The sequence below is a fragment of the Collinsella sp. BM28 genome, assembly GCF_054551995.1.
In genome coordinates, this window is record NZ_JBTOLJ010000001.1 from 1,839,363 (window position 1) to 1,897,033 (window position 57,671).

Annotated in this window: 38 protein-coding genes and 1 tRNA gene (2 of these 39 cut by a window edge); 11 read left to right on the forward strand and 28 right to left on the reverse strand. The window is 60.4% G+C overall.

Features of this window, described 5'->3' with window-relative positions; all coding sequences use genetic code 11:
- From ACX9NZ_RS08015 to ACX9NZ_RS08030, 4 genes are all read right to left on the reverse strand, one after another.
- Nucleotides 1-1,653, reverse strand: partial view of a Spy0128 family protein gene (locus tag ACX9NZ_RS08015; RefSeq protein WP_407496494.1) — the 5' portion only. Its footprint begins 4,686 nt before the window's first position; only the first 1,653 of its 6,339 coding nucleotides appear in the window; the start codon lies at nucleotides 1,651-1,653; the stop codon falls past the left edge of the window.
- Nucleotides 1,650-2,762, reverse strand: coding sequence for a fibro-slime domain-containing protein (locus ACX9NZ_RS08020; RefSeq protein WP_407496495.1), 1,113 nt, complete (start codon nucleotides 2,760-2,762; stop codon nucleotides 1,650-1,652). Before ACX9NZ_RS08020 ends, ACX9NZ_RS08015 begins: the two co-directional genes overlap by 4 nt.
- Nucleotides 2,763-3,099: 337 nt before the next feature.
- A complete protein-coding gene (locus ACX9NZ_RS08025) occupies nucleotides 3,100-4,140 on the reverse strand; it encodes a branched-chain amino acid aminotransferase (RefSeq protein ID WP_304291996.1) in 1,041 nt (346 codons plus the stop codon).
- Between the two features lie 336 nt (nucleotides 4,141-4,476).
- The gene (locus ACX9NZ_RS08030) at nucleotides 4,477-5,127 is read right to left on the reverse strand and encodes a DedA family protein (protein ID WP_294160045.1); all 651 of its coding nucleotides are present in this window, start codon (nucleotides 5,125-5,127) and stop codon (nucleotides 4,477-4,479) included.
- A gap of 262 nt (nucleotides 5,128-5,389) precedes the next feature.
- Between ACX9NZ_RS08030 and cysE the strand changes: the two genes are divergently transcribed.
- On the forward strand, nucleotides 5,390-6,100 hold the full coding sequence (gene cysE, locus ACX9NZ_RS08035) for a serine O-acetyltransferase (RefSeq protein WP_118652224.1): 711 nt from the start codon (nucleotides 5,390-5,392) through the stop codon (nucleotides 6,098-6,100).
- A gap of 63 nt (nucleotides 6,101-6,163) precedes the next feature.
- Here cysE and ACX9NZ_RS08040 read toward each other — a convergent pair whose 3' ends face one another.
- The 3 genes from ACX9NZ_RS08040 to hypB form a co-directional block, all read right to left on the reverse strand.
- A complete protein-coding gene (locus ACX9NZ_RS08040) occupies nucleotides 6,164-6,565 on the reverse strand; it encodes a hydrogenase maturation nickel metallochaperone HypA (protein ID WP_118652221.1) in 402 nt (133 codons plus the stop codon).
- A gap of 103 nt (nucleotides 6,566-6,668) precedes the next feature.
- On the reverse strand, nucleotides 6,669-9,464 hold the full coding sequence (locus ACX9NZ_RS08045) for an FAD-dependent oxidoreductase (RefSeq protein ID WP_407496496.1): 2,796 nt from the start codon (nucleotides 9,462-9,464) through the stop codon (nucleotides 6,669-6,671).
- A 98-nt stretch (nucleotides 9,465-9,562) separates the two neighbouring features.
- Nucleotides 9,563-10,294 (reverse strand): hydrogenase nickel incorporation protein HypB, encoded by a 732-nt coding sequence (gene hypB / locus ACX9NZ_RS08050; RefSeq protein WP_294160048.1) that lies wholly within the window; start codon nucleotides 10,292-10,294, stop codon nucleotides 9,563-9,565.
- A 139-nt stretch (nucleotides 10,295-10,433) separates the two neighbouring features.
- Here hypB and ACX9NZ_RS08055 point away from each other — a divergent pair, with 139 nt between their 5' ends.
- On the forward strand, nucleotides 10,434-11,066 hold the full coding sequence (locus ACX9NZ_RS08055; RefSeq protein ID WP_118652216.1) for a TetR/AcrR family transcriptional regulator: 633 nt from the start codon (nucleotides 10,434-10,436) through the stop codon (nucleotides 11,064-11,066).
- A gap of 59 nt (nucleotides 11,067-11,125) precedes the next feature.
- On the forward strand, nucleotides 11,126-12,100 hold the full coding sequence (locus ACX9NZ_RS08060) for a DUF5692 family protein (protein WP_330006497.1): 975 nt from the start codon (nucleotides 11,126-11,128) through the stop codon (nucleotides 12,098-12,100).
- Nucleotides 12,101-12,542: 442 nt separating this feature from the next.
- On the opposite strand, the gene ACX9NZ_RS08065 is transcribed toward ACX9NZ_RS08060, so the two are convergent.
- The 4 genes from ACX9NZ_RS08065 to ACX9NZ_RS08080 all read right to left on the reverse strand — a co-directional run bounded on the left by ACX9NZ_RS08065 (nucleotide 12,543) and on the right by ACX9NZ_RS08080 (nucleotide 17,852).
- On the reverse strand, nucleotides 12,543-13,151 hold the full coding sequence (locus ACX9NZ_RS08065; RefSeq protein ID WP_294121520.1) for a hypothetical protein: 609 nt from the start codon (nucleotides 13,149-13,151) through the stop codon (nucleotides 12,543-12,545).
- A 176-nt stretch (nucleotides 13,152-13,327) separates the two neighbouring features.
- Entirely contained in the window at nucleotides 13,328-14,827 is a 1,500-nt protein-coding gene (locus ACX9NZ_RS08070) for an ATP-binding protein (RefSeq protein ID WP_118652210.1), read from the reverse strand.
- 626 nt (nucleotides 14,828-15,453) lie between these two features.
- Entirely contained in the window at nucleotides 15,454-15,786 is a 333-nt protein-coding gene (locus tag ACX9NZ_RS08075; protein WP_294121517.1) for a hypothetical protein, read from the reverse strand.
- A gap of 50 nt (nucleotides 15,787-15,836) precedes the next feature.
- Nucleotides 15,837-17,852: an IS3 family transposase gene (locus tag ACX9NZ_RS08080; RefSeq protein ID WP_459389434.1), complete on the reverse strand. Its 2,016-nt coding sequence runs from the start codon at nucleotides 17,850-17,852 to the stop codon at nucleotides 15,837-15,839.
- 194 nt (nucleotides 17,853-18,046) lie between these two features.
- Here ACX9NZ_RS08080 and ACX9NZ_RS08085 point away from each other — a divergent pair, with 194 nt between their 5' ends.
- Nucleotides 18,047-19,207, forward strand: a complete 1,161-nt coding sequence (locus ACX9NZ_RS08085; protein ID WP_459389435.1) for a hypothetical protein — start codon at nucleotides 18,047-18,049, stop codon at nucleotides 19,205-19,207.
- On the opposite strand, the gene ACX9NZ_RS08090 is transcribed toward ACX9NZ_RS08085, so the two are convergent.
- Entirely contained in the window at nucleotides 19,204-20,235 is a 1,032-nt protein-coding gene (locus tag ACX9NZ_RS08090) for an IS1595 family transposase (protein ID WP_407496999.1), read from the reverse strand. The genes ACX9NZ_RS08085 and ACX9NZ_RS08090 overlap by 4 nt on opposite strands.
- A gap of 134 nt (nucleotides 20,236-20,369) precedes the next feature.
- Between ACX9NZ_RS08090 and ACX9NZ_RS08095 the strand changes: the two genes are divergently transcribed.
- Genes ACX9NZ_RS08095 through ACX9NZ_RS08110 form a run of 4 tightly spaced genes read left to right on the forward strand, consistent with a single transcriptional unit; the run spans nucleotide 20,370 to nucleotide 29,088 of the window.
- Nucleotides 20,370-21,884 (forward strand): hypothetical protein, encoded by a 1,515-nt coding sequence (locus tag ACX9NZ_RS08095; RefSeq protein ID WP_459389436.1) that lies wholly within the window; start codon nucleotides 20,370-20,372, stop codon nucleotides 21,882-21,884.
- On the forward strand, nucleotides 21,884-25,153 hold the full coding sequence (locus ACX9NZ_RS08100) for a helicase-related protein (protein ID WP_407496944.1): 3,270 nt from the start codon (nucleotides 21,884-21,886) through the stop codon (nucleotides 25,151-25,153). Before ACX9NZ_RS08095 ends, ACX9NZ_RS08100 begins: the two co-directional genes overlap by 1 nt.
- Entirely contained in the window at nucleotides 25,092-27,371 is a 2,280-nt protein-coding gene (drmB, locus tag ACX9NZ_RS08105; RefSeq protein WP_302742193.1) for a DUF1998 domain-containing protein, read from the forward strand. Before ACX9NZ_RS08100 ends, drmB begins: the two co-directional genes overlap by 62 nt.
- Nucleotide 27,372: 1 nt before the next feature.
- Nucleotides 27,373-29,088 (forward strand): AAA family ATPase, encoded by a 1,716-nt coding sequence (locus tag ACX9NZ_RS08110; RefSeq protein ID WP_302742200.1) that lies wholly within the window; start codon nucleotides 27,373-27,375, stop codon nucleotides 29,086-29,088.
- On the opposite strand, the gene ACX9NZ_RS08115 is transcribed toward ACX9NZ_RS08110, so the two are convergent.
- The 4 genes from ACX9NZ_RS08115 to ACX9NZ_RS08130 form a co-directional block, all read right to left on the reverse strand.
- Nucleotides 29,085-30,302, reverse strand: coding sequence for a type II restriction endonuclease (locus ACX9NZ_RS08115; protein ID WP_294123347.1), 1,218 nt, complete (start codon nucleotides 30,300-30,302; stop codon nucleotides 29,085-29,087). The two genes, ACX9NZ_RS08110 and ACX9NZ_RS08115, sit on opposite strands and share 4 nt — an antisense overlap.
- Nucleotides 30,283-31,455 (reverse strand): DNA (cytosine-5-)-methyltransferase, encoded by a 1,173-nt coding sequence (dcm, locus tag ACX9NZ_RS08120; protein ID WP_294123349.1) that lies wholly within the window; start codon nucleotides 31,453-31,455, stop codon nucleotides 30,283-30,285. Before dcm ends, ACX9NZ_RS08115 begins: the two co-directional genes overlap by 20 nt.
- A gap of 406 nt (nucleotides 31,456-31,861) precedes the next feature.
- A tRNA-Met gene (locus tag ACX9NZ_RS08125) sits at nucleotides 31,862-31,938 on the reverse strand.
- Nucleotides 31,939-32,087: 149 nt separating this feature from the next.
- Nucleotides 32,088-33,008, reverse strand: coding sequence for an HAD hydrolase family protein (locus tag ACX9NZ_RS08130; RefSeq protein WP_407496947.1), 921 nt, complete (start codon nucleotides 33,006-33,008; stop codon nucleotides 32,088-32,090).
- A gap of 159 nt (nucleotides 33,009-33,167) precedes the next feature.
- On the opposite strand from ACX9NZ_RS08130, the gene rlmKL reads away from it, so the two are divergent.
- Both rlmKL and ACX9NZ_RS08140 read left to right on the forward strand, forming a co-directional pair.
- The gene (gene rlmKL / locus ACX9NZ_RS08135; protein ID WP_407496949.1) at nucleotides 33,168-35,837 is read left to right on the forward strand and encodes a bifunctional 23S rRNA (guanine(2069)-N(7))-methyltransferase RlmK/23S rRNA (guanine(2445)-N(2))-methyltransferase RlmL; all 2,670 of its coding nucleotides are present in this window, start codon (nucleotides 33,168-33,170) and stop codon (nucleotides 35,835-35,837) included.
- 313 nt (nucleotides 35,838-36,150) lie between these two features.
- Nucleotides 36,151-38,187, forward strand: a complete 2,037-nt coding sequence (locus ACX9NZ_RS08140; protein ID WP_233545979.1) for a KUP/HAK/KT family potassium transporter — start codon at nucleotides 36,151-36,153, stop codon at nucleotides 38,185-38,187.
- Nucleotides 38,188-38,323: 136 nt separating this feature from the next.
- Here ACX9NZ_RS08140 and ACX9NZ_RS08145 read toward each other — a convergent pair whose 3' ends face one another.
- Complete coding sequence (locus ACX9NZ_RS08145) at nucleotides 38,324-39,115, reverse strand: nitroreductase family protein (RefSeq protein ID WP_118652201.1); 792 nt, start codon at nucleotides 39,113-39,115, stop codon at nucleotides 38,324-38,326.
- 218 nt (nucleotides 39,116-39,333) lie between these two features.
- Here ACX9NZ_RS08145 and ACX9NZ_RS08150 point away from each other — a divergent pair, with 218 nt between their 5' ends.
- On the forward strand, nucleotides 39,334-41,691 hold the full coding sequence (locus ACX9NZ_RS08150; RefSeq protein ID WP_118652198.1) for an LTA synthase family protein: 2,358 nt from the start codon (nucleotides 39,334-39,336) through the stop codon (nucleotides 41,689-41,691).
- Nucleotides 41,692-41,987: 296 nt separating this feature from the next.
- Here ACX9NZ_RS08150 and ACX9NZ_RS08155 read toward each other — a convergent pair whose 3' ends face one another.
- From ACX9NZ_RS08155 to ACX9NZ_RS08205, 11 genes are all read right to left on the reverse strand, one after another.
- The gene (locus tag ACX9NZ_RS08155) at nucleotides 41,988-42,788 is read right to left on the reverse strand and encodes a tyrosine-protein phosphatase (protein ID WP_118652195.1); all 801 of its coding nucleotides are present in this window, start codon (nucleotides 42,786-42,788) and stop codon (nucleotides 41,988-41,990) included.
- 284 nt (nucleotides 42,789-43,072) lie between these two features.
- A complete protein-coding gene (locus tag ACX9NZ_RS08160) occupies nucleotides 43,073-43,783 on the reverse strand; it encodes an ABC-2 transporter permease (RefSeq protein ID WP_407496952.1) in 711 nt (236 codons plus the stop codon).
- Nucleotides 43,780-44,736 (reverse strand): ABC transporter ATP-binding protein, encoded by a 957-nt coding sequence (locus ACX9NZ_RS08165; RefSeq protein WP_294123357.1) that lies wholly within the window; start codon nucleotides 44,734-44,736, stop codon nucleotides 43,780-43,782. The genes ACX9NZ_RS08160 and ACX9NZ_RS08165 overlap by 4 nt, the downstream gene beginning before the upstream one ends.
- Before the next feature lie 2 nt (nucleotides 44,737-44,738).
- Complete coding sequence (locus tag ACX9NZ_RS08170) at nucleotides 44,739-45,116, reverse strand: GntR family transcriptional regulator (protein WP_294123360.1); 378 nt, start codon at nucleotides 45,114-45,116, stop codon at nucleotides 44,739-44,741.
- 284 nt (nucleotides 45,117-45,400) lie between these two features.
- Entirely contained in the window at nucleotides 45,401-45,847 is a 447-nt protein-coding gene (locus ACX9NZ_RS08175; protein WP_118652183.1) for a GatB/YqeY domain-containing protein, read from the reverse strand.
- Nucleotides 45,848-45,856: 9 nt separating this feature from the next.
- On the reverse strand, nucleotides 45,857-47,065 hold the full coding sequence (locus ACX9NZ_RS08180; RefSeq protein ID WP_294123362.1) for a peptidylprolyl isomerase: 1,209 nt from the start codon (nucleotides 47,063-47,065) through the stop codon (nucleotides 45,857-45,859).
- Between the two features lie 214 nt (nucleotides 47,066-47,279).
- A complete protein-coding gene (locus tag ACX9NZ_RS08185) occupies nucleotides 47,280-52,196 on the reverse strand; it encodes a discoidin domain-containing protein (protein ID WP_407496955.1) in 4,917 nt (1,638 codons plus the stop codon).
- 267 nt (nucleotides 52,197-52,463) lie between these two features.
- On the reverse strand, nucleotides 52,464-53,495 hold the full coding sequence (locus ACX9NZ_RS08190; RefSeq protein WP_407496999.1) for an IS1595 family transposase: 1,032 nt from the start codon (nucleotides 53,493-53,495) through the stop codon (nucleotides 52,464-52,466).
- Nucleotides 53,496-53,873: 378 nt separating this feature from the next.
- A complete protein-coding gene (gene purN, locus ACX9NZ_RS08195; RefSeq protein WP_233546015.1) occupies nucleotides 53,874-54,530 on the reverse strand; it encodes a phosphoribosylglycinamide formyltransferase in 657 nt (218 codons plus the stop codon).
- A gap of 154 nt (nucleotides 54,531-54,684) precedes the next feature.
- Nucleotides 54,685-55,791 (reverse strand): phosphoribosylformylglycinamidine cyclo-ligase, encoded by a 1,107-nt coding sequence (purM, locus tag ACX9NZ_RS08200; protein ID WP_294123366.1) that lies wholly within the window; start codon nucleotides 55,789-55,791, stop codon nucleotides 54,685-54,687.
- Between the two features lie 260 nt (nucleotides 55,792-56,051).
- Nucleotides 56,052-57,671, reverse strand: partial view of an amidophosphoribosyltransferase gene (locus ACX9NZ_RS08205; RefSeq protein ID WP_118652171.1) — the 3' portion only. It continues 30 nt past the right edge of the window; only the last 1,620 of its 1,650 coding nucleotides appear in the window; its start codon lies beyond the right edge, outside the window; the stop codon is at nucleotides 56,052-56,054.

The following is a 57,671-nucleotide window of genomic DNA, read 5'->3' on the forward strand; positions in this document are numbered from 1 at the left end:
GGATGCCGTGCGCTCATTGGTCACCTGCACGCATGTTGCCCCGGTGAACAGCTGGTTGATCTGCATGGCACCGAGGTTCGTCCAAGTGCCCTTGGAGTCAGGGTCCTTGTTCTCATCGGCCTGTTGGATGTACAGGCGATTGATGCCCTCGTCGCAGTAGATGCGAAACGCCCCTCCCGGCTCCGCAGGACCGTACTGCAAGGCGCCTCCGGCAGCCCCGTACTCGAGGTCGACGATGTCGTCGGGCGCCGTGCTCGGGCTCCCCCATTCAATCGCGCCGGCATCGCCCAGCACGCCCGTCTGCTTGGACCCCCTGATCCACGTCAGCGTGTTGTTCACATCGTCGTTTTCCCCGTATTGACCGAGCGACGCCAGTAAGTTTCCCGCGCCCGAGAAGGTCTTGATGCCGTCATCCTTCGCGCCGGCATCGGCATAGACGCCCGTATCATCGACGATGACCTTGACGTACTCGTCGTTTATCTCATGGCCAGCGGGAACACCCGTCTCCTTGAGGTAGTACACGCCGTTTGAAAGCGGGTTGAACCGCTCCGCCGTGATCGGGAACACGCCCGCACCGGAGAGTTTGACGGGCGCGGTGAGCTGCTCCTGCGTCACCAGTCGATCGTAGTAGACGTCCTCGTCGATCGGGCGCACCACACCGCCGTCGGTATTCACCTGATCTGCCTTGTACAAGGTGAACTCGGCCTCGGCGACCGGATTGCCTGCATCGTCGACCTTCATGACGAACAGGCGGTCCTTAACGTTTGTGATATACATCGTCGATGCGAACTGGCGCTCGAAACCGTCATTCTTCAGACGCACCGTATTGGCGTCGGTCGCACCGTTCAGGCCGTTTGCGGCAGTCGTGAAGTACAGCGCCACCGTATATTCGGCCTGATCGCGCTCGTCCTCATCCATGAGCAGGTAATACTTGGCTATGTCACCCGGCAAGTCGTCGAGTTCGACCTGGAGCTGACCGCTCGCCGTCAGAGTGAAGACGTGCTCGTCGCCTTTTGCCGCCGCGATGACGTCGTCCCAGGCGCCGCCCGAAAGCACCTTGTAGCCCTCCACGGGGCTGCCGTATATGGGAGCCCACGAATCGACACCGTCCGCCTTCGTCTTCTTGAATGCGACCGCGAACAGCGTGCCCTGCGACACATCGACCTTCTCGCCGGTCTCATCCTCGACGGGGTCATTCGGGGCCGTGATGACCTCCTTCGCCACAATCGAGGCGCCGTTCTTCCACATCCAGCTATCGGAGGTTTCGGTCCCCGCCGGATCGACGAAGTAACCGCTTCCCATCTGGTCGGAGTAGATGTACTGAAGGTGCATGCATTTGTCCGTGTACTCGAGGGGCGCCTTGTGGCCGGCGGGAATCCTCGTCTCCTTGAGCAGGTAATACGTGCTATCGGCATGGTTGGGCGACGTATCGCGCTCATAGAGCTCATCGAAGCTCAGCACCGTGCCGTCGTCCTCCGTGAGCACCATACCGCCGTTGACGTCGGTGACGCCGGTGGCGAGCTGCGCGACCTCGTCCCAGTTCGCGTTCGAACGATACAGCGTGAAGCCCGCACCCGCGACCGGGTCGCCGTGCTGGTCGACCTTGACGATGTCGGTGTTGGGAACGTTCACGAGGTTGAACTTGAGGCTCATGTTCGAGGCACCCGCGCCCCGCTCAAGGTAGAAGAAACGCAGCGTGTGCTGGGTGCCGTCCTTGAATCTGCTCGAACCACCGTCGAAAGCGGAGGTCTCCGCCCCGCAGATTCGAACTTGCCCCTCATGGTGCCATCCGAGCGCCCGTTGATCTTGACGGCGCCCGTTTTAAAATCAATGCTCAGCGTCGCCTCGTTGTGGATGCCGCCGAGGTCTCCCACCAAGATGTCATCCACAAAGACCCATACGTCGTCGTCTCCGGAGAACTCGAAGACCATCGCGTCACCCTGCGGCGTCACGCCGTCCTTGGGCTGCACGAACCGCGATGACATGGACATGCCGAAATGATGGTTCAGCCCAGACGCATCGGCGTTGACGTCCGTTTGGACAAGGGCACCTCCCCGCTCTTCCTCGAACACCTCGTCGATGGGCGCGAACGGGAAGAACTGGCCGTTGGCGTTGTGGCTCGCCCCCGCACCCTTGATGCCCCATGTGTCGTAGACGGAAAAGCTATTGGAGTCGACGTTGAAGGACGCGAAATTCGTCGTGTCATACACGTAATACCCGTTCGCAGCTTTGAGCAGCCCCGTGGTGCCGATGTGAGCCTTCTTGCCTGAACCCGAGAAGGCGTCGAACAGGTACGCGAGCGATTCCTCATCAAGATAACTCGTCCCCGAAAGCACCGGGTAGCCATTCTCCAGCTTGTCCTTCACGATTCCGCCGTAGCGGTCGGCCCCGCCCGTCCACGCATTGGGGCCTTCGCCAGAGCCGGCAGCGCCGCCGTTGAGGTCACCGTTGTTGAATTTGAGGGTGTGCCCGCGGTTGATTCCGCCGTTATCGCCCGAGATCGCACTCTCATCGGCGTCGTTCACCCAATAATCGAACAGGTTGATAGTGGTGCCCGAAGGCGAGACCGTCTGGATGAGGTGTTTTTGGAGATCGTCCGCGAGAGCCGCATGGGCCTCTCCTGGCGGGATGGCGCCCAAGACCATCGCCGCAGCACACGCGACGGCGACAATGGCGCGCACACCGGCACCCATCAGCAGACGGTGCCCGACTTTAAATCGACGAGCACCCCCCTTTCCGAACTTCATTCCGATAACGAACATAGCAGGCACCTCACAGGCAGCATAAAACGGCAGACGCGTGCGTTCATATTACACCCCTCATGCCCAGCGTCTTTACCGCGATACAGCAGGTACCGTTCACGCCGCTTTTCGTCCGCTCGCGTCGCGTTTCATGCCGCTTGTTCCGTTTTTCGCTGCGTTCGCTCCGCATTTCATGCCGCTCGTTCCCCTTGGCGCGGTGTTCGCCTCGCTTCCCGAGTCTTCCGATCTGTCAAATGAATTGAGGTCCACCGCTGAAAAACATGGACGCCCGACTACCATCGAACGTCCACACCATCATCTATGCAGTTCGGGCGGAGCAACCTGGACTGGAAACGCCTTAGCAGATCTTGCAGACCCAACCGTGCTTGTCCTCGATGCTGCCGCCCTGGATGCCGGTGAGAGTCTCGCGAAGCTTCTTCATCACCGGACCGGAGGTCTCGTGACCGTCGGGGAAGACCACGACCGTGTCGCCGTCGTGGATCTCGCCCACCGGGGAGATGACCGCGGCGGTGCCGCACAGGCCGCACTCCACAAAGGCACCCGAGGTGACCTCGGCCCACGTGACGGGACGCTCGTCAACGGTGATGCCCAGGTCCTGGGCAACCTGGACGAGCGAGCGGCGGGTGATGGAGGGCAGGATCGAGTCGGTGTGGGACTTGGGCACCACAAGTGTGCCGTCCTTGGCGACGAACAGCACGTTGGCGCCGCCGGTCTCCTCAACGTAGGTACGGGACTCGGAGTCGAGGTAGAGGTTCTCGGCATAGCCATTGGCGTGCGCGTCCATGCCGGCCTTGAGGCTCATGGCGTAGTTGAGGCCGGCCTTGATGTTGCCGGTGCCGTGGGGCGCGGCGCGGTCGTACTTGGAGACGCACAGCTTGACCGCCGTGTCGCCACCCTTGAAGTACGGACCCACCGGGGTCACGAGGATGCGGAACTGGTACTCGTCGGCAGGCTTGACGCCGATGACGTCGCCCGTGGCGACCATGAGCGGGCGCACGTAGAGCGTGGCGCCGGAGCCGAACGGCGGCACCCACGCGGCGTTCGCCTCGACGACCTGCTTGACGGCCTCAACGAAGCGGTCCTGCGGGAAGGCGGGCATCACGAGGCGCTCGGCGGAATCAGCCATGCGCTGGGCGTTCATGTCCGGACGGAAGCAGACGATGGAGCCGTCCTCGGTGGTGTAGGCCTTGAGGCCCTCGAAGACCTCCTGACAGTAATGGAGGATGCCCGCGCACTCGGACAGCGTGATGGTGTGGTCAGTGGTGAGGCCGCCCTCGTCCCACGCGCCGTCCTTGTAGTTGGATACGTAGCTGTAATCCGTCTTGCGGTAGCTGAAGTCGAGATTGCCCCAGTCCAGGTCCTTCTTCTCAACGGTCATCGCGAACTCCTTACTCGATGAAGCCCCTCGTCGGGGGCGCGCGTTCAACGTAAGGGCCCTCCAGGCGGAGGCCCCTTGCAAACGAGAATGCCGGGCACATGGCCCGGCAACGGCATGTACGCTTGATTGTACTCCGCCACGATGGAGTGTCGGCAAAATTAATCACCGCGAAACGGTTCGCGCGGCGATGCACCCGCGCCCCGTATGCGAAGTCAAATCGAGGGTAACAATGTCAAAAATCGCCATCCAAATCAGGCGGTTTTTCGACATTGTTACCCTCGATGTCACGGGCAGGCGCTCACCGCAGGCGCACGGGCCGAACCCGCGCCCGCGTCCCTACTCGCCCTCGGCCTCACGGCGCTTCTGCTCGGCACGCGCCGGCAGGATGCGGAACTTGATCCACCAAGCCACCACAGCGACAGCCACGACAATGATGACGACCTTCACGACGCTGGACACCCACTCGGCCTGAGCGGTGATTTGCTCCCAGGCGCCGCCGGCCCAAAAGCCGAGCGTGCACAGTATGGCGTTCCACACCAGCGAGCCCACGAGGGTGTAGATCGCAAAGCGCACCATGTTCATCTTGGCGGTGCCGGCGGGAATGGAGATGAGGCTGCGCACCACGGGGATGCAGCGGCAGATGAGCACCGTGATCTGGCCCTTGCGGTCGAACCAACCGATGGCCTTGGCAACGTCGTCGGAATGGAAGCCGAGCATGCGCATGGGCTTGGTGTCGAAGAAGCCCTCGAGGCGCTCCTGCGAAAGCAGACGGCCGATGCCGTAGAGGAAATACGCGCCCACAACGGAGCCCACAGTGGCAGCGATGATGACTCCCGGGAGCGTCATCGCGGTTTGCGTTGCGAGGAAACCGGACAGTGGCAGGATGAGCTCGCTCGGGATGGGAGGGAACACGTTCTCGAACAAGATGAGGCCTGCGACCGCGAAGTAGCCAAACTGGCTAATGAAACTGAAGAATGCCTCTTGCATGTGATGCCCTTCTAAGCGACTGCATTGATCAACTGCTGCAAAATGCAATGTTCACCATAATAGCGGTCGCGCATAACGCCTTGGTAATGTGCGCAGTCTTTCCAGAACCTCCTTGACATGGGAGGTGTGCGACACTGCGCGATCGTGCACCCCGCCTCTGTCTCCATCTTGTTAATCCTAGCGATTCTCTCGACATTACACGGGAGGGCGCGTACACTTGCACCTCACACGCCAAAAAAGCCAAGCGCCCCAGGAGGAAGACATGGGAGCCATCGCCACCGTCCGCGAGGACATCGCGACCGTCAAGGCCAACGACCCCGCCGCGCAGAGCAGCCTTGTGATCTTCCTCTCCTATCCAGGGCTCCACGCCAAGTGGATGCACACACCCGAACATTGGTTGTGGGAGCACGGAGCACGCGGCCTCGCTCGCGTCCTTTCGCAGGTCACGAGGTTTTTCACCGGCGTCGAGATTCATCCCGCCGCGCAGCTTGGGCGGCGTCTCTTCATCGATCATGCCATGGGTGTGGTGATAGGCGAGACGACCATTGTCGGAGACGACTGCGTCTTGTACCAAGGCGTCACCCTGGGAGGCACGGGCAACGAGAGCGGCAAGCGCCACCCCACGCTTGGCAACAATGTCACCGTGGGAACGGGCGCCAAGGTTTTGGGCAATATCCATATTGGCGACAACGTACGCATCGGAGGCAACTCCGTTGTGGTGAAGGACGTGCCCAACAACTGCACGGTTGTTGGCATCCCCGGACGCGTGGTCAAGCGCAACGGATGCCGCGTGATGAGCGAAAGCTTCGATGCAAGCTGCCACCGAGAGAACATGCCCGACCCCGTCGAGGAGGACTCGATCATGAACCGCGAGGGCATCGCGGGCAACGCGCGGCGCATCGCCGAGCTCGAGCAGCAGGTCAACGAGCTGAGCGCCCTCGCGAGGCAGTTCGCCGAACAATTCGAGCGATAACCGGGCATCGTTGCGAGGAACCGGATAATACGCGGGACCCCACAGCGACCTCGACGCCACCTCTCAATGCAAGCTTTCGTGGGCGCACCCATCAGCAGCCGAGACAGCGGACCCCTCCTCGTCGGGAGTGGCGATCTCCTTGATAACTGACTCGTCGCCCTGCACCAGATAGGTGCGCTCGCTGCCGCAATACGGACACATGCGCCCGTGCTCGACCGTGCCGTACGTCTTTTCGCAGGCCTCGCAGAACGTGACGGCGGGCACCTCCTCGATTACAAGTTCCGCCCCACGCATCAGGTCATGCTTGGCGCACGCCCAGTTCCAGCAGTCGGTGAGGTACCTCGGGATGATGCCCGACACTTCGCCGAGCTCCAACGTGACCGAGGAGACGCGACGCAGGTTATTTTGCGCCGCAACCTCCTCAACGCTGCGGATGATATGGAAGACAATGCCCAATTCATGCATGAACAGTACTCCAAACTCAAAGGGTCAAAATGCCCAGATCGCCTTGACAGCCGAGAGGGCTAGACCTTTTAGTCACCCCCCCCCGGCTGAGAGGCAAGATGGGTTATTTGGATCCCTTTGAGCCAAAGCGGATCTTGATCTCGCGCTTGAGCGCGTACTTCGCCAAGCTCGGGACCTTCTTCTCGTACTTCACCATGTTGCTGCACTCGGGATGCTCGCGGTGCAGGTGGATGGCGTCGAACGCGCACTTGGTGGTGCACAGGCCGCAGCCGATGCACTTGTTCTCGTCGACGATGCTCGCACCGCAGCCTAGGCAGCGCGCGGTCTCGACGCGAACCTGCTCCTCGGTGAACGTCTCGACGTACTCGCGGAAGGGCTGGGCCTTCTCGCGACCGTAGTTATGGACTGCGTCACCACGGCTCGCGGTGTCGTAGCTGCCGAACTCCACGTCATCGCGGTTGAGCTCACGATACGCGCGCGGGTTGCGCCCGATGGTGAGCGTCGCGTCCTGCACGAAGCGGTGGATGGAGATCGCGGCCTCGTGACCGGCGGCGATGGCGTCGATGGCGAACTTCGGGCCGGTGTAGACGTCGCCGCCCACGAAGATGTCAGGCTGGGCGGTCTGATAGGTCTTGGGATCGGCGACGGCGCCCTGGCCGCGGCCGAGCTCCACCGCTTCGCCCTCGAGCAGGTCACCCCACAGGATGGACTGGCCGATGGAGAACACCACGCGGTCGGCGGAGACGGTGCGCAGCTCGCCCTCGTCGTAAGTCGGGTCGAAGCGGCCCTCGTCGTTGAAGACACGCAGGCAGCGCTTGAAGACGACCTCGCGCACGCGGCCGTCCTCGCCGGTGCGGACCTCGACCGGCCCCCATCCGCAGGAAATGTGGACGCCATCCTCGTTGGCCTCCACGACCTCCTCCGTACTGGCCGGCATGTCCTCGGCGCTCTCCAGGCAGAACATCTCGACATGCTCGCTGCCCAGGCGCGCCGCGGTGCGGGCGACGTCGATGGCGACGTTGCCGCCGCCCACCACGATGGTGCGGCCGGGCATCGGCGCGGCCTCGCCGCCGCCGTCCTGCTGCTCGGCCACGCCGCGGAGGAAATCGACGGCGACCGAGACGCCCTCGGCGTCCTCGCCCGGGATGCCGGGCAGACGGCCGCCCTGGCAGCCGATCGCCACGTAGAACGCCTTGAAGCCCTGCTCGCGCAGCTCGTCGAGGGTCACATCGCGACCGACCTCGACGCCCAGGCGGATGTCGACGCCCATCTCGCGGATGATCTCGACCTCGGCCTCGATGACGTCCTTCTCCAGCTTGTAGCTCGGGATTCCGTAGGTGAGCATGCCGCCGGGGCGGGCACTCTTCTCGAAGATGACCGGCTTGTAGCCCTTCTCCGCGAGATAGAACGCGCAGGAGAGGCCCGCGGGACCGGCGCCGATCACGGCGATCTTGTCGTCGAAGCCGCCGGCGCGCGTGGGCGTCACGACCTCCGGCACGTAGCGGTTCTCGGCCACGAGGTCCTGCTGGGCGATGAACTTCTTCACCTCGTCGATGGCCACGGCGGCGTCGATGCGGCCGCGCGTGCAGGCGTCCTCGCAGCGGCGGTTGCAGATGCGGCCGCAGATCGCCGGAAGCGGGTTCTCGCGCTTGATGAGGGCGAGCGCGTCGCGGTAGCGCCCCTGGGCGGCGAGTTTGAGGTAGCCCTGGACGGCGATGTGCGCGGGGCACGCCGTCTTACAGGGGGAGGTGCCCGTGTCGTACGTCTCGATGCGGTTCTTGTTGCGGTAGTCGGGGCTCCACTTCTCGGGGCCCCACTTCACGGCGTCCGGCAGTTCCTGCTTGGGGTACTCCGGCACCTTGCCCGTGCTCGCGGCGCAGAGCTTCTGGCCGAGCTTGACGGCGCCCGCGGGGCACACCTCGACGCAGCGGCCGCACGCGACGCACTTGTCGGCCTCGGTGCGCGCCACGTACGCCGAGCGGGACAGGTTCGGGGTGTTGAACAGCTGCGAGGTGCGCAGCGCGTAGCACACGTTCACGTTGCAGTTGCAGATTGCGAAGATCTTGTCCTCGCCGTCGATGTTGGTGATCTGGTGCACGAAGCCGTTCGCCTCGGCCTGGCGCAGGGTCTCGTAGACCTCCTCGCGCGTGATGTAGTGGCCGCGATCGGTCTCCACCACGTAATCGGCCATGTCGCCCACGGCGATGCACCAGTCGTTCGGGTCGTCGCCGCAGCCCTCGCCCAGCTTCGCACGGCTCATGCGGCAGCTGCAGGGGCTCGCGGCGTACTTGCCCTCGTACTTGTCGAGCCAGTGCTCGATGTGCTCGATGGAGACGGAGCGATCCTCCATCTGGATGGCCTGCTCCACCGGGATGACGTGCATGCCGATGCCCGCGCCTCCGGGCGGCACCATGGGCGTCGCCTTCGCGAGGGCCCCCTTAGAGGCCTGCTCGAAGAACTTCGCCACCGCCGGGTGCTCGTCGATCTGGGACTGGCGCATGTTGAGGAACTCCGCCGAGCCGGGCACGAGCATGGGCAGGACCCACTGCTTGGTGCGCGTGGGGTTCTCCCAGTTGTACTCGAGCAGGCCGATGTAGCTCATCTCGTCGAGGAGCTTCTCGAGCGGCTCGGAATCCATGCCGGTGGCCTTCGCCGCGTCGGTAAGGGTGTAGGGGCGGCGCATCTTCATCTTAAGGAGCACGTCGGCCATCTCGTCGGTCGTCACCTCGGCGAACGCCCAATACTCGAAGGGCTTGAGCTCCTTGCGGCCCAACAGGCGGTTGGTGCAGTGCTCGCACAGCGCCACGATCTTCTCGCGCGGGTGCTCGGGGATGGGTGGGACGAACTCGGATCCGATATCGGGCTCGGTGAACGAGATTCCGGGACCGTTTACGATCATGTTGATTCCTTTCGTGCTGTGTGAAAGTGCCTCAATGTAGAGACGGCTTTTTTGGGAGGTACCCTGTTTGGGAGGACTTTTCCACATCGAGGTCATCCCTATATCGAGGCCCGGCGCCCCTCATCCGCGGTCTTCCACTCCGCCACGCGCGTGCGCAGCCAGTCGGCCCAGACGTCGATGCCCTCGCCCGTCTTGGCGCTGATGGGGATGATGGTCGCGTTCGGGTTGCGCATGAGGATGTTCTCGCGCACGCGCTCCATGCTGAACGTGTCGAACACGGGCAGTGCATCGATCTTGTTGATGAGTACCACGTCGCAGATGCTAAACATGAGCGGGTACTTAAGTGGCTTGTCGTCGCCCTCCGGCACCGACAGGATCATCGCGTTGGCCGATGCGCCCGTGTCGAACTCGGCGGGGCACACCAGGTTGCCCACGTTCTCCAAAATCGCTAGGTCGACTGGCGCCCCGGTGGCCTCTTCGCCGTCGGAGCCCTCACTCGTCACAAGCTCGTCCAGGCCTTGCTCGGTCATGTACGCGTCGAGGTGGCACATGCCTCCCGTGTGCAGCTGGATGGCGCGGGCCCCGGTGCCGAGGATGGTGCGCGTGTCGACATCGGAGTCGATATCGGCCTCCATCACCGCGATGGACATCTCGTCGCGCAGCGCCTCGATCGTGCGCGTGAGCGTGGTGGTCTTGCCCGAGCCCGGGCTGGACATCAGATTGAGCAGAAATGTCCCGCGCTCGCGCAGCGTCCCGCGCAGCTCCTCCGCCTTGCGATCGTTATCGGCGAATACGCTCTGTTTGACCTCAATAACGCGAACATCTCCCATGAGCCCTCCCAACTGGCATTTCCCTGTCATATGCCGTTCAGCGAATTCGTTGACACTTTGTCAAATTACATATTGACGTTTTGTCAACAAAGGTCAAGACTGGAATCGGTAAAGGCAGGGACAACAAGGAGGAACGGTCATGGCCAGCGAAGCACCCGGTCACCACGAGCGACTCGCACACGACGATCGGCGCGGCGACATCCTCGCTGCCGTGCGGTCCGCCATCGAGGAAGACGGGATCAGCCGCCTGTCCATCTCTTCCATAACCAAGCGCGTGGGCTGCACGCGCTCGCTGTTCTATCACTACTTCCCCACTAAGGAAGACGCGCTGCAGGCCGTCCTCGACCAGAGCATCGACGCCTTTGTCGAGCGGCTCATCGATTGGAACGCCAGCCGTGTGCCCGGAGACATCGAGGGCGCCCTTGACCAGGCGGCCCATTTGCTCAAATCCATGGTGCGCGGCGATTCTGACCACACGGCGCGCTCCGTGGCGCACGGGGGAGATGCCTCGCTTTATGCGTCGTTCGTACATCGCGTTGCCGACCGCACCGCCCGCTACGTGTGCTCGTCGACCGTCGTTGACTTCGCCGCTCGCCACGAGGTGCGCATCGACCACCTGTACGAAACGTTCTACGTGCTCATCACCGGTCTCATCATGTATGTGCGCACGCACCCCGATGCACCTGAGGAAACCATCAAGGACATCATCGCGAGCACACTGCACATCGAGGGCTACACGGCAAAGTACCCCGAACGCCGCCCCGTCCGCTAGGGGCTTCCTCCTCGAATGTCGATCAAGGCCGTTACGGCCCGAGATAGAAAGGGGAACAGATGTTGTTCCAGGTTTATGGCGAAAACGCCATGTTCCAGTGGCTGGGATGGATTATGGTCTTTGCGGGCCTCATCGCCGCCAACGAGATCGCCCGCCGCTCCAAGATCGGCGGCATCGTGTGCTTCCTCGGCATCCCCGCCGTGCTCACGGTGTACTTCATCTCCATCTACGTATGCGCCGGGATGGGAATGGAGTGGGCGCTCAACAACCCCACGTACCTGCACATGGGCAGCTGGTTCCACTACGCCAAGCTCTACGCCGCCACCGCCGGCTGCATCGGCTTCATGATGCTCAAGTACGGCTGGGGCAAGCTCGGGCGTAGCGAGGCCTTCAAGGTCTTCCCCTTCGCCATCGTGGCCATCAACATCCTCATCGCCGTGGTGAGCGACTTCGAGAGTGCCGTGCGTGCCTTTGGCACCACCTGGGTCTCCTCCGAGGGCGTTACCCTCATGGGCGGCTGGCACAACGTGTTCAACGGCATCGCCGGCCTCATCAACATCTTCTGCATGACCGGTTGGTGGGGCATCTACCGTTCCAAGAAGGGCGACGACATGCTGTGGCCCGACATGACCTGGGTTTACATCGTTGCTTACGACCTGTGGAACTTCTGCTACACCTACAACTGCCTGCCCACGCACGCCTGGTACTGCGGCCTGGCGCTGCTGCTCGCGCCTACCGTGGCGAACTTCTTCTGGAACAAGGGCGGCTGGATCCAGAACCGCGCAAACACCCTCGCCATCTGGTGCATGTTCGCCCAAGTGTTCCCGATGTTCCAGGATTACTCCGTGTTCTCCACGAACTCCGTGAACAACCCGCAGGTCAACCTGGCGGTCTCCGCGATCGCACTCACGGTGAACATCGCAGCCTTTGGCTACATCATGTACCGCGCCAAGAAGCTCGGCGTGAACCCCTACAAGCACGAGGTCTTCAAGGGCACCCGCGACTTCGAGCAGGCCATGTCCCGCGCCGCGTAGGACTTGCGCCTAAGCCACGTGCGTTGCCTCGGGATTCGGGACGCGTCTTGGCAGCAGTCGAATAGTGCCGCGCCGCGCCGATCCGCACGCCGCAGCCCATATCGATTCGCATGCTAGCATTTGGCACATCAATACGTCGTTCTGAACAGGTGGAGCCGCCCGTCAAGGGCGGCTCCACCTGCATGACGGGCTTTAAACCGACCTCCGAATCCACCAAGTCGAGCTTTTTCGTATTCAAATCAAATAATGGCGAGTAGCCCCGACAGACGACCCACCGTCACCTGCGGTTTTTCCCAACTTGAAACCCGCTGTACTCGGCTTTTCCGAAAACGAATACGAAAAAGCTCAAGACGCCACTCGCAGCTCAGCCCCGACACGCATTATGCAAAGCAGTTCATTTGCTCAAAAGGCCGGAGGAGCGGCGCATTGGCCTATTTTCAAGTCAGATTGGCTGAAATGCATCGCACTTTTTCGTGGCTTCGCAAGTTCGTGTGGGTACGGGCCACGCCGACCCGCGGCCCGGCAGCAACGGCTCCCATTCGGCGTCCACGCCGTTCGCGCACCGGGGAGCAAGAAGGCCCGGCATCACCTCAGATGAGATCGCCGCCATCTTGCATAAACGACGCCATGTTAAGGCGCCTGACGCCGTCCCTCTCCTGCAGCAGGGGGGGTCAAGCGCGAAAAGGTAGCGCGAGCATCCGTCCCTGATGTAGCCGAACGGCCTGTACCCCCGCTCCTCCACGCCCCCATCGACGATCGTCATCGAGACCTGGATGTAGACGGCGATCGTCCGCCGCTCAACGGCGATGCGCTCCGTCTTGGTGAAGCGGTCGTGGAGGTTGGTGAGGCTTGTCGGGGCTCCGTAGTTGTTGCTGGCGTAGGTCATGCCGCGGTTGGACGTATCGATGTTCCGGATCTTGTTGTGAGACCTGATGTCCTTGTCGACGATCCGCCCGACGACCTCCTCGTAGTCTCGGGCGTTCTGCGCCTCGTCGATGGAGAAGTATTTGAAGTCGTCATCGACAAGAAGCGACTCGATCTTTTCCTCCACCTGCTCGGCCGTCCTTATCGAGCGGTTGCCGCACTTGTCGAGGTCATGTAAATAGCATACAGACAACAAAAAGCTCGGAGATGATCACGTCTCCGAGCTGCAGTTTCTTGGTCGCGGGGGCAGGATTTGAACCTACGACCTCCGGCTTGTGAGCCCGGCGAGCTACCAGACTGCTCCTACCGACGCAAACGATAGCGTCGCTTGGGGCTGTTGGCCGCCCCGATTCCCTCGACAATTCCTTCCTCCATAAGCGCAGACAGATATCGGCGCACCGTTTTCACTGACATACCCGACGCTTTCGCAAGTTCCGACGTGCTTACGCTCTCGCGATCGGCAATGTAACCAAGGATGGCAGTCTTAACGTTTTCCTTTGTGTATGAGCGGTCTTCCTGGTCCGCCATGCGTCGATGCCTCATGATCAAAACAAACTCATCGAGGGTGCTCTTCGCAATCGGCGCGGGCATCAAGGCCTGTTCGAGCTCCCTATTAATTGTTGGATAGCCTGAGCCTCGATTCTCGACGACGCGACCAACCCTGCCATCAACATCAGAGTAGGGCACATCCTCGAGAATTCGAGCTAGAAACTGGTTCCTCGAAGCCGTTGCGCCTCGTTGTCCCAAACGTTCAACCGTCAACGAGCCGAACAAGCCGCCGGGGTTGGACAACTCCATACGATCGGGGTAAAGGTCAATCATTACCGGGGTGCCTAACGCATCGGGAGAATAATCCCTATGCATCAACGCGTTGGCAACAGCCTCACGGACTGCAGCCAACGGGTAGTCCGGCACGTTTTCTCTCAACGCACCTTTTACGATTGCGCCATGCTTCATGTTTCGCGATGCAGCCCGCACCGCATCAACTACCATGATGGGTATTGGCCCATCGATATCAACCGAATCAGAAAAACGTTCCCCAGCTCTCCCCACTTCGCCCTTTTTCGGTGTCGGATAGGCTGTGAACACAATGTTGGCACGAGGAAAAAACTGTTGCGGAGAAAACCCCAATGCCATAATGCCGGCAACGGTCGGCCTCAAAACCCCTTCAGCATCGAGAGAAACTACACGCCGATTCGCCATGAGCTCCTCATCGCTTAAAGCCGCGGACCTGCCCAGTGTCGTCGACCTCACGCGCGAGAGCCATCCTGCGAGCAATTCTTGATCAAAGTCATCGATCGTTGCGCCCTCAACAACAACAGCATCGTTGCGCGCGCTTCGATATTGATTTTCGATATATCGATCGATTTCGTAAGATGACATCTTGTGGTCGCCATCGCCCGTTCTTATGTATGAGCCAAGGCGTTGACCGAGCTTTTTGACATAACATGGCTTCTCCCGTGGCGGAGCCTCGGGAACATTAACCACAACGACGGGCTTCGACTCAAACTCCAAAACCATGATGTCGACCATCTGGGGAGGCTCAACGAGTTCCCTCGCCGCTTGGGCGCTATGCGCCTGGATCATCTTCACATCGATGCCCACCGAATGGAAGCCGTCTTTTTCGCTGATGCCGAAAACGATCGTTCCGCCAGCTCCATTAGCAAAAGCGGAAATCGAATCCGGCATCGTCTTGGGAAAACCGCCTGCCGCGGTTTTGAGTTCGTATTCGGCAAGGTCCGTCCCTGCGGCCCTCATGTGCTCAACCGCAGCGGCCAACTCGATATCATTCGTTATGAACATAGCTGTCCTTCGATTGAATCATTAGTCAGCCCCCTACTATACCCCAGCCATTCCCCAGTTCCGCAGTAAAGTTCCCTAGTTCCGCAGTAAAGTTCCCTAGTTCCGCAGTTTAGTTCCCTAGTTCCCTAGTTAAGTTCCTCAGTTTGCACCTTGCTGGCTTGTGTCAGATTGGGCATGCAGGGCCCGCTCTGTCCAAATGTCTCGATCTGTAATACCTAGCCGGCCAAATCGGGTCTACCTGTTACAGATTGAGATTTTCGACCGAAAAGTTGAGAATCGGGCCGATAACACAGCCCCCAGATAAGAAAAAAGCTCGTCGGCTATGCCGACGAGCTGCAAATTCTTGGTCGCGGGGGCAGGATTTGAACCTACGACCTCCGGGTTATGAGCCCGTTTACATCGCTATTCATTAGCGGCAATCCTTCGCATCCCCTTGTTTCCGCAGGTATGCATTTCCTGACTTCGCTCAATTCTTTCCTCGCAAATTCTTCGCGAAGATGATCCGAGGCTGATTCTTCGCGGATTCTTCGCGAGGAATCAGCCTCGGGCGCTACTGCGACAAGGTGCGACATTACTGCGACAAGGTGCGACATTACTGCGACAAGGTGCGAAACTGAGCCGAGCGCCTACCTTATCGTGTAGAACTGCCTCGGGTCGTTGGGAGAGGAGCCGTGCCATTCGAGCAATCCCCCCTCCCCGACCAGCTTGCCGAGCAACCGGCTTGCCGTTCGACGATCCCTTCCAATATGCTCCGCGAGCTCCCTTGCCGTCACCTTTCCATTCGTGAAGGCAAGTCTTACGGCGGCGAGCTCATACTCCCCCAAGGAGGCGATCGCCTCGGGCGAAACCCTGTCCTCGAGCGCCTCGCTCCTCCTGACGGTCCGCGCCACGATGTTGTTCTCGAGCGTCAGCTGGACCTTCGTCCCGCCGGGCTCCGTGTAGACCGTGTGTTTCGTCAAGTAGATTTGAGCAGAAGGGACTGCGGTGGGAATCCTGGACCAAATCCATCCTATGCGACTAGCCCCAAATCCCTTCGGTACTGCATGGGGCTCTTGTAATCCAGGTCGCTCTTGATCCTGATGTCACGATACCATCTCAGATACGCGTCGAGCATGGTGATGAACTCCTCGATCGTAACCCCATCCCAGTCGCGTCCGTAAAAGAATTCCACCTTGAGCCTTCCGAAGAAGCCCTCGCACCTCGCGTTGTCGGGGCTGCAGCCCTTCCTCGACATCGATCTGACCAGGCCGTTCTCTTCGCATATCTTTATCCAGCCTGGCCAGCGATAATGACCGCCTCTATCCGAATGCACGGCCGGGTGGTCGCCCTCGTCGAGCCACTCACATGCTCCGAGCAGCGAGGAGTTCGCCATCTCGGCATCGGGAGACGTGGAGATCGACCAGCTCAGCGGCATCCCGTCGAAACAGTCGACGATTGGCGAGAGATAGGCCTTGCCGGCGGGGATGCGGAACTCGGTGACGTCCGTTATCCATGTCTCGTTCGGGCTGTCGGCGCGGAAGCGGTGCTTTCCCCGCTCGTCTAGCAGTAGGTTCGGAGGCGCTGCGGACGCCTCGCCCTCGTAGGAGCTGTAGCGCCGCTTCTTCTTGGCGGCGCATGCGACCAGGTTCTCCTCGGCCATAATGGCACGCACGGTCCACTCGCCGACTCGGCTCTCAGATCCAGACCCGGCGTTGACCTCGGCGACGATGCGCCTGTAGCCGTAGGTGCCGCCGCTGGATTCGAACGCCGCTATTACCGCCTCCCTGGCGGCCGCGTGTTCCTCGGCCTCGCCTTTGAGCTGCACGTTCCTCGCGTACTCGTAGCTGCTCTTGGCCATGCCCACCACGGGGAGCAGCTCGCAGAGCTTATACTTGGTCCTCAGCGCCGTCACCATCGCCGCCTTCTCCGCGTTGGCCAGGCGGCCCGGGTCGGCGCCCGGGTCTTTTTTTACTATCTCGAGGGTCGCCTGGCGTACGTCGAGCTCAAGCTGCACCTTTCTGAGCTGCATCTTCGCCTCTCGCAGCATATCTCGAAGCTGCTCGATGTCATCGGGCAGGTCGTCGAGCTCCTTGCTCACGGGTTCTCCCTTCTTCTCGGGTCCCCCGTCATTATCGCCCATCATCTCCCTGCGCCAGAAGTAGGGTGCGGTCCTCGACACGCCGTGACGCTCGGCTATCACCGCGGCGGGCCCAGTCCTCGCCTCCAGCTCCGCCACCACCTGCACCTTCTTCTCGATTGGAATCGGCGGCGTCTTTGGGTTCGGGCCCCTATACTTGCGCTGCCCGGGCGCTATCTCGTCGATCCAGTCGCCGAGCACCTCGCGGCTCTTGGGATATCCCAGCGCCCTCATCGTCCTCACCAGGCTCTTTCCATGCTCGAGGTAGCGCTCGACGGCGCGCTGCTTCATCTCTGCGGTGTACCTCGGGTCGGTGGCGAACTTGCTCTCGGGCACCTCACCGGTTTTCTTGTACTCGTTCCACCAGTTACGCAGGCAGGCTCTCGTCGGATATCCTAACTCTGCGACGGTGTCGGCGTAGCTATGGTCGAATTTGATGAAGGTCTCTATCGCGCGCTTCCTCTGCCCCTGGCTGTACATGCGGTTCTCCTCCTGTCCCGCTTTGGTCCAGGATTCCCACCGCAGTCCCGAATGGGCAGTAAAATCTGAGCAGGGTGAGCACGGAATGTGCTCATCATCTCCGCCCTGCCAGCGAAGCCGTAAAGACATCCCCCTGCGGGTGCGCATACCACGGCCATGTCCTGACGAGACCCTACAATCACCTCGGAGGGAAGTGATTAAGTTGCTCAGCGGAAATAATCTGTCGGAGACCTGCGGGATCCCACTAGAACGCAAACGCACCCATGTCGAGGTGGAGCGCCTTCCAGGGAGGCTCAACGGCGATGGGGATATACCCAAGAGGTTGATCTTGCCCAACGGCAAGATCTGACCCATAAGGACAACCGCCCGCCGCGTGACGGACGGGTGAGCGGTGTTCGGCACCCTCGTCGAGAGGTTCGACGTCTTCATGGAACGCGCAGGCGAGCTAAAGGCGATACGGCGTCAAAGCGGACGCTGGCTTGTGAGGGAAAGCGATGACAAAACCACACCCCCGCCCAAGCCTCCTTATTTCACAGCCCCATCTGCCGACACGCCAAATACCCGAGCACTAACACCCCAGTTTCTATGGGATACTTTTGTCAGAACATCGGACAGGAGAATCTATGGATGACCCTTTATTATCTTTCGCCAAGGATGCAAATACACCCACTTTGAATTGGTGCGAGTTTCTAGATCGATCTCTCGACCCCACTCACACTCTTTCTAGAAGGCAGCGCTGCACCGCCCTAAATTTATATCCGAACACCGGAATCACTTCCACATCGCTTGGCTTTTTGAAGCGCATGAAGGAGCTCGGACTCCCCGGCATGGTCATCGGCGTATCAGACTATCAGCGCGAAGCGCTCATGCTCTGCCTCGAACTTGCGTTTTCAACCGCATTGCGCACTAGGGTGAGACATTCGACTCTGCCTCAGAAGCTCCGCTTCGGCGATTTGATTGGCTTCTCTGACACGGTAATGGAATATAGAGGCACAAGCGAACATCCCGATCTCGGCACAGTTTTGGAATACTGCCCTGGCAGGAAGATGAAGCTTGACAGGTTCCCAAAGCTCCATCGGGTTCGCTCAGGGAGCACAGTCAATGTGCTCAATAAGAAGAGGCTGTCCCTAAGTAAGCAGATTAAGGCTTACAGGGACAAACCCAAATCCCTCAATCACATCTTCGATGTCTGCTCGTACATACCCGAGGCAATCGGCATTGGAGTTCCAAGCACGCCACTGCCCAACGTTGCACCCAGGACTCTTGGGTCAATCGAAATCGAAGTCAAGCATAAACGCTACAGCCTCAGAGAACTATTACCCATAGCGCGTTATATGGGTGACGGAGATTACCATCTCGACTATGCGTACAAAATCGATGCTTCGCCTTCTGTCGTTTCCGCAAAACGCGATCGGGACGGAAATTCGGACCTATTTGACTTTGTTGACTACCTCGAACGAGGGGGGAAGCTGTCGTGCGTCATAGTCGAGCTTTCCAACCCCCAGGGACTGAACGGCTACATCGGCGAACTCAGGGACCTTTGGGAAAAGCACCGAGTTCATACCATGATTTTCTGCGACGCGGCGGTCGCAGCGGAAATTGAACATATCGATGACCTGAACTACGAGCGATTCATCTGGTCAAAACGGCTGTTGTCGCACCATGCGGACCTATTTCCCGATTTCTGCCTGAGCGGAGCACAGCAGGCACTCGTGAATCAAAGCTGCGCCATTCTTCCCATCGAGCCGAAGCAAGAGATTTCCAATTCTGCAAACCGCTATTAGACCAATTTGGATACGTCGGACTCGTCCCGTGACTCCCAGAAGTCCCAGAACGGCTGCGGCTCCTCCTCGAGGTCCCGGCGCGTCGACTCGTACGAGCCGTTCGCCACGTGGGAGCGAAGCATCGCCTCCCGCGAGGCGTCCGAGCGCCTGACCTGCTCCTCCCAGCAGAACCACCACAGGTACCTCTGCAGGCGCCGGGTCGAGACGCCCCTGAACCTCCAGAGGAAGCCGCGCAGCCGCTCGTGCAGCGCGTTGACCATGCCGAGCTCGTCCTCGCCCGCGTCTGCCGCGCCGTAGCGGTTGTGCGACGCCGCGCCCGCCTCGGAGAGCGGCGCGGCGTACGAGGAGTGCATGTCGGTGGACACCTCCGAGCCCGCCACGCACGCGGGCGCCAGCCCCGCGCGGATCTGCTCGGCGCCGGGGCGGCCGCGCGCGGCGAGGACCGCGGTGCAGTCGCCCAGGTCGTTGACGACGGTGACGACGGCGACCTTCAGCGACGATATGCCGCGGGAGCGCACCCCGTGCCCGTTGGCGTGCGGCTCCCTCGGCATCCCGGACCTCCTGCCCGAGAACGACTCGTTCAGGTACAGCTCGTCGGCCTGCGCGGACACCCCGTCGCCGCCGCGCATCGGCTGGAGCTGCGAGCGCATCACCTCGAGGGCCCTCATCCTCATGAACCAGCTGGTCTTGACGCACACGCCGCAGCGCGCGGCGAGGCGCGCCAGGCTCTCGCCGGCGGCCATCCCCTCGACGTAGGAGGCCCAGGTGGCGGCGGGGAGCTTGGAGAGCGCGAGCACGCGCCCGGTCGACGCCGAGAACGACCTCCCGCAGCCGCGGCACAGCCAGCGCTGGGAGCCGCCGGCGCCGCGCCCGCGCCTGACGACGCGGGCGCACCCGCACCTCGGGCACGCGTCCGGCCAGGCTCCCGGCGAGCCGCCGGCCAGCGCCGACAGGATCGAGGCCTTCAGGTCGGCGACGAGCCTCTCCATGCCCTCGACGCCCAGGGACCGTGCCCCCTGTAGTATCATGTCGTACAACGCGCGCTCCTTCTCCGATGGGTTTGTCTGGCGACTTCCATCTTAGAGGGGCGCGCGGACACGTTTAGGGGGTCACCCGTATCCAACTTGGTCTAATAGCGGTTTCTGCAAAAGGACTCGAAGCATTGTGGTCCGCTCAGCAGCAGATGACGCTTGATGAGCAGGCATCACTCTCTCAGCTCACCCGCCTACACTACCAAGCTCTTCGCCAAACAGCGCCACTCCCCCTCGACATACATCAGCAGATCGTCTCCCAGCTCGACAGCATCAAGAGATCATTATGCGGAGATTTGGGCGGGTATTCGCTGACCAAGGAGGAAACCTCCGTAGTCCGCGCCGTTTGCGATGAAATCCTCATCTCTTCCACACCGAGCACCTTGCCAAACAAGGCCGCAGCAATCGCAGGCAGACTTGAGACCCTTGGAAAAAATGAACGCCTCTGCCTAATTGTGCCCAACGAGGATTCCAGAATGACCGAAAGCCGTTTTTGGCGAGGCGAGGCATCGCGACTGGGGCTCGACCCCGGGCACTTGCGATTTTGCACACCAAGGCAATTCCTAAAAGAAGGCCCGTCCGCAAATGGCGAAGCAGTTGTTGTAAGCGGATGGTTCAATAGATCGCAAATGGACCAAATTCTTAATTCGGGCAATTCAGAACTCTACTATCTACTCCTATACACCGGCGAGGCACTAGAGGTCGATTGGTACAAGCTTGCTCCAAATGCTTGGAATCGCCGTGAGGTCAGCGCTTCCGCATGGAATCGTAATTGCCTCGAAAAGCTCGGCGTATCTCTACCCGAATGCCTAATCCTCCAGTCCAGTCCTACCCCCAGCCCCCTCTCGTCGCAAGACGACCAAGGTGACCCGATGGAGAACCGTGAGCGCTTGGGAAGGGTAGCCGACCAGACGCGCATAATCAGACTGGAAGGTGACGAGCGCCTCGCGCGACAGGTATCTTTCTCGAATGGAGATTACTGCTTCTTAGAATGCGCGCCGGCAGGAGGCACGAGGCCATGCGTTGTGCCCGATCAATCCAACTTGGCATACGGGTGCCTCAGAAAAAATGCTGATTCCTTGGAACCCGGAGACGCAGTCCTCCGGATTCGAAGCGATGCAGACCGCATTGGGGACGCCGAGCTGTATTCCAACCAATACGCCATCGCCTTCTCGGAGGCACGCGCTTGGCACGTTCCTATTGATGCCGCGCTGAGATATATGTCGCGAAGCAGGATTGTCGACCGTATTTCAAACGCTGGGTGTTCGCGCAACTTTGCGACGATTTCTCGATGGATTGACGATCCCGACCTAATCATGCCGCACAGCAAAAAGGATGTCGAATATATCGGAAAGGCACTCTCCATGCCTTTTAGCGAGGAGGATATCCGGAAGATGTCAGAAGCTGCCAGCTATTGTCGAGGAGAGCGGATTACAAAGGGCAGGGACTTCGTGAGTGATGGAACCGATAGGTTCATGTTCCACTACCTCTCACTTGGATCGGCCCAAGCCGCCCTTCAAGAATGCAACAAGGAGTCAGAGGGACGTTGCACCTTTGAATTGCTTCGGGTGGACACAGTCAGCGACCGGATTGCTGTTCCCAGGAAAAAGCTTGGCTGGGTCATTCGTAGTAACATGGAGGAATAATGACAGATAACGATATGAGAGACGCGCTCTACAACGCCGTCTATGAGAACTTTGTCGGTCCGATTGATTCAGAAGACGCAGGACTCACCAAGCGATATCCCCTGGGCAATGCGGGATATGCGGCGGGCGTACTCTACCCAGTTGGAAGCAGCTTTTCCGAGACTCCGGATCATGATGAAAGCGATGCCCAACAATCAACGGACGACCCACAAAACAACGCTTCCAATACAGACGAAATCGTTGCCCCCGATGAGATTGAGCCACAATCCAGCGATCTTTCAGACTACGAAGAGCCCATTTCGCTCTCAAACTCCAACTTCCAATCGGCAATCAGCCTGACCGTTCGAATTCCGGACGACAGCTCCCTGAAGGTCGAAGTCCATGCCGCCACCTACAAGGAGGAGAAGTCCGACAAGACGAATTATCGTCGCCGTCCCATAACCTGGAACTGCACTGTCCGTATTCCCAGCAGCAATAACCCACGGGAGCAGATCGGTGTTCCAGAAACCAATCTGGAATTGGTCGCCGTCTACCGCTATCGCCCAGATGGCTACTCAACGGTTCTCAGCATCGCACTGAGAAACACAAATAAGGCATCAGACAGCGGCCGTTCCGGCCTTGGTAAACATTACTTCCAGTGCTCTCTAACCGTCAGCTCCTCGTCCGCCTTTCTCCCGGTTGAACTTCAACGGCCGGATGATTACCAAATGACAGAGGAAGAGCTTTCCGACTATCTCATCTACTCCCCTGTAAAGAACTACGCGCTGGGGCACGGCTGTGCCGCCGATTGGGATTCAGGTTCAGCGGCCCCAGAGACAGTCAGGACACGAATTCTGCCTCTTGAAGAAGTAAGACCGACCCTGTCGACGATTGAAGAACTTTCCGAAGTTCGATTCGAGATGCGCTCATTCGCCGAAGAGTCCAACTGGGAAGAGACTCGTGCCGCTCTCTCGGCTCTTTGCGATGCCTACGAGAGGTGGATTTCGGACACCTCCGACACCGCTCAAGATCTCCATGATTGGCGCCTCAAGCCGGCTACGGCTAATTTGGATAAATGCCGCGCCTGCCTTCGCCGAATGCGAGAGGGCCTCGACCTGCTCACAGTCGATGGAGTTGTTCGAAGTGCATTCATCATGGCGAACGAAGCAATGTATGAGCAGTACCTGCATTACAGCATCGCATCCAGGGCTGCAGACTCCCTCGAAGCCGCAGCAGCAAAACCGCGCGATTGGAGGCCTTTCCAGATCGCGTTCATCCTTCTCAACATCACCTCCATGTCAAAACCCGAAAGTGACGACCGCTCCCTACTCGATTTAATCTGGTTTCCGACCGGAGGCGGCAAAACCGAGGCGTACCTTGGACTTACCGCCTTCACGCTCATCTTAGAGAGACTCAACGGCGAGAAGTGTGACGGTACGAGCGTTATTATGCGGTATACGCTCAGACTGCTCACGAAACAACAGTTCTCTCGTGCGGCGGCCCTCATCTGCGCCCTAGAAGTCATGCGCGCGCGGAATCCAAACAGGCTTGGCAGCAAGCGCTTCTCTATCGGACTGTGGGTCGGACGCTCAACCACTCCAAATACTTGGGAACAAGCATTGCAGCTCTATGGAGACCTAAGAAGGGGCATCGAGCCCGAACAGGACAAAGGAAGTCTTCCTATACTCCAGTGCCCTTGGTGCGGCGAGCCCATGGGACAGGCAACAAAGGATGCAGCGGGGTATATCAAGACCAGAAAGCGCGATTCCACTGGAAAGAGAACCGATTACCTTCGCTTTTTCTGCCCGAACCATCAATGCCATTTCCATCAAGGAGACGACTCTCTCCCGCTATTAGTGGTGGATGAAGAGATCTATGAGAATCCACCTTCATTGCTACTTGGCACCGTAGATAAATTTGCGATGATTCCATATAGGAAGGAATCGTTCCGCCTCTTCGGCATAGGAGACGGAGGCGAGAGATTCCACACCCCGAAGCTGATCATCCAAGATGAGCTACATCTAATATCTGGGCCACTCGGGTCGATGGTCGCGTGCTACGAGACGTTGATTGACGCTCTTTGCAGCTACGGTAGTACTGGGGCATCTCCAAAAATCATCGCCTCAACCGCGACCGTAAGTCGCGCCAAAGAGCAATGCAACCAGATATTCGCCTGCGCAATGGACAATGTCTGCCAGTTCCCCCCTTCTGGGATCAGATATGATGACTCCTTCTTCGCACGCATCGATCATGGGGGTGACGGCAGACGGTACGTCGGCCTTTATGCCCCCAGCATCACCGCTGCCACCGCCTCCATCCGCCTTTATACCGAGTTGCTTTGGGAGCCTTGCACCTGGCAGGTGGATGACGATGTCATCGACCCATACTGGACCGTTACCGGCTACTACAACACCACTAGGGAGCTCGGCCAAGCTTTGACTTGGACAGTTGCCGACATCCCTGAACGCCTGCTCGAAAAGCGCCGAGCCAATCCTGTGGAGAAGCCCCGCTACCTCAATCGAACCCTTGAGCTTACCGGGCGCAAAAGCGCCTCGGATGTGCAGGACGGGCTAGAAAGACTGTCTGCTAAGCATGCAACGAATGGTGGCCACGATCGCTCTATAGACCTTTGCCTTGCAACCAACATGATTTCTGTCGGCCTTGATGTCGGCAGGCTAGGAACCATGGTCGTCGCAGGACAACCGAAAGAGACGTCGGAATACATCCAGGCAACCAGCCGAGTCGGCAGAAGTGATAACCATGGAATAGTATTCACGGCGTACAACGCATCGAAGCCAAGGGACCGATCCCATTACGAAAACTTCAAGAACTACCATCAGAGTTTCTACAAGCACGTCGAGCCCTCAAGCGCCACTGCGTTCTGTCAGCAGGTCAGGGACCGCGCCCTACCCGCAATCCTCGTCGCCCTCTATCGAATGCAAAACCCGTCGCTCGCCTCTCCGAACAATCCTCAGCTCCGCGCCATTGAGACGGCAAAGCAGATCATACTCACACGCATCAACAGCATCGACCCAAATGAGGTAAAAGATGCCGAAGCCGATCTGGACTACTGCATACAGCAGTGGGTGAACGAGGGTTACGACGTCTGGTACGACTTGGGCTTCCCCCAACCAGACACACCCACACCGCTTATCCACCCCGTCGGTGTCATTAATCCAGTTTGGGGAAACGCGGGGTTTGAGGCCCCCACAGCAATGAGAACCGTTGATGGAGACTGTCAGGTCGCCGTTCTCCAGCGACGAAATGATGGGGAGGCAGATGATGTCTAGAAACCACCGCTCCAAAAGCAATCACAATCAAATCCAGAAGAAATGCAGCCTTCGCAAAAACCAGCTTTTCGGCCCATGGGGTCCCGGGGCGATACTTCCATGCCCTGACGGGTCGTCGTTGATGATTGCAGGACTTGATGAGTTCCCCTTCCAAAAAGATATGAATCAGGTTCACGATCGAAGACTTGCAAGCTTCATCGGCGTCACCCGCCTGCTTGAACCGCCAACGAATGAGGGCACCAGAATCTATGCAGTCAGATTCCCTCTCTGGATGTATTGTCCTAGGTGCCATACGATGTACAAAAGCAAACCCATTGAAACATCGATTCCGCGTTGCGGTAAACCCTCTTGCAATCATTGCAAATTGGTTCCAGAGCGTTTTGTCGTCGCTTGCCCAAATGGACATATTGATGACCTGCCCCTCCTAGAACTCATCCATGGCGAACCTGTTAATCCGGAAGAGCATGTTCTAGTAAGAAAAACGCGCGGAGGCAGCGGGACTCTTAGAGACATCTACTACTATTGCGAAAAATGCAACAAGGGCATCCCACTTGACACCATAGCCTCTCCTGGGGCTTTGGAGAAATATGGGTATCATTGCCGCGGCAGCAGACCTTGGCTCGAAGAAACCCCCTCTTCTCCATGCGACGCACCTACCTCGGACCTACGAGTCATTCAGCGAGGCGGAACCAACGTATGGTACTCGCAAACGATCAGCTCTATCTATATCCCAGATACGCATAGAAAAGCCGCTCTCGACTATGCGGAAGCAAAGTACGACTACCTCACCACCATCTCAGCATGTGGAGGGGAAGCATTCAGAGAGGTTCTTTCTCACGAGGCGAGACGCGCTGGAATTAACACCGACGAGCTGCTTGCAGCGTTCCAGTCTCTGCAGGAAGATCAAGGCGCACAATCGACGCGCTCGGAGCTTGCATATAAGCATGAGGAGTATGGCGTCCTATCCGACCCCGACAGATTCAAAAGCGACCTAGAATCGTTTGAGGGAAGCGCACTACCCTCTTCGGAGTACTCATCAAGGCTGCTGAAATCGGCCGTTGAATCGATATCCCTGATTTCAACCCTTAAGGAAACAAAGGCTCTTATCGGGTTTTCTCGCCTCTACCCCAATGTAAAGCCCGGCGTATCGTTCGACGAACAGCGTTCGATGCTATCACGGAATAGGCTCGATTGGGCGCTTGCAACCCAACTAACCGGAGAGGGCGTCTTTCTCAAGCTGAACGAGGGACTACTAGACGCTTGGAGCTCTATCCCCTCCGTGCGGAAACGAACCGAACAGCTTGAAAGTAATCTAAAGCACCCAGCGAACAGCTTTAACGCTCAAGAAGCTGATGGCACGCTTAACCCCCGCTACATTGCGCTGCACACCCTCGCCCACATACTCATGCTAGGGATAACGCAGGAATGCGGCTACCCAACGGCATCTGTACGCGAGCGGATCTACTGCAACCGCTCCCTTGATGATCCCTCGGATCAATCTATGAACGGAATCCTGATTTACACCGCTTCTGATGATAGCGAAGGGTCGCTAGGCGGACTCGTCCGTGCGGGTCGTCCCGGTATTTTTGAGCGAATCTTCGACAAGGCGATTTCCGATGCGCGATGGTGCTCCTCAGACCCCGTTTGCATCGAATCCCCCGGGCAAGGGCAGGGGTCGTGCAACCTTGCCGCCTGCTACAGCTGCGCCCTTGTCCCAGAAACATCCTGTGAGAACGCAAATAAGATTCTTGATAGGGCAATGCTGACTGGGACGCTCGAAGACCCGAGTATTGGGCTGTTTAATTTTGACGGCGGCCCTATATCGAACGATAGCCAAATGGCCGTAAGGGAGCCGCTGAGCCTTCTGGACGATACCGACTATTCCCAAACATCCGTAGCTGATATCTGTTCATCCGCTTCGTACGGCATCAAACCATCAGAAGCCGAATACATTAGTTTTCTTTCTGACGCCCTATCCTTCAAGCACATAGAGCATCCAGCCCCAAATTGCATAATCGGCAACCAGAGCATAGAGATACCTGCCACCCTTGGATGGGCGGTTGCCCGTGTCGCCCTTCTATCCCAAGAGGATGTTGAAGACAGCGGGATGTCTCTTGAAGAGCTGCGGGATGCCGCGCGCGGTTGGGACGTATATGCAATAGACGACGCTCCCGCCCCCGAAGAACTGCTCAACATCCTGGAGAATAACTGTGGCTAGAATGATTCCCTCGCGTGGCCCACGCGACTTTACCCCTGCGAGCCAAGAAGGAATAATCTATGATGCCTTGGCCTCACTCCCAGATGAATTCGTCGTGGTTCACTCGATGCGCATGGTCACCTCGCTACGTGACGACCTTCGGGAAAACGAGGCCGACTTCATCGTTTTCCACCGAGATCTTGGAATTCTGTGTATTGAGGCCAAGGCGGGACAAGTCAAGTATGAAGCCGGGGAGTGGCGGTACGGAAGCGGCCTATTGATGCCGCGCGGAGGCCCATACAACCAAGCTTCAAATTCAAAATACAGGCTCATCGATCGCTTCGAGCAGCTCCGTATGAGAGATACGCTAAGGCACTGCAAGCTGCTTCACGCGGTGTGGTTCCCCTCCGTCCGAAGGGAGGCGCTCTGCGGATACTGCCTTCCACCCGAGGGCGATCTTAAGATTACTCTCTTCTCCAACGACCTTATTGATCCAGAGCCTTCGATTCGGCGAATCTTCTCTCTTCAGGTCGCTGGAACCGCAACGCAGCTATCAGAAAATGATGAAAACAGGGTCATATCGAAGGTTCTTTGCCCCGAGCTTAACCTAATTCCCAGCAAACGCTTCTCATACGATCTAGCAGAGCTTGCCTTCATTAGATTGCTTCAGTCTCAGCAACGCGTTCTGGATTTTCTTTCTGAGCAAAAGAGCGCAATCATCTCCGGACCGGCAGGATCTGGAAAGACCCTCATCGCCGTCGAGCGTGCAAAACGCGCGGCGAGCACCGGAGACGAGGTCCTTTTCCTGTGTTTCAACACTATGCTAAAGAACGACATTGCCAGTCGACTCGCCGAATTCAGCCGGATCGAGGTAAAAACCATCGCAGGACTTGCGCACGAGAAATGCCTGACGTCTCCCCCTAGCTACGAAGGCCTCGCGGAGTATCTACTTACTCTCGATGAGAACTCTTTCCCATATAAACATGTTGTCATCGATGAAGGACAAGATTTTGGAATAGCCGAAATCGAACAGTCGGAGATCTTGGACCTACTCTTCGACCTCATCAAGAAAAAAGATGGAAGCTTTTACCTCTTCTACGACAAAAACCAGTTCATCCAAGGCTCTGAGCTTCCAAGCTTCTTGTTGCAGGCTGACTGCAAGCTATCCCTCTATGTAAACTGCAGGAACTCTGTCAATATCGCCCGATGCTCATACGGGGCTCTTGAGTCAAATCCGGGAATTGAGACGAAGACCACCTCCGCACCTGGATCTGCCCCGAAAATGATAGCGACAACCAACGTCGGCAAGATGATCGAATTCATCAACCGGGAGATTTCCGCCTTACAATCAGCAGGGATTGATGACATTGTGATCCTCACCTGTTCATCTGTAACGCAATCTCCCCTGAATGAGGAGGTTGTCGACGAGCGCTGGCGCGGGAGCGACGTGCCCTTCTATTCCTGCCGACGCTTCAAAGGCCTCGAAGCTGACGCTGTTATTCTTGTCGACATCAATAGCGATCTATGGGATGACGCCGAATTGAGCGGCGACTACGACTCAGGCGACGGACTCATGTTCTACACCGGAGCTTCCAGAGCAAAACATGAGCTTAGACTGGTCTTCGATATGTCGGAAACCGAAAGCCTTGCAGTTCTAGAAAAACTCGGCATTCAGGCTCAGCGAAAGCCCCTCAGGTCACTTGCTCGTCGCCTCAACGCCCTCATTGTCCCGGCCTAATCGAGCACTAGCTGCCTCTTCTCGACCATCTCGCAGAAGCCGCCGACATCCATGAGCCACTCCTGCTGGGAGGGCGTGTAGGTCGGGAAGAGCTGGGCGGGAATGACGAGCTGGAGCCTGCTGTCGCGCATGGCGTTCGTGTAGTCCGTGCTCACGGCGGGCTCCAGCGTGATGAGGTGCTTGCGCTCGATGCGGTTCGCCTCCTCCAGAACCTGCCTCCAGCGCTCCTTGATGGTTGTCTTCGCGCCGAGCATGGTAAGGCTCGCCGAGGGGAAGCTCTCGTCGCGGTAGCACTCGATAGATGGGAAGATGAAGTCCGGCTTCGACTTGCCCTCGGTGTAGGGTTGCGCGGAGTAGCGGATCCCCCTGCCCTTGAACAGGAACTCGAGCTGGTGCTCGAACGCGGTGCCCGCGCGGGACTTCCTGCGCTGGAAGGTGGACATGGTGGTCTTGAGGACGCCGTCCACGTCGAGCTGGCCGTTCAGGTAGGGCGCGAGGTCCCGTTCGAGCAGGTGGCGCTCGAACACCTTGAACAGCATCTCCTCGCGCTCGTAGCAGGAAAGCAGGCTGCCGTCGGGGTCGCCCGCCCAGTCGAGGTCGTCCAACGTGGACACGGAGTATTCGGTGAAGTCCAGCCCGCGCGGGAACGCGTGGCCGAACCTCCCCACCATGTCGTCCAGGTACGCGTCGGCGCTCAAGGGCGCGCGGGTCTCGATGCCCATCATGCCGAGGATGCGCGAGGCCACCGCTCCGATGCGGTTGCGCTCGCCCTTCGACACTGCGTAGCCGGAGCGGTCCGGTTCCTCGAAACCGAACAGCCATTTGAGCTGGGACTCGATACTCGAGCCCTTCTTGGCGAAAAGGATAAGCAGCCCCAAGTCGTCTGAGTTGGCGAGCACCATGAGATCGCCGGTGCGCGCCTGCCGTATCGCGGGGTTGTCCTTGTAGTAGAGGCGGTACTCGGTGCGCGTGGGGTGCTTGCGGCGCGCGTCGTACCAGGTCACGGTCCCGTCGCACATCTCGGGCTCCGCCTCGTCGCACATGTAGGCGAACGTGGTGCGGATGTCGCGGATGTCGTCGTCGCCGAACAGCGACCTCAGCGGCAGCGTGCCGTTGAACTCGTGCTGGTTGCTCTTGCCCGCGTCGATGTCGACGTCAGCGAGGACCTTCGAGACCGCGCCGTCGAAGTAGCTGCTAAGCGCCCCGTAATCCATCCTTGCACGCCCCCATCATGAGCTTGGCCACCGAGCGGATGACAGGCACCGTCACCGAGTTGCCGAACTGGCGGTATGCCTGTGTGTCGGAGACCGGGATAATGAACCGGTCGGGAAATCCCTGCAGGCGCGCGCACTCCCTGGGGGTCAGCTTGCGGGGATTCTCACCCTCGCCGCGCGAGACCAGGATCTCACTCCCGTCCTTATGATAGCGCGCGGAGAGCGTCCTCGTGGTATCCGAGGGGGTGATGAGGCCGTAGCCGAACCCGTTGCCGGCGGCCTCGTGTTTCGCCTTGTACGCCTTCAGGTAGGACCACAGCTTGTCGGAGAGCACGTACCTCTCGTCCGCGTCCTCCTCTAGGATCTCCGCTGCCTTCTGGCCGCTGTTCGGGCAGTCGAGGTCGTCCCACGAGAAGTCGACGTCGTCACGGAAGCCGACGATGTAAATGCGCTCGCGGTGCTGGCACGTCCAGCCCTTGGAGTCCAGGACCTTGTAGTGGACGTGGTAGCCGAGCTCGTCCTGCAGGACCTGCATGATGACGTCAAACGTGTTTCCCTTATCGTGACTCACGAGGTTCTTCACGTTCTCGAGCAGGAAGGCCTTGGGGCGCTTCTCGCTCAATATGCGGGCCACCTCGAAGAAGAGTGTGCCCTGGGTCTTGTCCTCGAAACCCGTGGCGCGGCCGAGCGAGCGCTTCTTAGACACGCCCGCGAGTGAGAACGGCTGGCATGGGAAGCCCGCGAGCAGTACGTCGAAGTCGGGAATATCGGATGCTGCGACCTCACGTATGTCGCCCGCCGGGGTCTCTCCGTAGTTCATGCGGTAGGTCTTCTGGGCGAATTTGTCCCACTCGCACGAGAATACGCACCTGCCGCCGAGCTCCTGGAACGGCATGCGGATCCCGCCGATGCCCGCGAACAGGTCGATGAAGGTGAATGCGGGCTCCCCCTCCTCCTCGGGCGCAAAGGGGGCACGGTGGCCGAGGGTGGAGATGTACTTCGACTCAGCTGCGGTGGGCCTCGTCTCGCCCGTCTCCCAACGGCGCACCGTGCGCTCGCCGTTGGGACCCATGCCCAGCGCAGCGGCGAACTCCTTCTGGGTCAGGCCCAGCTCCTGCCTTTTGGCCTTTACCTCATCTGTTGAAAACTGCATGACGTACCTTCTGGATAACTAACAGGACGTTATGTCCTCATTTTGCCACAGCGGGTCATTCATAGATATGATCGGCAAACGAGATGCCTGCGGCCCATGGGTTCCTCACTTCCACTTAAGCCAACTGGAATACGCCACCGAATACACACCCCATCCGCCGGAGCAGTCCCGATAGCGATAAGCTACCCTCTCGTCCGGACTTTATTATTGCTTTCAGCTCGTTAGGGAATGGGGGCGTCCGTTGGTCAATACTTGCCAGCAGCGTCTTTTGTTTACAAATAACCGCCTTCTCCGCTTCTTAGCATCTGGCTTTTTCTTCGCAAATTCTTCGCGGCTTTTAAGCGAAGGTGGAATCAAAAAAGAAAAGCAGCTCAGAAGATTTAACCTCTGAGCTGCTAAAAGTTCTTGGTCGCGGGGGCAGGATTTGAACCTACGACCTCCGGGTTATGAGCCCGGCGAGCTACCAGACTGCTCCACCCCGCAATGTCTGGATGCACCGTGTGCGCAAGGAGTTATATTACGCGCAGAGCCCCTTCATTGCAAGGGCCTCCTTAAGTGTCTTCACAATTCTGACACCTTTCAACCCCGTTGGAATCGACACGCCGTTCCCAACGGTGCCCTCCGGGCACATGCTAAATCAAACCGAAATGCCGCAGCGCGTGGACCACGCCATCGTCCTTCACATGGTCGGTCACGTAGTCCGCGCGCTCCTTGAGCACCGGCATCGCATTACCCATGGCGACCTTCGTCTCCACCGCATCGAACATCGGGAGGTCGTTCTCGGAGTCACCGAACGCGAACGTGCCCGCGACTTCGCGCCCCTCCAGCTCCAGCACCTTGGCAATGCCGCTCGCCTTGGTCACGCCCCTCTGCGAATACTCGCTCGCCAGGCCCATATCGCACACGTCGAAATTGGCCTCGACCAGCTCGCACAGGCGGGCGTCGCCCATGATCGAGGGCGCCTTCAACATCCCGGGCTGCGTGAACTTGCAAAACCGCAATTCGGGAGCGAGCCCCAGCGCCTCCTCGAGGGAATGGGCGACGGGCATGTCGGGAAACGCCGGGACGGCCTCCAGCGTCCGCGACACCACGAACGGCGTCTCGCGCGATTCGAACATCACCGTCGTGTCCACGGCGAGCACAAGGCGAATGAGCTCAGCCGCCAGCTCGGAATCGATCAGCGTCTCGTGCACGACCTCGCCGCCCAGCGACACGCACGACCCCGCCGCGGAGATCACGCCGTCGAACCCGGCGGCCACGAGCGCGTCGCTCACCATGGAAAGCGGGCGCCCCGTGCAGACGTACGCATGGTGCCCGCGCTCCCGCAACCGCCCGATTGCGTCGAGCACGCCCGACGTCGGCAAGATCTTGGTGAAATCCTCCCCCTCGGGGATGTTCGCAGGGTCCACCCAGACGAGCGTGCCATCTACATCGAAGAACAACGACGCCGAGGAGTCCCCCAATCCGCGCGCCGTCGATGTAGCCAAAGCCGCTCCGGCCTCCATAGAGGCCCCCGCAAGGGGCGTCCAAACCGCACTCGAATCATCGAGCATACATATCCTTCCCCTCTCTTGTGCTCGAACCATGATAGCAAGCTCATCAGCACAGAAGAGGAGCGTACGCGTAAGGAAGCTGCCATAATACAAAGAGATTATGGACAGACGGCCGCGCATCATACACACGATTTGCCGCCACTTATATTAGGAGTGACCATGGCGCAGACGCCCCTCACGCCTCCCAACACTGCCGCGCACGAGTTTTACGCGAGCTGCCCCGAGGGCTTTGAAGCCGCCCTTGCCGACGAACTGCGCTCTTTCGGCCTGCGTCAGGTTCGTCGCCTCAAGGGCCGCGTCACGTTCGCGGGCGCGCCCCTCGATGCCTACCGCGCCTGCCTGTGGTCGCGCCTGGCGAGCCGCGTCTTTGTTACCCTCGCCCGCTTCGATTGCGTCACCGCGGACGACTTGTACGAGGGCTCACGCGCCATCGCTTGGGAGAACGTCCTCGCGCCTGGCGCAACCATCGCCATCTCGGCGCGCGGCACGAGCGATGAGCTGCGCAACTCCCATTATTCCGCCCTGCGCGTGAAGGATGCCCTGTGCGACCGCCTCGTCGAGATCGCCGGCCGTCGCCCCAACGTGGACGTGGATGACCCCGACGCGCGCATCCTGCTCACGCTGCGCGGAGACCGCGCCAGCCTGCACCTCGACCTTTCCGGCGACCCGCTGTTCAAGCGCCTCCCGCGCGAGGCAATCCGCCCCGGCGCCGCCCACGTGCTGCGGCCCGACTACGCCGCGCTGGCCCTGACGCAGCTTGGCTGGCAACAGGCCTGCTCGCACGCCATGGCATGCGCGAGCGACACGGCGGCCTCCACCGCGGACGACGGCACCGCCTCCGTCTTCCCCATCCTGGTCGATGCCTGCTGCGCTGGCGGCGGCATCGTGCTGGAGGCAGCCCAGATCCTCGCCGACCGCGCGCCCGGCCTCGAGCGCGACAACTGGGGGTTCAAAGCATGGGCGGAGTACGACGAATCCGCGTGGCTCTCCCTGCGCAAAGAGGCGCTCGGGCGCATCGACGCGGCGCGCGACCGCACGGCGCGCATTCTTGCCACCGACATTTCCGGTGACGCCGTCTCGTGCGCGCGCCGCGTCCTCAAAGCATCCGGCCTCTCGGACCGCGTGATCTTCGCCCAGCCCGACGCGCAGAAAATCGTCCGCAAACTCGCCATTCCCGCTATCGGCGACACCCAGATCGTCGGCGGCATCGTCATCGACACGACCGAGGTCCCCCTCACCAAGCTGCCGCGCCTTCTCTCCCTCGTTACCGACCTGCGCACCGGCGCGGGCGCACCCTTTGGGGAAGCCCTCGTCGGCAAGCCCGTCACCGTCCTCACGCGCGACAACGTCCTCGAGCAAGCCCTCGGCACCCCCCGCGGTCGCCTGTCCATCATGCCGAACAACGAGGGGGCCCAGCTCCTCACGTTCGTCGAACTCTCTGAGGGTGACCTCGAGGACACCGAGGCCGCAGACGACGAGCGAGTCGCACCCGCGGGCACCACCGCCATCGACCTGGGCGATGGTAAGCCCTGCCCCGTCATGCTGCCCGAGTCCGAGCAGTTCGCGCGCCGTCTGCGCAAAGTCGCTAAGCAGCGCCGCAAGTGGGCGCAGCGCGAGGGCATCACCTGCTACCGCGTCTACGATGCCGACCTGCCCGATTACTCCGCCGCCATCGACCTGTACGAAGGCAGTGCCACGACCCCGGGCCGCTGGCTCGTGGTTGCCGAGTATGCCGCCCCGCGCCACATCGACCCGGCACTCGCCGAGGCGCGTCTGCTCGACATGCTCGCCATCGCGCCGCGCATCCTCGACGTGAACCCCGAAAACGTATTCGCCAAGGCCCGCATCCGCTCGCGCGGCGGGTCGCAATACGGCAAGCAGGCGGGCGGCACGTCCGCGGCGGCAATGGGTGGCAACGGGGTCGTCGGCGTGCGCAAGGGCGGCGCCGGCCAAGGCCCGAGCCCCAAAGCCGCCGCTCGCGCACCCCAGGGCACCGGCGCGGGGACCCCGTCCGACATCCGGACTCGCAGGCTCCCCCTCATCGAAGAGGGCGGCCTCGCCTTCGCCGTCAACTTCAACGACTACCTCGACACGGGCATCTTCCTCGACCACCGCATCACGCGCAGCCTGGTGCGCGAGCACGCCCGCGGCAAGCGGTTCTTCCTCAACCTGTTCGCCTACACCGGCACGGCCACCTGCTACGCGGCCGACGCCGGCGTGGAGGAGACCGTCACCGTGGACCTCTCCAACACCTACCTGGACTGGGCCGAGCGCAACATGGAGCAAAACGGCTTTGTGGGCCCCGACCACCATTACGTGCGCGCCGACGTCATGAGCTGGATCCGCGACATGCGCGCCACACGCAACCGCTGGGACCTCATCTTTTGCGACCCGCCCACCTTCTCCAACTCGAGCAAAATGGGTCGCCGCACGTGGGATGTCCAGCGCGACCACGTGGAGCTGCTCGTGGGCCTCTCGCGCCTGCTCTCCCGAGAGGGCGAGGCGATCTTCTCCTGCAACCTGCGCACCTTCCGCCCCGATACCGAGGAGCTCGCACGCGCCGGTGTGGTGCTCACCGACATCACCGCGCAGACCATCCCCGAGGACTTCGCCCGCAACCAGCGCATTCACCACTGCTACCTGGTCCGCCGCCACACCTCCGAGGAGGCCATGCGCATGGTGGGCATGGACGAGAGCGCCATTCGCGAGCGCACGCGCGAGCTGCGCGAGAACGCCCGGCGCCATGACGATGCACGTAGCAGCGAACCGAGCGGCAGCAACACCCGCCGCGAAAAGACGCGCCGCCGCGATGCGCGCGGCGGGCGCTGACCCAACATGAGGGCCTAAGGGGCGTGCACTCTTCGGTATCTGCGTTCCCCGAGAGTTAACTCTCGGGGAACGAATCAGGCGAACCGGGAGAAAAGCTCCCGCGAGAGTTAACTTTCGCGGGAGGAGGGCACGGGACAGGGGAAGGAAACGGAAGCAACCCACCCTTCTATTTGCGTTCCTGCAGCTTGTGACATATAGCGTTTGCCCTGCACAATCCCTATAATGGCTTGAACGTTAGATGGCATGCATATGCCTCTCGGCGCGCTGGGGGAAGGCCGGCGCCGGGTCATCTTCGCCAAGGAGCAATACCGCAATGGCACACTCAACTGAATCATCCGAGCACGGGCACGGTTCTGCCGCGATCCCGGTAAGCATCGGCGCGATGCTCGTCACCCTGGGCGTCGTGTACGGCGACATCGGCACGTCGCCCATGTACGTCACCAAGGCGCTGCTTGCGGGCCAAGGCGGCATCATGACCGTGACCGAGGAGTTCATCCTCGGCGCGCTCTCGCTCGTCATCTGGACGGTCACGCTGCTGACCACCGTCAAGTACGTGCTCGTCTCCCTCAAGGCCGACAACCACGGCGAGGGCGGCATCTTCGCGCTCTACAGCATCGTGCGCAAATACGGCAAATGGCTCATCCTCCCCGCCATGCTCGGAGGTGCCGCCCTGCTCGCCGACGGCATCCTCACCCCCGCGGTGACCATCACCACGGCCATCGAGGGCCTGCGCACCATCCCCGCCGTGCACGACATCATGGGTGACAACCAGATGAACGTCGTGGTCATCACGCTCATCATCGTGTGCCTGCTGTTCGCGGTGCAGCGCGTGGGCACTTCCAAGATCGGCCATGCCTTCGGCCCGGTCATGACGTTTTGGTTCCTGTTCCTCGGCGGCGCGGGTCTCATCTACGTGCTCGGCAACCCTGTTGTCCTGCTCGCGTTCAACCCGCTGCGCGGCATCAGCTTCCTGCTGTCTCCCAACAACCATGCCGGCATCATGATCTTGGGTAGCTGCTTCCTCGCCACTACCGGCGCCGAGGCCCTCTACTCCGACATGGGCCACGTCGGCCGCGGCAACATCTATGCTACCTGGCCCTTCGTCAAGATCTGCCTCATCCTGTCCTACCTCGGCCAGGGCGCTTGGCTGCTCGCCAACGCCGGCAACCCCGAGCTCGCCCTCATCGAGGACCTCAACCCGTTCTTCCAGATGCTGCCCGAGATGGTTCGTCCGTTCGGCGTCATCCTTTCCACCTGCGCCGCGATCATCGCGAGCCAGGCGCTCGTGACCGGCGCGTTCTCGCTCGTGTCCGAGGCCAGCCGCCTCGATCTCATGCCCCACATGCAGATCTTCTACCCCGCCGAGACCAAGGGCCAGCTCTACATCCCCATGGTCAACAACGTCATGTGGGTCGGCTGCGTTATCGTCGTGCTGCTGTTCCAGAGCTCCGCTCACATGGAGGCCGCCTACGGTCTGGCCATCACCATCACGATGATCTGCACCTCCGTGCTGCTCTTCTTCTACCTGCACGGCGTGCGCAAGATGAAGGTCTTCCCCTGGGCCTTCGTCATCTTCTTCGTCGCGCTTGAGGGCTTCTTCTTCGTGTCCTCGCTCACGAAGTTCTTCCATGGCGGCTACTTCACCATCCTGATGGCCGCGCTCATCATGGGCGTCATGGTCAGCTGGTACAACGGCAGCCGCGTCGAGCGCCGCCAGTACACGATGCTCCCCGTGCGCAAATACATCGACCAGCTCGACCGTCTACGCAACGACTCGCACTACGAGACGCTCTGCGACAACCTGGTCTACCTCACCAACAGCACGTCGACCGACATGCTCGACCGCGACATCCTGTACTCGATCTTCGATAAGCACCCCAAGCGCGCCCGCGCCTACTGGTTCCTGAACGTCGAGGTCACCGATGAGCCGCACACCTTCGAGTACTCCGTGGAAAACTACGGCACCGACTTTGTGTACCGCGTGCACCTCCACCTGGGTTACAAGGTCAATCAGCGCGTGAACGCCTACCTGCGCCAGATCGTTTCCGACCTGTCCGCGTCCGGTGAGCTGCCGCCGCAGGTGCACGATTATTCCGTGTACGACAAGCCCGGTGTGGTCGGCTCCTTCCGCTTCTGCCTGATCCGCAAGACGCTTGCGCCCGAGTCCGACGTCGAGCAGCGTGAGCGCCACGCCATCGCGATGAAGTACGCGATCCGCCGCTTCGCCGGTTCGCCGGTGCAGTGGTTCGGCCTGGAGAACTCCAGCGTGTTCTACGAGTACGTGCCGCTGTTCACCAAGTTCAAGCCGGTCGACCGCATCGCACGCGTCGCCATGGATGAGCGCTGCTAACGAGCGCCTCCGCAATCTCACTGAATGTCAAAAAGACCCATCCAACCGGATGGGTCTTTTTTGTTTGCGCGTACCAGGACGTTCGCCACGAAACCGAGGCCCCAGCGGAGCCCCGAGCATCGCGCTTGAGATGTTTCTACCAGCCCTTTCCAAGCCAATTCCGAAGCCACAAGTCCATCGACCGGCTCATCTCGGCCATGAAGTCGCTCGTGTGCTTGCGCGTGTAAATGTCGCGCACACGCGCCCCGGACTCCGTTGCGTGAGGGCGGAACATCGCGTCCATCTCGGCGATTTGAGCGTCCATAGTCGGAGCGTCGGCGCGGCGATAGCGCTCCTCCATCACAAGGTTGACGGTCGGATGCGGGGTTGCCGGGCGCTCCTTCTTAGGGGTTCCAAGGATGAGCATACTCAAGGGCACGGTGTGCTCGGGCAAATACAGAAGGTCACGCACCTCCTCGGCGTTCTCTATGATGTCGCCTATGTAGCAGGTGCCCAATCCCACCGCCTCGGCGGCAATTGCCGCATTCTGCGCCGCAATCACCGCGTCCTGCGCCGCGATTCCAAAATCGCCCAGACCGGGATGCGGGCGGGCAGTGCAGCCAGATTCGGTCGCGAATTCCTCGGTCAAGCACCCCACGTGCTCGAACAGGTCGGTCCACTTGCAGTAGTCCACCACAAACACCAGCGCCCACGGCGCCTTGGAGATCATCGGCTGATTGTCGCAAAGCACCGCGAGGCGATCTCGCGTCGCCTGCTCGCGAATATCGATAATCGAATACATCATCATCGCCCCGGCGCTTGGGGCCCTACTCGCAGCATGGAGCACGGCCTCCCGCTGTTCGGCCGTGATTTCCACCGTCAAGTCGAACTGCCGTGTCGAGCTCCTGCGCTCGATGCAGTCGAGCACCGCGTTTCCCGTCATTCCCATTTACCGCCGTCCTCAAGCATCGGTTACGCTTCTTGGCCCATTCTATGGAAACAACGGATACCTGCAGCTTATCGACTAAATCTCGACAATCCGTGGGTAGTATGTTCCCTTGTCGCCTTCCGCGCGTAGCACATGTTTATCAAGGCCGGGTAAGCGCTGTCCAGGATTTGGGCACGCCGCCTGCTTCAACATCCGTTGAGCGAAGAAGAGGTTGTCGTATGTTCACTGCCATCGTATCCATCGCGGGGCTTGTCGCCTCCGCCTACTTGGGCCGTCGGGAGCTCACCCGTCGCAAGGAATCGGGTGATCGCTCCGGCATGGGCTGGGGCATCACGTTCTGCATCATGCAGGCCATTGCCGTCGCGCTGGGCTTTCTCGGCATGGCGCCCGACGACATCCTCTCTCCCATCATCCTGAACGCCGTGCTCACCGCCTGCACTTGGGCCTCTTTCGCGCGTGACATCACCTGGGCGCGCATCGAATCCTACATGCGTTTCGGTGACGAACTCGCCGCCCGCACCTTCCGACCCGACTGCGGTGCATGTGACAAGTACGATGCGTGCGCACATCGCATCACCCGCGACGAGGACCTCTCCCGCATCGGTCGCCTGGGCCGTAAGCTGCGCGGCCGCGCCCACGAGCTCCGCATCGCGCTGCACCGCCCCACCGCGGTCTGCGTGATGTTGCTCTTGCTCGCCGGCCTGTTCGCCATGCTCGGGCTCGAAACCCCCTCCAACCATGACCTCACCTGGTGCTACCCGCTGTGCATCCTGCTTGAGTGGGCACTCATCACCGCCGTCATGGCCGGCCTGTTCTACCTATTCCAGCGTCGCGGTGGCGCCCCGGCGTTCGTCGCCTTCCTATGCTGGGGCATCGGCATGGCGCAGTTCTTCGTCATCACGTTCAAGTCCATGCCCATCCAGCCCGCCGACCTTTCCGCCCTGGGCACTGCCGCTGCGGTGAGTGGCGGCTTCACCTACATCTTCAGCGCGTTCGGCCTGTACGGCATGACCTTCCTGGCCATCTCCATGCTGCTGTGCTCGCTCGCCGGCGTCTTCCGCCCCGAGCCCGCCAAGCGCAACCGCCGCCTCTTCCTCACCAACCTGTTGATCGGTGCCCTGTGCCTCGTTGGCGTTGGTGCCCACGTCACGCTCATCGACTACTACAACACCCTCAACATCACCGTGTACACCTGGCGCCCGCTCGAGAGCTACTACCGCCAGGGCTTCATCCCCACGTTCATCTCCTCCGCGCAGACCATCAAGCCGCCCGTGCCTAAAGACTACGATATGGCCAAGGCCGAAAAGCTCGAGAAGAAGCTCGCCGGCGAGTACGACGAGACTGCCGGCAAGACCCAGCAGCGCACCGATGCCGAGGCCCAATTCGCCAAGGAAAAGCCCACGGTTATCGCCATCATGAACGAGACGTTCTCCGACCTCTCCATCTACCAGAACATGCATGCCGGCTACAACGGCCCGCAGTTCTTCAAGAACCTCCCCGACACCCTCTCGCGCGGCACCCTCTACGTGAGCGCGTACGGCGGCGGCACCTGCAACACCGAGTTCGAGTTCCTCACTGGTAACTCCATGTCTTACCTTGGGTCGGGCGTGTACCCCTACACGATCTACGACCTGCTCGACACCAAGAATCTCGCCGAGCAGTTCAAGGATCTGGGCTACACCACCACGGCCATGCACCCCAACCACGGCACCAACTGGAACCGCGAGAACGTCTACTCCGGCTTCGGCTTCGATCGCTTCATGACGATCAACGACTTCCAGGATGCCGAGAAGCTCCGCGGCATGGTGTCCGACGCCGCCACCTACGACAAGATCCTCGAGATGCTCGAGTCCGACTCCGCGCCTCAGTTCATCTTCGACGTGACCATGCAGAACCACTCCGGCTATGACACCGGCCTGCTCCCGCCCGATAAGCTGAACAACTACCTGATCGACGGCGCGGTGAACAACGAGGTCAACGAGTATCTGTCCCTCATTGAGGAATCCGACCGCGCGCTCAAGGACTTCGTTGGCAAGCTGCGCAAGCTCGACCGCCCCGTCGTGCTCGTGTTCTTTGGCGACCACCAGCCGTTCTTCCCCGACAAGTACAACAACCGCTGGTTCACCAATGAGGATAAGGCCGAGCACAACATGCGCCTGTGGACCACCGACTACCTCATCTGGGCGAACTACGATGTCGCCGGCAACGACCAGGACAGCCATGTGGACAACCTCTCCACCAACTACCTGGGCACCGAGATGATGAACATCATCGGCGCGCCGCTCAACGACTACCAGAAGGCTCAGCTCACCCTGCGCAACGCGCTGCCCGCCATCAACACCACCGGTTACCTTGACGCCACCGGCACCATCTACCTGTCCAGCGTCAAGGAGGATGAGAACGGCGGAGATGCCCATACTTCGCTGCAAAAGGCAATGCAGGCGCGCTCCGAGTACGCCACGATTCAGTACTACGAGCTCTTTGGCGACGGCAAGGATGTGTACACCAAGCTTCGCCAGAGCGCCGCGAACGAGACCGATCCGAACCTCGCGCCCGGCACGACGCAAATCAAGTAACCCGAGCGAAAGGTCAAGAGGCAAGCGCTCGGCCCGCTTCTGCATATCATGACGTCAAAACCCCTGCATGCGATCAAAACATGCAGGGGTTTTGCATATGATTGCCGTCTCCGTTTTTCACTTGAGGGACTTTTGGTAATTACTTTCCGACCTTGCCCGGTAGACAACCCCAACGCCAAGACAAATCCGCAGGTCGGGCTCCCAACTTCTCACCCGCCATTTCACGGTTTCGAATTCTAATTACCAAAAGTCCCATTCATGAACTTTCCGACACGCCGCACCCCCCCACGAAGCGATCACCCAAACCTCAGTCGATGCGCAATCCGGTCGAGCACGGCGACGGGAACCCCGGCGTGACCCTCCAGATACTCCCGGACCGTTCCGTAGCGCTCGTGCAGATGCTCAAGCGTCAATTCCATCTCGGCGGGAATCGCCTCGAACAGGCAACGAGGAGCGCGACGACACAAAAGTGCGGAAACAGCCACGCGCTGAGCACGCATCCCCCGCCCGAGATACCGCTGCGTAGCCGCATAGTCCGCAACGATGTCCTCATCCGAAACCCCAGCGAGTCCCAGCAGCAACATCGCCACAACGCCCGTCCGGTCTTTGCCCGCCCGACAATGAAACAGCGTGCAGCCATCCTGCCCAAAGGCGTCAATCGACTCCATCACGCGTCGGATGCTCGAAGCGTGATTGTCGAGCAGCCCCTTGTACACCGTCGACATGCGATCCGGCAGTGCGTCACGAAACTTTCCCGAATTGAGCTGGTCGAGCATCTGAACATGCACGTACGCCACACCGTCTCGGCCGCGGGCATAAGGATCGGGCCAATGACCAACCTCAAAATCGCTGCGCAAATCGACAACGCATTTCAGACCCTCTCCGTACTCCTGCAGATATTCATAGTCTCCAGGTGTCAATTTGCGAAGAGACGGGCCGCGAAGAAAGATGCCGTATGCCGTTTCCCCTTGCGAGCCGTCCTCCGCCCTATACGCACACCCGCCCAAATCGCGCACGTTTCTCACGCGGGCAAGCGGAAGCTGCTGGGGGCCGGCGGAATGAACTGCGGCATCGCGCCGCTCAGTTGCAATTTCCATATGTGCCAATCCACCTTGCGAATCGAAGCTCTCATACGCTGGATTTTTCCATGCGGTTTGTACACTACATCGTATCGCTCGGTGTTCGCCACTTGCTTACGCAACGTTTACGGCATCCCGCTCTGCCTCGAAATGCCCGAATCGCCAAAACAAAGGGGCGGATTCCATTGCACCCGCCCCGCTCTCTCAAATTGAAGATGGTCCCTGGATGAAGATGATCCCCGAATTGAACGTTTGGCGTTGGGGCAGTCCCCGAATTGAGACTGTTTGGCATTTGCGCACCCTTACAGGTCGCGCGCCTTATACACCCGCAGAGAGACCAGCGCGCTCACGATATAGCACACCACACCGGAGATCAAAGCGCCCATGGCAAACGACGTCAGGCCCTCAGGCGTTTCCGCGAACGAAAGCGCCTGTTGCATGGCCATAATGGCCTCCTCGCCCATGAAGCCGCCCACCATTAACGGCGCAACTCCCAAGAACATCATGATGAAGGGCAGCCACTGCGTCGCCTTGGTCTGGCCGAATTTGAAGAACACCGGCATGGACACCGATGCAATCACAAACCCCATGGCACTGCAGAACGCAAGGGCGAACACCCCCGCCCGAATCATATCCGCATCGAGGCGCACCATGTTGGCGACCACCTCGGGAAGCAGCGAAGCCCCGCCCATCCAGGACAGCAGGCACGCCGCTACGGAAACGAACAGCGACGCGATCAGCGTGCCCGCCAGCACGAACAGATAGCGACCCAACACCACATCTCTGCGCGGCACAGGCATGGTCAACCTAAACGCAGCCCAATCGTTTTGCTCGTCGTAATGACTCGCGCTATTTGACAGGCTGAACATCCCCATCATGAAAATGATGCCCGGCAACATGGAAGTGCTGCCCATGCCCACCGTGAAACACACCGCCATGAACAGGATGCTGAACGCCAGCTGCCTGAGGTATTGCCCAGACACCGTGAGCTCCATCTTGAGCATGCGCATCATCGCGCATCACCGCCTTTCTGGACGCCGTCACGCGGATGCAGGACCGTGCCCTTGAGGACGAGCGCCATGTAGTCGTCAATCGACACGCGGTCACATGGGATCTGCGGGAACGCGCGCATGAACTCAAAACGATCGGAAACGAGCAGGTCCACACCATAGTCGTGATGCAAAACGCGCACCTCCATAGGCGCCTGCGCGCTCGCCAGCACCTGCTCGACCTCCGCCGCACGGCACCGCGCCACTCCCATGAGGTCGCAGATTTCGTCCTTGTCGCAGGCAAACACGATACGCCCGTCATCGATGCACACCACCGTGTCGGCGATCTTGTCGAGATCGCTCGTGATATGGCTGCTCATCAGAATCGCATGCTGCGGGTTTCCCGCGGCATCCTCCACCGCCACAAACTCGCGCAGCATGTCGAGCACCTCATCGCGTGCCATGGGGTCGAGCCCGGCGGTCGCCTCGTCCAAGATGAGCACCTGCGGGTTGTGCGCCAGGGCGCAAGCCAAGCTCAACTTCATACCCATACCGCGAGACAGCTCTTTAATCGCCTTCCTCGAATCGAGCTTGAACCGGTGAAGATACTCTTCGAACACGCGCGCGTCCCAATTCCGATACGCGCGCTCCATAAGCTTGCCGACCTCGGCGATCTTGATATGCGGCGGCATCGAAACGGTGTCGAACACTACGCCGATGCGCTCCTTCACCGCGGCGTCGGCGCCGGACAGCCCGCGCGCATCGACACCCAAGATTCGGGCATCGCCCGCATCGATACCGATGATGCCGAGCAGGGCCTTGATGGTCGTTGATTTACCAGCGCCGTTCTGCCCGATAAAACCCACGATTTGCCCCGGTTCCACCGTGAGGGATACGCCCTGCAGTGTGAAGCCGTCGTAATGCTTGGTGATATTGCGAGCCTCGATAAGAGGCGCGCCCACTCGTGATGAAGTCATAGCTAGTCGTCACTCTCCAAAAGGGTCCTCATCATCTCGATGAGCTCCTCATCGCCCAAATCGAGCGCCCTGCCAGCTTCGATGGCCTGAAGCAGGCGCTCCTCGACCTCGCGGAGCCGCTCCTCGCGCAGCAGATCGGCGTTGCCGCCTGCCACGAAGCTGCCCTTGCCCTGCACCGTCTCGATGAACCCTTGCGTCTCCAAGTCCGCGTAGGCGCGCTTGGTCGTGATGGCGCTCACCCGCAGGCTATTCGCGAGCGCGCGAATCGAGGGCAACTGCTCGCCCGCCACCAGGTCGCCTGCCATGATCTGGCTTTTGACCTGTCGGACGATCTGCTCGTAGATGGGCTGGTTGCTCGAGTTCGAAATGATGATTTCCACGAATCAATGTTCCCTTCCCGTCTGCGCGTTGGGCGTCCCCGTCGCGCCACGGTCGCTCCCAGACGTCATGAGGCGACCACAACCGAGCATACTGTATATACTCGATAGTTACAGTATATACACACCTATACACAGTGCAAGCATTTTTTGAAGATACGGGTTGAGGGAAAAGCGCGGGATGCGCAGCCGCTTCAAAACAAAACGGGCAGCAGGACCTCCTCCTGCTGCCCGTGATGTGTAAAAAGGGGTCTGCCCCCATTTTGCACGTGCCCTTTTTACACGCGCTATGCCAGGCGGGCTCCCACCATCTGCGCGGCGGCGGGCTTGTCAAAGTTCCCGTTCGTCGCCTTGGTAAGCGCACCCATCACACGACCCATATCCTTCTTGGACTCCGCGCCGATCTCGGCGATAACCTGGTCAATCAGGGCCGCGAGCTCGTCGCCGGACACCTGAGCGGGCAGCAGGCTCTCGAGCACGGCCACCTGCTCGCGAAGGTTCTCGGTGCGCTCGGAGTTGTTGCCCGCCTTCTCAGACATCTCGAGTGTCTCGTTGGTCTGCTTGAGCGTGCGCTTGATCTGGGCGGTCGTCTCCTCCTCGGTGATCTCATGCGCCCCGCCGCGCGATGCGGCGTTCTTGAGCTCGCCCAGCACCAGACGGGTGACGCCCAAACGAACCTTATCCTTCGCCTTCATAGCGGCGACCATCTCGGCATGAAGCTCTTCGTACGTCATTACTATCCCCTACTCCTCGGAATCCGTGTCCTCGTCCGCTTTCGCCTTGCTCATATCGACGTTATACGGAGCATCCTCGGGCATCTCGTTAATCTTGATGTCGGCCTTGTCAATGTAATCATTCAGCCACGTGGAGTACTTCGCACTCTCCTCCTCGGTCTTGATCTTGCTCGAAATCGCATCACGGATAGCCTCGGGGATCTCGTCAGCGGAAGAAACGCTCTCGACGTTGAACTGATCGGTGCACAGGATGATGTGGTACCCGTAGGTCGTCTTTACCAGACCGCTCATCTGCCCCGTGGAGAGCGCGCTGAGCGCATCCTGATACTCGGTCACAAAGGTGGTGAGCTTATCCCAGCCCACGTCGCCACCGTCATCGGCGGATGAGTCCTCGGAGTACTCTTTCGCCGCATCGGCGAACTCGACCTCGCCGGCGTTCAGCTTGTCAAGCACCTCCTGAGCCTTGGCCTCAACCTCAGCGCTCTCTTCATCAGTTGCATCGTCGGCGACCTTGAACAGGATGTGGGACGAACGACGGGCATCGTTGTAGGTGTCGAGATTCTCATTGATGTAGGAGACGATCTGGTCGTCGGTGGGGTCCTCGACAGATGCGACCTTCTCACGCAGCTTCTCTTGAGCGAGCGAGCTCTTGGTGTTCTCCTGGTAGGTCTCTTTGGTGAACCCGAACTGGGTAATCATATCAACAAAGGTGTCCTCGTCGCCGCCGTAGTTTTCAACCGCCTCGTCCCAGGCCTCGTCAAGGTCATCTTGGGAGACGGTGATGTCGTACTCCTTCTCCGCCTGCGTGAGCAGGTACTGGCGGGCGATGGAATCGATGACGTTCTCGCGATAGCTCTCGGGCGTAAGCCCCTGTTGAGACAGGTACGTCGCCCAGTCTTCATCGCTCTCATACGAGCTCTGGCGCAGGCTCATGATCTGCTCGGTGACGGTGTCTTCCTTAATGTTGACGCCGTTCACGGTTGCCGCGACGCCACCCGTGAGCTTATAGTCCTCCTGGCTCTGCACCTGGTTGAGCACGCCGGAACACGCCATCGCACTCACGGAAAGCAACATGGCGGCGATGCCAATCACCACGAGCACAATCTTGCCTGCTTTGGAAAGCTTTTCCTTGCGCGCCTGCTTCACCTGCTTTTTGCTTGGCGCCGCCTCGGGCACCGGGTCGCGCTTGATCTTGGCGCTTCGTTTACTCACTGCCATTTGAGGTCTTCTTTCGTAGCTCTGTATGGTTCGTCGCTTGGGCGACGAGTCCCGTGTTCACACATTTGGTTATTGTCTCACACGCACTTTTAGATGCGGATGGTATTCGAGCATTCCCACACACTTCCCTTTACGGGGCCCTCAGCACACAAGGCACGGGGCCCTCCGCATGCGCAGAGAGCCCCGTGCCACCAAGGGAGTGCGGGGGACGACGCTAGCGCGTCTTGCGGCTGTGGGCAATCATGACCGCACCTGCCGCAACTGCGATGACGGCAGCTGCGCCCACACCCACCACCAGGAGCATGGAATTGTCTCCGGTGGTCGGCAGTCCGCCGTTGGGCTTGTTCGCGCCAGGCTCATCGGAAGGATCATCGGGCGTCTCGGGAGCAACGGGAGCATCCCCGTCCTCGACCCACTTGGCCGTGAGCATAAGGTCGCTCGTGACCGGCGTGTCGAAGTCCCACTTGTTCTTCCAACCGCCCTTATAGCCATCGGTGAACCAGCCGTCGAACAGATATCCGGCAAGCTCGGGCATGGGCTGAACGGGGACCTTGTCACCCCTCTTGACCACGATTACACGATCCTCATGTCCGGGAATGCGATCGTCGAAGGTGACGGTGAACTCGTCCTCGTCGGGATCGGCTGTCTTCTCGTCAAGACGCAGAGACTCAATTGCCTGAGCGAGCTCGCCCTTGAGTGCGAAGACGGAGTTGACGTCGCCGCTCTGATCGGCAATGACCTTCTCGGCCTCGGCGATCTTGGCCTGCAAGGCATCCCATGTCTCGGCCGTGAAGGCATCGTGCTCGCACGAACCGTCCTTCTGAATGGCCTTCGCGGCGTCAACCAGCGTCTGCAGGGTCGTGTAGTCGGGCGCGGCGGCCGCATCGAGCAGACGAATCTCGGCGGCGGCGGCATTACCGTTGGAGCCCTTAACCCACACGAGCTTGACGTTCTTCACGTTATCTTGGCGATCGAACTCGATGGCGATGGGGTCGGTTCCGGAGACCTTGAGGTCGCCTTCCTTCACCTTCTTGTAGCTTGTGCCGTCGGTGCTCACCTCGATACGGTACTTCTGGATGTTACCGTTTGCGCCGGTCTGACGCGGTGTGTAGACGACACCTTCAACGCTCATAGGCGTTTTGGACTTGAGATCCAGCCAGTGTTCGCCGGTCGTGATAGTCCAATCGCTGTGCCACATGGACGAAAGGTTGCCGTCGAGCACGTTCTTGGGATCGGAGCCATCCTTCTGATAATCAGAGGCCGTGGCTTCGAGCTGGGCGGGGTCGATAAAGTTGAGGTCACCTCCCGTCTTGAGCTCAAGGGCGTCTAGCGCGCTCACGATGGCATTCTCATACGAATCGACGGTGGACTGCATGCTCGCAGGCAGGTTCTCGCGGATCTGAGCCCATGCGGCCTGAACGCGCGCGACGGATGCGTCGGTAAAGAGCTCGTTCAACAGTGCTACGGCGTCACCGTCAAGCTGAAGCTGCGCGTAGGCGTCAAGGCGGCAGTAGTCGGCCGTCTTGTAGGAGGGGTTACCCTCCTCGTCGGCGAGAAGCGCGTTGATCTGCGCGGCCAGGCTATCGATGTCGGACTTGGCCGGATTGGCGTTCAAGAACAGGGCATATACCTGGTCAAGAAGGTCGCGCAGGCCAGGAACATCCTGCTCGGCAAGAACCTTCTCGGCGGTGATGACCGCGTAATCGAGAGGCATCGTCGAAGCAAACTCGCCAGCCTTGGAGATGCGCACATCGTCCACATAACCCTCAAAGGCGTTCGTGGCAGAGCCCAGCGTATTGACCGGGAGCATGCACGTGGCCTTGAGCTTGCCGCGGCTACCGTTACCGGTCGAGCCGATAGTCTCTACTTTCTCGCCGTTGACATACAGCGTAGTGACTTCGAACTCGTTCTTGAACTCAAGCTCAACCCACTCGTCGACCGGCAGGGTGTAGTTGAAGGAGTAATCGCGGTTCTCGCGGGTGATGCCGACCTTGCCGGTGTCCTTCTGAACCGCCTTGATAGCACCGTACTCGGACTCGAACAGAACCTGCTCGTCAGTCGACGCGCTCGTACGCTTAACCTTCACGCGCAGATCGCTGCCCAAACCGAGGGTGGTAAGGGCGTCGTCCTTGACGGACACGTAGGATTCGCCGCCGTTGAGCTTGAGGGCACTGCGGCCGTCAACCTTCTCAATCTTGGCGTTCTCGCCCTCGACAAGGTCGCGTTTCAGGCCAGAGGCGTCCGACAAGTCGTCCATGTTCCACTGAGCGATGGTGCCATCCTCGGTAGTTGCGACGTCGTAACCAAAGTTGCTACCGGGGGCGTCACCGAGCTTGGCAACGATCTCCTTGGCGGCAGCGGTATCAATCGAGCCGCTCTTGCCCCAACTGTTGGCACCGAACAGACCAGCGGAGCGGTTGATGCGGTCATAGATGTCATACTCGGACATGCCGTTTTCCTGGTTGTCGCACATGTCGTTCCAGACGGCAAATGCACCACCGATCATCTGCGGATCGCCAGCGGGAACAGAGTACCCACTAATGCTGTTCAGTCCGTCGGTGTAAGCAGCATCGCCCAGGTAGTCGTAGTAGTACGTTGCATTCGGAACGACGTAGAAGACACCGTCCTGACAGTCGATAAGCTCGAAGCCCAAATCGTACATCTGCTTAAGATCGGCCCAACCAGGGTTCCAAAGATTCATCTGGCGGCGCTGGCCAGACTCGGAGATGCCGCTGACATTAACTGTACCCTTGATGCTCGTGAGGGAACCCCACACACGAGCAGTCTTTCCGTTCCCTTCGGCATACTTGAACATATCGTTCACGAACGTGCGGTATGCGTTGCCGTCGGCACTGTACTCATCCGCGCCAATATGAATGACATCTGAGCCGGCGAAAACGGCATTTTCGCCACCCTTCACGTACTCGTCAAAGATGCTCTGGACGAACTTGAGGCTATCGTTATACAGCGTAGTGAGATTGAGATGGTCGTTCTGGCGTCCATCGGTGCCGTGACGCAGGTCGGGACGCACCTTGGTCAGCGCCAGCGAATGCGCCGGGGTATCGATCTCGGGAATGATGTTCACGCCAAGCGCCTTGGAGTGCTCGATGTACTCCTTGAAGTCGGCCTTGGTGTACCACACGTCGGTGGAGGTGAGGTCGGCCTGGTTCTTGCCGTCGTTGCCGCCCTTCTTGATGTCGGACTCAAGACGGAAGCCAGAGTACGCCTGGAAGACATCCTTCCCCGCTTTGGTGTACTCCTCGAGCGGAATATAGTTGTCGTTCAGGTGAATCTGGAAGTCGTTCAGCTTGAACCATGCCATCTGCTCGGTCATCTGCTTGAGCCAGTCGAGCGTGAAGGTCTTTCGACCCACGTCGAGGATGAGACCGCGCACCTTGTAGAGGGGGTAGTCGCGGGTGGTGCCCACCGGGAAGGTGGAGTTGCCCGTCTTCATACCCTGGAGGATGGTCTTGCCGCCCCAGTTGGCGCCCGCCACGGCCTCGGCCTTGACGGTGATGCTGTTGGCGCTCGCCTCGAGCAGGTAGCCCTCATCCTTGAGGCCCCGAGCCTTGTCGGCGCCGAGCGTGAAGAAGATGTCGCCAGCTTGGGCTGCGGTGCCCTGGACCACCTCGAGCTTAACGCCCGTGATGATTTGGAAATCCGCGGCAAAGTCCTCGGCCATGACCTTGAGCGAGTCCTGACCGTACACTACGCGCTTGGCGGCAGATGCGGCGAACTGTCCCTCGCCACCAACCCACTCGCGGAGCTCAGGCAGAATCTGCGGCGCGGCATTAGCCTCGGCCTTGGCGGTCATGCTGCCGGGGACCTTGACGTCGAACTCCTTGAACGCGTAGTCCGTGTTGTCCTTGGTGTTCTCGATCTTGAAGGAGGCCTTGACGGTCACGTCGGAGATCGGACGGTAGATGGTGCCATTCAGATCGATGACCTGCTCGTAGTCGGTGCCGTTGTACTTGATCTTGTAGCCCTCGGGAACGTCTTCAGGCAGGGTATAGGAGAGCGTCTTGGTGTCGGCAGTGACCTCGGCGACCTTGATGTCGTTGAGGTAGTCCGCAGGCTGCTTCTCGGGCGCAGCGGGCACTTGGTTCCATGCCTCGAACTCCATGCAGGAGACACCATACCCTGTGCTCATACCGGTGACGCGCAGTAGGAGGTAACGACCGGTCGCAGGAGTCTTCAGGGTAATCTCATTGAGACCCTTAGTGTTGTTCTGCTCATTGACAACCGGGGCGCCCCAGCTCTGGTAGTTGTCGCCCTCGGCGTTCCAGACGCTTTCATCGTTGGAGACGTACACCTCGAACTTGGTTGCGTAGTTGGAGGCATCTTCCCACTGGATGTTGAAGTGCTTGATGGTTTCTTCCTTACCCAGATCAACGCGCAGCCACTGGGTCGGCGCGGTCTCGGTCATCCAGCGATCGTTGCTCTTGCTCTCCTTCTTGCCATCGACTGCACGGGCACCGTTCTTGTTGTGGTAGTCCTTGCTGGCCTTGGTGGCCTTCTTGAGTGCGAGGTTGGTTGCCTCGGTAGTCGGCTCATCAGGCGTCTCTGTCTGCTTGTCGGCATATACCTCGAGCTCGTAAATGGAGACCGCATCCCAATCGACGGCATCGCCATACGGGTCATTGCCCGTGAAGCCGGTGATCAGAAGCCGAACATAGCGCGCAGACGTCGTATCGAAATTGATGACGCTCGTCTTGTCCTTGGGGCGCTCGGTCGTCGTATAGACGTCCTTCCAAGTCCACTTGGTCGAGTCGTTATCCTTTGCATCTTCGGCCTTCGCGACCTGGATCTTGAATCCCGTGGCCTTGCGGGCCTCCCAGTAGACCTTTGCGGACGAGACCTTCTCGTCCTTGCCCAGATCAACGTAAATCCAATGCTCGCCATGGCTGGCGTCAACCGCACTACCCCAACGAGACGACTTCGAAGTCGTGTCGCCATCGGTCGCGTTCTTCGCCTTAACCGAATCGGCCTCTTGGCTGTCGGCAACGGCGTTTTTGTTCAGCGCCAAGTTGCCTTCGGCGGCGTACACCTTCTGCGCAGGCAGGAGCATCGTCGCGGCACACAGCGCCGAAAGGCACCACGCGACGACTCCTCCCCAGCGTAGCTTCTTCATACGCATCCCCTTCCGTTTGCGTATCCCCGTCTCGGCAAGGAACCTTACCGGCTGGCGTCCGAGCGCCAATCCGCAGCAACCAACGCCTTGCCGATCCATGGGCATCCCCAACATAGATTGCTTCACTGTACGGATTCACGTTGGTGCGCGTGAAGGAGAAATCCACTCGGATTATGCATCTTCTATTCGATTTTATTCATTTTCTATTGGTTTTTTCAGAAAGATACCAGCTTTGTTGTTATGCATATACAAATGTGCATACCGCTATTAGACCAATTTGGATACGTCGGACTCGTCCCGTGACTCCCAGAAGTCCCAGAACGGCTGCGGCTCCTCCTCGAGGTCCCGGCGCGTCGACTCGTACGAGCCGTTCGCCACGTGGGAGCGAAGCATCGCCTCCCGCGAGGCGTCCGAGCGCCTGACCTGCTCCTCCCAGCAGAACCACCACAGGTACCTCTGCAGGCGCCGGGTCGAGACGCCCCTGAACCTCCAGAGGAAGCCGCGCAGCCGCTCGTGCAGCGCGTTGACCATGCCGAGCTCGTCCTCGCCCGCGTCTGCCGCGCCGTAGCGGTTGTGCGACGCCGCGCCCGCCTCGGAGAGCGGCGCGGCGTACGAGGAGTGCATGTCGGTGGACACCTCCGAGCCCGCCACGCACGCGGGCGCCAGCCCCGCGCGGATCTGCTCGGCGCCGGGGCGGCCGCGCGCGGCGAGGACCGCGGTGCAGTCGCCCAGGTCGTTGACGACGGTGACGACGGCGACCTTCAGCGACGATATGCCGCGGGAGCGCACCCCGTGCCCGTTGGCGTGCGGCTCCCTCGGCATCCCGGACCTCCTGCCCGAGAACGACTCGTTCAGGTACAGCTCGTCGGCCTGCGCGGACACCCCGTCGCCGCCGCGCATCGGCTGGAGCTGCGAGCGCATCACCTCGAGGGCCCTCATCCTCATGAACCAGCTGGTCTTGACGCACACGCCGCAGCGCGCGGCGAGGCGCGCCAGGCTCTCGCCGGCGGCCATCCCCTCGACGTAGGAGGCCCAGGTGGCGGCGGGGAGCTTGGAGAGCGCGAGCACGCGCCCGGTCGACGCCGAGAACGACCTCCCGCAGCCGCGGCACAGCCAGCGCTGGGAGCCGCCGGCGCCGCGCCCGCGCCTGACGACGCGGGCGCACCCGCACCTCGGGCACGCGTCCGGCCAGGCTCCCGGCGAGCCGCCGGCCAGCGCCGACAGGATCGAGGCCTTCAGGTCGGCGACGAGCCTCTCCATGCCCTCGACGCCCAGGGACCGTGCCCCCTGTAGTATCATGTCGTACAACGCGCGCTCCTTCTCCGATGGGTTTGTCTGGCGACTTCCATCTTAGAGGGGCGCGCGGACACGTTTAGGGGGTCACCCGTATCCAACTTGGTCTAATAGCGGTATGTGCATTTGACACTGAGGGTCTTTCGCCCCCCAATTGTTTAACCCACTAGACAGGAAGGCATTCTAGGGGCTTTCTTCCGATTTTTCTGATTCCCGCCACATTTATGTGAAATGGCAGACGGACGGAATACATCGGTAAACGGCGCACCTTATGGAAGAGCGGTGCTTCAGAAGGAAGCGAGAAGAGAGCTCGAAGGGTCGACCATGGCGAGTTGCAAATAACGCGCGCCGGATAAGACACCGGCGCGCGCTTCTCGTACACGACTAACGCACTTCGACCGTAAGGTTCTCCCGCACGTGGACACGACCATCGGCGAGCATTTGCACCACCTCGGGATACAAAACATGCTCGATGGCGTGGATGTGCTCTTCGAGGGTATCGACGTCCCAGCCCTCCTCGACCACGAGCGCACGCTGGGCGATGATCGGGCCCATATCGTACACCGCGTTGGCAATGTGCACCGTAACGCCCGTCACCTTGACACCGCGATCGAACGCGTCCTGGATACCATGGGCACCCTGGAAACTGGGAAGTAGGGCGGGGTGGATGTTGATCACTCGATCAGGGAACGTGACGAGCAGTGGTGCATGCACCATGCGCATATAGCCCGCCATGATCACGTATTCGCAACCGGCAGCCAGAAGCTCGTGCGCGATGACTTCATCCGCCTGGATGGGGTCGGCATAGGTCTCCTTGGAGAGCGTGAGGGTCTGAATACCCGCAGCCTCGGCGCGCTTGAGGCCGTACGCGGAAGGACGACTCGCCACCACGAGCTTGATCTCCGCGTTGAGCTCGCCGGCATCGATTGCGTCAATAAGCGCCTGGAGGTTGGTGCCCGAGCCCGAGAGCAGCACACCAATGGGCAACGGGGCACGGTCCGCCTGGTCCTGCGCGGCGCGTTCGTCTTGCAGCTCGTTGATACCGGGTCGCGCATGCGAAGCGGCGGTATTTCCGGCATCCACTTCGCGCTCTGCGGCATCGCCAAAAAACACGTCGCTCGGAAGCGCCTCGGGGGCGAGGGCCGCCTCCTCGATGAGGCGACGGTACTCGTCGGCGGCCGCCTGGGCCTCGTCCCTACTGCTCATCTGCGTACTTCACCTCGCCGGAGCCCGCAACGCAGGTGCCCACGCGGAAGGGCTTCTCGCCCATGGCGACGAGGGCCTCGGTGACTGCGGCCTCATCCTCGGCAGAGACGATGAGCATCAGGCCGACGCCCATGTTGAAGGTCTTGCAGGCCTCGTTGGGCGCGAGCTCCGCATGCTCGGAGATGTAAGTGATGACCGGCGGGACGGCCCAACCCATCTTGGCACCGTCGCGCAGCACGAGGGCGTCAACGTCCTTGGGCAGGGCGCGGTTAAGGTTCTCGGTGATGCCGCCGCCGGTGATGTGGGCGATGGCGTGCACATGCTTGCCGGCCTCGCCGCGGAGCAGCTCGAGGATGGGCTTGACGTAAATGCGGGTGGGAGCCAGCAGCGCGTCGGCGAGGAGGACGCCGGGCGCGACCTCGATGGTCTCGAGCTCAGCCTTCTTGGCCTCTGCCTCGGGCGTGCCCGGCACGATGCCGTCGACGCCGATGACCTTGCGCACGAGCGAGTAGCCGTTGGAGTGGACACCCGTGGACGGCAAGCCGATGATGACATCGCCCTCGCGCACGTTGGCGGGATCGATCATCTTGGGGCGGTCGACGACGCCGACGGTGAAGCCAGCGAGGTCGTAGTCGTCCGGACGCATGACGCCGGGGTGCTCGGCCATCTCTCCGCCCACGAGCGCGCAGCCCGCGAGCTTGCAGCCATCGGCGACGCCCTTGACGATCTTGGCCATGTGCTCAGCCTCGATGTGGCCGATGGCGACATAGTCGAGGAAGAACAGGGGCTCGGCGCCGGAGGCGAGGATGTCGTTCACGCACATGGCGACAAGATCCTGGCCCACAGTCTCGTGACGGTCGAGGATCTGGGCGAGCACGAGCTTGGTGCCCACGCCGTCCGTGCCGGAGATGAGGATCGGATCCTCCATGTCCTTGAGCGCCGCGGCGGAGAATAGGCCGCCAAAGCCGCCGATACCGCCAATGACCTCGGGGCGGTTGGTCTGCGCGACCATCTGCTTGATCGCATCGACCGCGCGGCCGCCCTCGGCGGTGTCGACGCCGGCGTCCTCGTACGTAACGTGCTTGCTCTCGGCCATGTGAGGTTCCTTTCGACCCAGGGAATTCCTAGTACAGCATGATAGCAGGGCACAGCCCGCATCGACCAAACCCCTCAATTGGGAGCGGATGCGGCCAGTCGCGGGCGCCTCGTTGCAGGGCCGCGCGTGTAACGTCGAAAAAATCGCGATTGAAGCGCGTCATTTTCGACGTTACACGCGCGCACCCGTTCTATTCGCATTACGCGTGACGCGTGCCAAAGGGACACGTCCCCAATTGGCACGCGACGGCACGCCTCGTCTTAGCCCTCGTGCGCCTCTTCCCAGCTGCGGTCCTCGGCCTTATCAACAACGCACGTCTCGGTCACGAGCTCGGGCTTGGTCAGGTTGCGCGGCACGTATCCCTTGATGAACTTCTCGCGACCGAAGCTCTCGGGAATCGCGACCGGATACTCACCGGTGAAGCAAGCGGTGCAGTAACCCGCCTTGGGTACGCATTCGAGCAAAGCGTCCACAGACAAGAATGCGAGCGTGTCGGCGCCGATGAACTCGCAGACCTCCTCGACCGACTTGGTCGCGGAGATGAGCTGGCTCTGCTCGCCGGTGTCCACGCCGTAGAAGCACGGCCAGATATCCTCCGGGCAGTTGATGCGGATGTGAATCTCCTTGGCGCCCGCCTGGCGCAGCATGCGGACAAGCTGGACCATGGTGGTGCCGCGCACGATCGAGTCGTCCACGACAACGATGCGCTTGCCCTCGATCACATCGCGCAGAGGATTGAGCTTGAGGCGCACGCCCATGGCTCGCAGCTCCTGCGTGGGCTCAATGAACGTGCGGGCAACGTAGCGGTTCTTGATAAGGCCGGTGCCGTAGGGGATGCCGCTCTCGAAGGCGTATCCCTCGGCGGAGGGCAGGCCGGAGTCGGGCGTGCCGATGACCATGTCGGCTTCAACGGGGCACTCGAGCGCCAGTTTGCGACCCATATCGTAGCGGCAGGCATAGATGGACTTGCCATCCACGATGGAATCGGGACGGGCGAAGTACACCTGCTCGAAGATGCAGTGGGCGCTCTTCTCGGCGGCAGGGACACCCTGCTCGGACACGAGACCCTCGGCGCTGATGCGCAAGATCTCGCCGGGACGGATATCGCGCACGTACTCGGCGCCGATGATGTCGAGCGCGCAGGTCTCGGAGGCAACGACCCAGCCTGCGGTGGAGGCGAGCACCTCATCGCCCACCAAGTCCTCGGCGGACGCGGCATCACTCGGCAGCGCGGAGGCCGCGGCGGCGGCATCGGCGGCGGCGAGGCCCTCGTCGCTGGTCAGACGGCCGAGCACCAGCGGACGAACACCGTGCGGATCGCGGAAGGCGTACAGTGCCTCCTCGTTGATAAGCGCCATGGCGTAGCCGCCGCGAATGAGCTCCATCGTCTTGCGGATACCCTCGCGCAGGTGATGCGTCTCCTGCGTGAAGTAGCCGATGAGCTTGACTGCGACCTCGGAGTCGGAATTTGAGTTGAAGGGAACGCCGAGCTCGATGAGCTGACGGCGCAGCTCGTCGGTGTTGACAAGGGTGCCATTATGGGCAAGGGCGACGATGACCTCCCCGATAGTGGCAAGGTGGGGCTGCGATGCCTCCCAACTCTTAGCGCCGGCGGTGCCGTAGCGCACGTGACCCACAGCGAGCTGACCGGGCAGCGAGCAAATGTCGGCGTTGGAGAAAACGCGGCTCACCAGGCCCAGGTCCTTGCGGACCATGACGGTTCCGCCATCGCCCACGGCGATGCCGGCGGATTCCTGGCCGCGGTGCTGCAGAGCGCGCAGGCCGAAATAGGTGAGACGGGCGACGTCGCGGTCGGGCGCCCAAACGCCGAACACGCCGCACTCGTCGTGCGGATGATCGGTGTCGGAATCGAACGCGGT

Coding starts and splice junctions, on each gene's coding strand:
- ACX9NZ_RS08020 (WP_407496495.1), bottom strand. CDS start 2,762: ATGTTCGTTATCGGAATGAAGTTCGGAAAGGGGGGTGCTCGTCGATTT.
- ACX9NZ_RS08025 (WP_304291996.1), bottom strand. CDS start 4,140: ATGACCGTTGAGAAGAAGGACCTGGACTGGGGCAATCTCGACTTCAGC.
- ACX9NZ_RS08030 (WP_294160045.1), bottom strand. CDS start 5,127: ATGCAAGAGGCATTCTTCAGTTTCATTAGCCAGTTTGGCTACTTCGCG.
- cysE (WP_118652224.1), top strand. CDS start 5,390: ATGGGAGCCATCGCCACCGTCCGCGAGGACATCGCGACCGTCAAGGCC.
- ACX9NZ_RS08040 (WP_118652221.1), bottom strand. CDS start 6,565: ATGCATGAATTGGGCATTGTCTTCCATATCATCCGCAGCGTTGAGGAG.
- ACX9NZ_RS08045 (WP_407496496.1), bottom strand. CDS start 9,464: ATGATCGTAAACGGTCCCGGAATCTCGTTCACCGAGCCCGATATCGGA.
- hypB (WP_294160048.1), bottom strand. CDS start 10,294: ATGGGAGATGTTCGCGTTATTGAGGTCAAACAGAGCGTATTCGCCGAT.
- ACX9NZ_RS08055 (WP_118652216.1), top strand. CDS start 10,434: ATGGCCAGCGAAGCACCCGGTCACCACGAGCGACTCGCACACGACGAT.
- ACX9NZ_RS08060 (WP_330006497.1), top strand. CDS start 11,126: ATGTTGTTCCAGGTTTATGGCGAAAACGCCATGTTCCAGTGGCTGGGA.
- ACX9NZ_RS08070 (WP_118652210.1), bottom strand. CDS start 14,827: ATGTTCATAACGAATGATATCGAGTTGGCCGCTGCGGTTGAGCACATG.
- ACX9NZ_RS08080 (WP_459389434.1), bottom strand. CDS start 17,852: ATGAAGACGTCGAACCTCTCGACGAGGGTGCCGAACACCGCTCACCCG.
- ACX9NZ_RS08085 (WP_459389435.1), top strand. CDS start 18,047: ATGGATGACCCTTTATTATCTTTCGCCAAGGATGCAAATACACCCACT.
- ACX9NZ_RS08090 (WP_407496999.1), bottom strand. CDS start 20,235: ATGATACTACAGGGGGCACGGTCCCTGGGCGTCGAGGGCATGGAGAGG.
- ACX9NZ_RS08100 (WP_407496944.1), top strand. CDS start 21,884: ATGACAGATAACGATATGAGAGACGCGCTCTACAACGCCGTCTATGAG.
- drmB (WP_302742193.1), top strand. CDS start 25,092: ATGGAGACTGTCAGGTCGCCGTTCTCCAGCGACGAAATGATGGGGAGG.
- ACX9NZ_RS08110 (WP_302742200.1), top strand. CDS start 27,373: ATGATTCCCTCGCGTGGCCCACGCGACTTTACCCCTGCGAGCCAAGAA.
- ACX9NZ_RS08115 (WP_294123347.1), bottom strand. CDS start 30,302: ATGGATTACGGGGCGCTTAGCAGCTACTTCGACGGCGCGGTCTCGAAG.
- dcm (WP_294123349.1), bottom strand. CDS start 31,455: ATGCAGTTTTCAACAGATGAGGTAAAGGCCAAAAGGCAGGAGCTGGGC.
- ACX9NZ_RS08130 (WP_407496947.1), bottom strand. CDS start 33,008: ATGCTCGATGATTCGAGTGCGGTTTGGACGCCCCTTGCGGGGGCCTCT.
- rlmKL (WP_407496949.1), top strand. CDS start 33,168: ATGGCGCAGACGCCCCTCACGCCTCCCAACACTGCCGCGCACGAGTTT.
- ACX9NZ_RS08140 (WP_233545979.1), top strand. CDS start 36,151: ATGGCACACTCAACTGAATCATCCGAGCACGGGCACGGTTCTGCCGCG.
- ACX9NZ_RS08145 (WP_118652201.1), bottom strand. CDS start 39,115: ATGGGAATGACGGGAAACGCGGTGCTCGACTGCATCGAGCGCAGGAGC.
- ACX9NZ_RS08150 (WP_118652198.1), top strand. CDS start 39,334: ATGTTCACTGCCATCGTATCCATCGCGGGGCTTGTCGCCTCCGCCTAC.
- ACX9NZ_RS08155 (WP_118652195.1), bottom strand. CDS start 42,788: ATGGAAATTGCAACTGAGCGGCGCGATGCCGCAGTTCATTCCGCCGGC.
- ACX9NZ_RS08160 (WP_407496952.1), bottom strand. CDS start 43,783: ATGATGCGCATGCTCAAGATGGAGCTCACGGTGTCTGGGCAATACCTC.
- ACX9NZ_RS08165 (WP_294123357.1), bottom strand. CDS start 44,736: ATGACTTCATCACGAGTGGGCGCGCCTCTTATCGAGGCTCGCAATATC.
- ACX9NZ_RS08175 (WP_118652183.1), bottom strand. CDS start 45,847: ATGACGTACGAAGAGCTTCATGCCGAGATGGTCGCCGCTATGAAGGCG.
- ACX9NZ_RS08180 (WP_294123362.1), bottom strand. CDS start 47,065: ATGGCAGTGAGTAAACGAAGCGCCAAGATCAAGCGCGACCCGGTGCCC.
- ACX9NZ_RS08185 (WP_407496955.1), bottom strand. CDS start 52,196: ATGAAGAAGCTACGCTGGGGAGGAGTCGTCGCGTGGTGCCTTTCGGCG.
- ACX9NZ_RS08190 (WP_407496999.1), bottom strand. CDS start 53,495: ATGATACTACAGGGGGCACGGTCCCTGGGCGTCGAGGGCATGGAGAGG.
- purM (WP_294123366.1), bottom strand. CDS start 55,791: ATGGCCGAGAGCAAGCACGTTACGTACGAGGACGCCGGCGTCGACACC.